Consider the following 57,671-nt stretch of genomic DNA (forward strand, 5'->3'; position numbering starts at 1 on the left):
GTTCGCGCCAGCAAAGCAAGGCGCTGCCAGCCACCACTCAACTGCCGCATTGCACGGTCACGCATATCCTGCGGCACACTCAGATCGTCGAGAATAATATCAACGCGCCAGCTTTCATGCAGCTGCGCGTCTTCATCCAGCCCGCTCAGCACCACATTATATAAAGAAATATCCAGCCAGTCCTGCGGCACATATTGCGGCACCACGCCGGTTTTCAAACCACGGGCACGGGTCACCAGACCATCCGTTGGCTCCAGCTCACCGCCGATAATACGCATCAGGCTGGATTTGCCGCGACCGTTGGCGGCAACCACGCCAATGCGTTCACCCTCACCGACAACGAGGCTTAAATTGCGAAACAGTTCAACGGACAGAGTAAGAGAAAGATTTTGAAGATTAAGGTAGGACATAAGATCAGCTCAGAATTTGCCATAGCCGCACAGAACATCGCATAGATGCGAACTGGTAACGGGATGGCTCAAATCAGATGCAGCATGCTCCAAGCAGAACTGCACCTTTCAGAAAAGGCTGATAAAGACAGATTTTACAGTCTTAATCGGCCCTGCACAAATTAATGAGACAGGGCGTAATCAGGGCCGAATGTGTGATGATGCTGATGTCGCAGAGAAAACATCTTACGGCCCTCCTTTCTTAAACTGCATTGAGCTGCTCAGAAATTTATCAAATAGATTTTTTGCTGACAAGAGCTATCCGCAACAAAAAACCGCCGGAGATTCCGGCGGTTTTTATCAATTTCTGTCTTTATTAGAGCGCCGTGTGCCAGGCTTGGCACACAAAACTCGCTCTAACACTTTAAAATGAGAGCATAATTTTACCTTAAACTGATCCAAGTTTAAGGAATTATGCTCTACCCCGCACGCTCAATGCGGATCATCTGCGGCTTGTCGAAGAGATCACCATCTTCGGTAATCGCCTTCAAAGCCTGCTTAACCGCTGATTCCGTGGTTGCATGGGTTACGAGAACAACTGTTTTAATCACAGCCTCTTCGACATTGGCACCCGTGCCGCGCTGAACGATAGATTCCAGCGAAATATCATTTTCCGCCATGCGCTTGGCAATCGTTGCAAACACTCCGGCGCGATCATGCACATTCAGGCGAATGAAATAACCACCGGCATGAGAACGCATTTTCGCGCGCGCTGTCGGCTTCAGATCTTTTGCAGGCGTACCGAAGACCGGCCCGTGCTGGAAGCCCGGACGGCTCTTACCGATATCGGCAATATCACCAATCACAGCAGAGGCCGTGGCATTGCCGCCGGCACCCGGACCTGAAAGCAACAACTCGCCGAGAAGGTCGGTTTCAATCGCCACCGCATTGGTCACGCCATGCACCTGCGCAATAACAGAAGAAGTTGGCACCAATGTCGGATGCACACGCTGCTCCACACCGGTTTCTGTCTTCTGAGCCACGCCGAGCAGCTTGATTTTATAGCCAAGCTCTTCCGCTGCACGGATATCCGCAAGCGAAATATTGCTGATCCCTTCCAGATAAATATCGTCAGCGGCAATCTGCGTGCCAAAGGCAATACTGGTCAGCAGTGCCAGCTTATGCGCCGTGTCATTGCCTTCAATATCAAATGTCGGATCAGCTTCTGCATAACCAAGACGCTGTGCATCTTTCAGACATTCGGTGAAGGAAATCCCCTCCTCACCCATACGGGTCAGGATATAATTACAAGTACCGTTCATAATACCGTAAACGCGCGACACAGTATTACCGGTCAGCGATTCACGCATCGCCTTAATCACCGGAATGCCGCCTGCAACTGCTGCTTCAAAATTCAGCAACACGCCCTTGGCTTCCGCGATTTTGGCCAGTTCCACACCATGATAAGCCAGCAAGGCTTTATTGGCAGTCACCACATGGCGACCGGAATTGAGTGCAGCCTCCACAGCAGCACGTGCAGTACCTTCCGAGCCGCCAACCAGCTCAACAAAAACATCAATATTATCTGATTTTGCCAGTGCAACCGGATCATCGAACCATTCAATATTGCTGAGATCAACACCACGGTCACGCGTACGGTCACGTGCGCTGACCGCAGTCACTACAATTTCGCGTCCGCATTGCCTTGTCATCATTTCGGCTTTATCGCGCAGAATGCGCAAAACCGATGCTCCTACGGTGCCAAGTCCGGCGACACCGATCCGCAATGCATTACTCATTATTGTGCCTCAGCAATATATACTTAATTCAACGGGCGGGAACTGTATGCTCCCGCCTCACTTTATTCGCTTGGCTCAGGACATTCCCTGAAGCCGCCTTTTTATCAGGCAGCTCCGTCAGCATTTCCCAGAAAGCGTTTGATATTACGCGCAGCCTGACGAATACGATGTTCGTTCTCCACCAAAGCAATGCGCACAAATTCATCCCCATGTTCACCGAAACCGAGGCCGGGCGCAACAGCTACATCAGCTTTTTCGATCAATAGTTTGGAAAAATCGAGCGAGCCCATGGCACGGTAACGTTCAGGGATCGGAACCCACGCAAACATTGTCGCCTCAGGAGACGGAATTTCCCAACCTGCACGGCCAAAACTCTCAACCAGAACATCGCGGCGTGTCTTATAAACATTACGCACATATTCAATATCGCTGCCGTCGCCGTTCAGAGCAGCCGTTGCAGCCACCTGAACCGGTGTGAAAGCACCGTAATCGAGATAGGATTTGACCCGCGTGAGCGCCGCAATCAGCCTTTCATTGCCAACCGCAAAGCCCATACGCCAGCCGGCCATCGAGAATGTCTTGGACATGGAGGTAAATTCAACCGCCACATCCATTGCGCCCTCAACCTGCAACACCGATGGCGGCGGGTTGTTTTCATCGAAATAGATTTCCGAATAGGCCAAATCTGACAGGATGATAATATTATGCTTACGGGCGAAGGCCACCACTTCCTTATAGAAGTCGAGCGTTGCCACTTGCGCAGTCGGGTTGGACGGAAAACTCAGAATCAGCGCAATCGGGCTCGGGATCGAGTGCTTAACACCGCGCTCCAGTGAAACAAGGAAACTGTCATCCGGTTTTGCACTGATGGAACGGATGACACCGCCGGACATGACAAAGCCGAAAGTATGGATCGGATAGGTCGGATCCGGACACAGAATAACATCACCCGGCGCAGTAATCGCCTGCGCCATATTGGCGAACCCCTCTTTGGAGCCAAGCGTGGCAACAACCTGTGTATCCGGATTGAGCTTCACACCAAAACGGCGCGCATAATAATTGGCCTGCGCTTTACGTAAGCCAGGAATCCCTTTGGATGAGGAATAGCGATGGGTGCGCGGGTCCTGCACAGCCTCACAAAGCTTATCAATAATGCCCTGCGGTGTCGGCAGATCAGGATTGCCCATACCAAGATCAATAATGTCGGCACCCGCCGCTCGCGCACTCGCCTTCAGGCGGTTAACCTGTTCGAAGACATAAGGTGGCAGGCGACGGATTTTATGGAATTGTTCCGACATATCTCTCTTCCGTTTAATTAAAATGCGATGCAGCATAATCTTGTAAAACTGCACGGCTGTTAAAAGTCCGGATCAGTACGACCCGAATCCAGAGTGCCAAAACAGCACTCCGATCTGTAAATTCTAAAATGCGAATAAATTTATGGCGTATCAAAACGCCTGTCGTCAGATCAGCCTGTTACTCGGTGGCTTCGATTGCCTTTAATGTGGCATCGGTTTCCGCCTGCAACTGGCGTTTGCGGGCTTCGATTTCCGCTCGGCTCGATCCTGTTGCAGGTGCGCTTCCCTGACGCGCCTTGGCGCTGCTGAGGCTACCGGTAATCCGGTCTTTTTCCTCAAAACTCAGCTGCTTGGTTTCACCGCGCGGCATAATCCCGAAATTCGGATAAGCTCCGGTACGCAGCGCACCCTCTTGCGGCACACCGGCAGAAGGCCCGCTTGTGCAACCCGCGAGCGCCACAGCAGCCACGGCAAACATTGCATTACGCAGCGTTGCGAAGTGATGTGTCTGTTGTGCGCTCATAGAGGAAATTCCCTGCATATCGAATTCTGGTCGTAACTCTGGCCGAATAACCGGACAATAAACGTATAGACGCATTTCGCAACAGGAAGCTTTCATTTCCGCCGTGAAAAACACTCTTATTTACGTGATTCTGCCAAGTCTGCCCGCGAACACGAAATGTAACAATTGTTATTGTTTTGAAAAGAATTGTTACAGGGCATAACTTGCGCCCCAATTAATAAAGAATTAACAATTTTTGCGACGAAAACAGTCATTCCGCATATATTAATAATAGCCAGAATTTTGCACAAACGGAGCCTCTTTACAGCCCTTTGTGCCAGCAGTTGCACAGGAAACCTTTGATTTGAGTTCAGTTTCCGCAGATGCACTCAGACAAGTCGCAGCATAATGAAGGGTCTGCTTTGTTCGATACGATAAAACGTATACGAGAAAAAAACGCTCAGCTTTTCTGCGGCTCAGCTATCATTCTCGCTTTAAGCATCAGTGGCTGTACCACATCTTCCGGCACATCCCTGCTGGAAAGCGTCGCCAATGATACGACTCTGGCCGAAAATAAATCCGGCGATTCCGCTTCTGATACTCCGGCGGCAAATACAGCAACCGCTGCGGCAAAAACTGCTCCGGCCTCTGCTATAACTGCAGAAGCCGCAAAACAGACAGCAGAAGCACAAACGGAAAAACCTGTACAGGTCGCCTTGGCTGATTCAGCCGCCGCCGCAACCAATCAGATTGTACAGACACCGGAAGCAGCAGCCCCTGCTGAACAGCCGAGTACTCTGGCTGCACTTTTCGGCACACGAAACAAGCCTACTGCTGCTTTAGCAGCGATTCCGCAGGCAGAAGCCGCAACACCGGCGACAAGCCAGACAAAACCGCAGGATAATGCTGCTCAGGCCGAAACTGCCAAGCCGGATGCAACTGCGAATACGGCACAAACTCCTGCAATTGACAGAACAAGCCAAAGCGCAGGCGCGGCAGCCCGTCTTTTCTCACCGGGCAAAAACAGTGTGCGCGGCACCGGCAAGCAGGAAGCTACAGTCACAGCCTCTGCCACACCTAAAAGAGCAAGTGACTATAATTATACGCTGCCGGGTGTGCGTGCGAATGGCGGCGTAGAGATTCGCCACAGTAATAAAGTGTTCGACGAAAGCGATATTGATCTTGATGAAGACGATTTCAGCGCGCCGGTAACACTCGCCTCCGCGGGCGGCATGGCGCGTCTTGCGCCGAACGGCCTGCGCACCCAGCATGATAAAGTACAGGTTTCCTGTCTGAAACCGCAGCTGGTCTCTATGATTAAGCGCCTTGAAAGCCACTACCGCAAACCGGTTGTTATCACCTCCGGCTACCGCAGTCCGGCGCACAACCGTTCGGTCAGAGGTGCGAAACGCTCATTGCATATGTCGTGTTCAGCAGCCGACTTGCAGATTCCAGGCGTTTCCAAATGGGAAATCGCCCGTCAGGTACGCACATGGCCAAGTCGCGGCGGTGTCGGCACCTATTGCCATACAGAATCGGTACATATCGATGTCGGTCCGGAGCGCGACTGGAACTGGCGCTGCCGTCGCGGCTAAAAATACCGTCAGACAAATCATTTTACAGGCCGGATCAGTTATCTGATTCCGGCCTGTATTTATTTTTTAGATCCGATTGGTGATTTGTGCGGCAGATTTGCATTTATTTGCAGGATGAAACGGTACCCGATTACGCCTCAACTTCCGTCATTCAGCGCTAAACACTTAATTCCACACGACAAAAGCAGCGCTTCCGTGGCTTTATTCACAGGCAGATCGCTGCCGAATGAAAAAAATCTGCATTTTTTGCAAATTTCTTATTTTACCCACTTGCACGATAAATATCATGCCGCTATAAGCCGGTTCACCAGCAGGCGCCCATCGTCTAGCGGTTAGGACAGCGCCCTTTCACGGCGCAGACAGGGGTTCGATTCCCCTTGGGCGTACCATCTTCTCCAGGCTGATGAAGATGTATGATCTCAGGATCAGATATAAAATCCCCATTTCTGAACTAAATCAAAACACTCGAAACCGAACTTCGTAACGCGCTTTAATCCTCCGCGATTCTGATTCCGGCTGTTTCGTTGCTTTTTCATAAGCATCAGATTTTTTTCACATATTTTGTATTTTTTTGCATTTTCCCTATTGCGCATTCAATACGGCTTAGCTATACAGCGCTCACCGGCAGGCGCCCATCGTCTAGCGGTTAGGACAGCGCCCTTTCACGGCGCAGACAGGGGTTCGATTCCCCTTGGGCGTACCACTTTCTCTCTTGAGAAATTCAGTTTCCGGAAACAAATCCCCAAGAATAAAAATTCAGTTTTGCATTCAGATCAGCTTTGATCTAACCAGAAACATGCTTTTTCCTTCTCCCCTTATTCGCGGCACATTATTGCAGCGCTATAAACGCTTTCTGGCGGATATCCGGCTTGATAGCGGTGAACTGATTACCGCATCTGTGCCCAATACCGGCTCCATGCGCGGCCTGACCACGCCGGGTTCAGAAGCATGGCTCAGTGTATCCGACAGCCCGACTCGCAAATATGCCCATACGCTGCAAATTGTGCAGGCCGACGACACTCTGGTCGGAATCAATACCGGCCTGCCGAATAAAATTGCTGAGGAAGCGATCCTGTCCGGCATGATTCCGCAATTATCCGGCTTCACCACGCTCAAGCGCGAACAAAAATACGGGCAGAACTCCCGCATTGATTTATTGCTTCTTGGAGAAACGCATCAGCAGACCTATGTAGAGGTCAAGAATGTGCATTTTAAGCGCACAGGGCAACTGGCAGAGTTTCCCGATAGCGTAACCGCCCGTGGTGCCAAACATCTCGTTGAACTCAGCGAGATGGTCAAAGCCGGTCATCGTGGTGTTATGGTCTTCGTTATTCAGCGTCAGGATTGCGATTCTCTGTCCATATGCGGCGATCTTGATCCTGCTTATGCCGCAGCATTTGCGAATGCGCGGCAGCATGGGGTTGAGGCTTACGCAATTCGGTGCCAAATAAGTCCTGAATCAATTATCGCGGATCAGACGGTTCCCGTTCTGAACCTGTAAATCTTTTGCTTTGCCTTAATTGCAGGGCAGTCAATTCCGGTACAGCCTGAGCGCTGTCCTAACATATATACGGATCACCCGATGGTAACCTATGTCAATGCCGACAGCGCCCCGATTAAATATACAGGTCAGATCAAGCTTTACGGACCTGAAGGTTTTGCAGCAATGCGCAAGGTCTGCGCAATCACATCCGAATGTCTTGATGCGCTGAATGATATTGTCAAACCGGGCGTCACCACCAATGAGATCGACCGTTTCGTCTTTGAATTCGGTGCCGATCGCGGTGTGGTACCTGCCACGCTGAATTATCGCGGCTATACCAAAAGCTCCTGTACTTCGATCAACCACGTTGTTTGTCACGGTATTCCGGACGACAAGCCGCTGCGTGAAGGCGATATTCTCAATATCGACATCACCTTCCTGCAGGATGGCTGGTATGGCGATTCAAGCCGCATGTATGCAGTAGGTCAGATCAAGCGCGCTGCCGAGCGCCTGATGGAAGTCACCTATGAAAGCCTGCTGCGCGGTATTGCAGCGGTGAAGCCCGGCGCAAAAACCGGTGCAATCGGTGCGGCCATTCAGTCTTATGTAGAAGCGGAACGCTGCTCTGCCGTTCGTGATTTCTGTGGTCACGGTGTTGGTCAGCTTTTCCATGATGCACCGAATATTCTGCACTATGGCAAAGCGACTGATGGCGTGGAAATCCGCGAGGGCATGATCTTCACCATCGAGCCGATGATCAATCTCGGCAAGCCGGATGTGAAAGTGCTGAAAGACGGCTGGACAGCCGTCACCCGCGACCGCTCGCTGACTGCACAATATGAGCATACAATCGGTGTGACCAAAGACGGCTGTGAGATTTTCACCCTGTCGCCGAAGGATATTTTCTTCACCACCGGCAACAAATAGCAAAATGGCCGCGTCTTCTAATCGAAGACGCGGCCATTTCATTCGGATTAAGCAGACACCAATATATCGATTGCACTCCCCAACTGCATCTCATGTTCGCCCTGCTCTGCTGTACGGCTGACAACATTCAGCACTGTCGTCGCCGCATTACGTGCAGCTTCTGTTAGAGTGCAGCCATGCGCAAGATTGGCCGTCAGCGTGCCGGTGAACAGATCGCCGGTTCCCACCGGTACAATGGGCACTCGCGGCGATGCCAGTCTTGTCACTTCCCCGCCCTCAAACACCACATTCTCCAGCGAGCCATAGGGCGTATCGGGAAACACACAGCCCGTTGCAATCAAACGCGCATTGTTGAACGCCTGTATCTGCCGCGCCTTTTCCTGCAAAATATCAAAGGATGAAGCATCGCTTCCGGTTATCAGCCCGACTTCAAACTGATTGGGCGTCAGGAGATCTGCCAGCGGCACCAGCTCATTGATAATACAATCAACCACCGGATCGGCAACAAACACCCCCAGCCCCGTATCGCCCATCACCGGATCACAAATATAGATGATTTCCGGATTGATCTTGCGCGCCCGTTTGACGAAATCCGCAACAACCTCGCCATTCGCACGCGAGCCCAGATAGCCGGAGACAATATAGCTGCTGGTGCTGATTAAGCCGCGCTCTTCCACGCCACGCAGCAGATCACTCACCAGTTCCGGTTCCAGAACACGCCCGCGCATAGTTTCATAGCCCGGATGGTTGGAGAGCAATGTCGTCGGCACTGCCGCAACATTTAGCCCCCGTGCCTGCATTGGCAGCACCGCAGCACTATTACCGACATGGCCGTAGACAACCTGACTTTGAATGGAAATCACAGATGTCTGCATTGATAATGGCTGCGACATTATTTTACTCCTTCTTTGGCAGCGACCAGCGCTTCACGATCCCGCTTCGGCAACTGTCCGTTCAGCAACATATAAGCAACCAGACCGATCACCAGCCCCCAGAACGCCCCGCCAATACCGAGCAGATTAATATTGGCAGCCGAGGCCAGAAAGGTAATCAATGCCGCCTCACGGGTTTTCGGATCAGCCAGCGCCCCTGCCAGACTGCCGCCAATGGTGCCGAGCAGAGCAAGACCAGCAAGTGTGGTGATGAATGTTGCCGGAAAGGCCATAAAAACCGCGGCAAGCGTGACACCGAACACACCGACAAGGACATAGAAAACACCCGCAGCAATACCGGCGACCCAGCGTTTGCGTGGGTCTTCATGCGCTTCACGCCCTGTGGCAATCGCCGCGGTAATCGCAGCAATATTAAAGGCATGGGAGCCGAATGGCGCCATGATCAGCGAACCGAGACCGGTCACGGTGACGATCGGATTGGCACTGGTTTTAAAGCCATCATTACGCAGCACCAGTATGCCCGGCATATATTGGCCGGTCAGCGTAATGAGGAATAGCGGCAGAGCAACGCTCAGCAATGCATTCAGTGAGAAGACCGGCATTGTAAACACCGGAGCTGCCAGTGTGAGGCTCAAATTGGAGAAATCCACCCGCCCCTGCAGCACCAGAAAAACAATACCGAGAACCAGAATACCCACGACCGCATAGCGTGCCGTAAAGCGCTTGAGCAAAACATAAGCGACAATCAGCCCGCCAACGAGCAGCGGATCAATGGTTGCACCGCCAAATGCACCAATACCGAATTGCAACAGAATACCGGCCAGCAATCCGGAAGCGATACTCGCCGGAATAAGCCGGATCACTTTCTCGAATGTGCCGGAAAGCCCCAGCACAACAAAAGCAAGCGCCGAGATAATATAAGCACCGACTGCCTCCGCATAAGGCGTTGTGGCCAGCGCAGTAACCAGAAAAGCCGCCGCTGGTGTTGACCATGCGGTGATAATCGGCTCGCGAAAATGCCAGCTCAGCATCAGCCCTGTCACGCCGACACCAATAGACACAGACCAGACCCATGACGCAGTCAGCTCAGGACTGAGACCGGCAATTTTCGCCGCCTGAAAAACCAGAATGAAGGTTCCTCCGTAATTAACAATCACTGAAATCAATCCGGCAACAACCGGATGGGTCAGATCGCTGAAGCGCAAAGGAGATGGTGGCGGAATAGTCTGGGACATAAGACGGGCTCTCTAATATAGCTGTGGCACTGCCGGTTCTGCATAAAGCCGACGGTCACAGGATGGTCATGATGCGCTTGACTTTTAACCCGTGAATGGTCTGTTATCTCCATCCACTTATCGCTTTGGAGCCAGACCAATTGTTCAGGCACTCCCAACTTGAATCTGTCAAAGCATGGATTGCCCATCCGGCTCATGCCACGATGCCGCTTCATGCACGGATACAGCGCGCCATTCGCCAGCTGATCATCAACGGTGCATTGGCATCGGGTAAACCGCTCCCCGCTTCCCGCACTTTGGCAAAATCGCTGGATGTCTCGCGGGACACGATTGAGGCCGCCTATAGCCAGCTTCATGCAGAAGGCTTTATTGAACGTCGGGTCGGCAGCGGCAGTTTCGTGGCTGAGATGACTGATTTCTCGGCGGGGCGCAGGCTCTCGCAACGCGATGCGCTTGCCCGCAATCAGGCACCAAACCTGAGCAAACGCGGCAATGCCATGTTTCGAAGCGGCGGTGTGCGTGAACAACTGGTTCCCCGTCCTTTTGCACCGGGTCTGCCGGAAACCCGCAGCTTCCCGATACAACTCTGGGAGCGGCTGGAACGGCAGGTTCTCAAAGAAACCGGCACGCAGGCACTGCTGCACGGCAATCCGCAAGGCACTGAGCCGCTGCGCCGTGCGATTGCCGATTATGTCAATCTGGAGCGTGGTGCCCGCGCCACCGCTGACCGTATTCTGGTGCTGACCAGTTCACAACAAGCACTCACGCTTTGCGCCAATATGTTGCTGGATGCCGGTGACAGTATTTTCATTGAAGATCCGGTCTATTACGGCGCCCGCAGAGCTTTTGATGCGGCAGGATTGATCCCCGTACCAATCCCCGTTGACCGACAGGGCATTATTGCCGAGCATATTCTCGAAGACCCGCTTAAAGCCAAAGCCGTGTTTCTCACCCCGTCCCATCAGTTTCCGACCGGTGCAACACTGGCGCTGGACAGACGTCTGGCATTGATCGAATGGGCATCCCGCCATCAGGCATGGATTATTGAAGACGATTATGACAGCGAGTTCCGCTAAACGGGCAAGCCGACAGCCTGCGTGCAGGGGCTCGATCCCCATGACCGCACCATCTATATCGGCACTTTCACCAAATCTCTGTTTCCGGGACTGCGCATCGGTTATATCGTGCTGCCGCCGCAACTGGTTAAACCCATGACAGTCGCCCGCACCTTGCTGGATGGTCATACGGCATCTGTTGCCCAGCTTACCCTTGCCCGTTTTATGGAGGGCGGGCATTTCGGTGCGCATATACGTGCCATGCGCAATATTTATGCCGAGCGTCTCGAAGTTCTGACAAAACTCGTCGGGATTCATCTGCGCGAATTTATTGAACCGCATGTACCAATCGGCGGCTTGCAAATGCCGTGCCTGCTGACCTGCGAAATATCGGAACGTGCAGCCATTGATGCCGCAAGACGTGTCGGCATCGAACTTCTGGGGCTATCGCCGCTTCATGCATCCGGCAGCGGCAGAGCCGGTTTTCTAATGGGCTTTGCGGCCTATACACCGGCGGAACTGGAAACTGCCGTTAAAAAGCTCAAAACAGCTTTTCAGAACATCAAAATCTGAAATTTCAAATGGCCTGCCAGTGAATTCAAAAGTGGCCGGTCTAAGCCAGCCATTTCTATACTATGCTCCGTGTCGTATTTTGCCTGCACTCAAGGCAGCAAGACTGAAAGACACATGCCATGGATCAGCTGCTCACCCCGCTTTCTGCCGAAGATATTGCCCGCTTTGGTGAAACACCCGCAATTCGCTTTGCGCAGAATTTGCAGCTGGTACAGGAACGCATTGCTGCGGCAGCCTTGCGCAGTGATCGCAAGCCGGAAGATGTCCGTCTGCTACCGGTTACCAAAACTGTTCCTGCACATATTCTGCGCTATGCGTTTGCCGCAGGCATTACAGATTTTAGCGAAAACAAACTTCAGGAAGCCCGCGATAAACGTGAGAAACTCGATGATCTTGCGATTAACTGGAGCATTATCGGCCATCTCCAGACCAATAAGGTCAAATATCTCACACGTTTCGCCACAGAGTTTCATGCGCTCGACAGTATTCGCCTTGCGGAGGAACTGAACCGACGGCTGGAAAGTGAAAACAAAGATCTGGATGTCTTTGTGCAGGTCAACACATCCGGTGAAGAGAGCAAATATGGCCTGCATCCCGATGATCTGCTGCCATTCATCGAGCGCCTGCCCGATTTTCCGCGTCTGCAACCGCGCGGTCTGATGACCCTTGCTTTGTTCAGCTCTGATCTTGATAAAGTACGTCCATGCTTCCGGCTTCTGCGCAACCTGCGCGATCAGGCGGCGCGGCATCATTCCGGTATCACCAAACTCTCGATGGGCATGTCCGGTGATTTTGAGGCGGCGATTGAAGAAGGCGCGGATATTGTCCGCGTCGGTCAGGCGATCTTTGGCCCAAGGCCGACTGCAGATGCTTTCTATTGGCCGGGTCTGACAGACACAACACAGCAATCAGCTCAACCATAAAAACAATTTAAGAAATATAATCAAATACTTAAATTGTTAAACTACCTCTTAAAACCTATTTTCCGATAGACCATTTTGAAATTTTCCGTTTAATCTGTAAACGGAAACCGCTCATCCCTGCGGTAGCCATCTGTGCATTCGGGGGCACGTTGCAGTATGGCAAATAAAATTGCGTCAGCGGATGAGACAGATCTGTTTCCGCCTGCTGATGAGAGACTTCATCTGCAGATATTCAACGAGGCTGGCATAATGCAACAGCCTTCCGGCCGCTTGTCTGTGCCTGCCGGAGCAACTGAAAACCATTCGGTTCGTTCGGCAGAAACACCTCCGCAACCGGAACAGTCCGTTAAAACCTCTGCAGGAGTGAAGAAAAGCAAGCCTCATTATAGCGGTCACCGCCAGCGCCTCCGCGAGCGTTTCAACAATCACGGCGACGACGTTCTGGCCGATTATGAGCTGCTGGAGCTTTTGTTGTTTCGCACCATTGCGCGGGCAGATACCAAACCGCTGGCCAAAGCTTTGCTCAACCGCTTCGGCAGTTTTGCCGGTGTGCTGGGGGCAGAACCGCAATTACTAAGGGAAGTTGCAGGCTGCGGTGAAGCCGTGGCGCAGGATATCAAACTGCTCAATGCCTGTGCCCGCCGTTCCGGCAAAAGTGAAATCATGAAAAAGGATGTGCTGGATTCCTGGAGCAAGGTCATTGCCTATTGCATGACCGCAATGGCCTATGAAAACCGCGAGCAATTCCGCATCCTGTTTCTTGATAAGAAAAACCGCCTGATCGCCGATGAAATACAGCAAATCGGTACTGTCGATCATACACCGGTCTATCCGCGCGAAGTCATCAAACGGGCGCTGGAACTGTCCTCTACTGCCCTGATCTTATTCCATAATCATCCGTCCGGTGACGCAACACCATCCCGCGCCGATATTGATATGACTAAGGTGATTATCTCAATTGCATCGCCGCTGAATATCGCTGTCCACGACCATATTATCATCGGCAAAGCCGGTCATATCAGTATGCGCGGCCTCGGACTTATCTGAAAAAATACGCACAAAAATCCGGTTAACCCATTATTAATTATAAACAAAACAATAAGACCGGCTTAACAGAAACATGACATAAACAAACCAAATTGGTCACAATTAACCGGCATAACCGGCTCAAAGGCGCAAGACTAAAAAGACTCGGGCGCCAGACAAATTTCAAGATTGCCTCACATGGCAAATACGGAGCCGGACTATGCGTCACTTTACACTTATCAGCACAGCAGCACTCGCGCTGGCACTTACACAGGCTTCTGCTTTCGCAGCAGATTCCTTCAATAATGACTATAACTACAATGACAGCTCATCGAGCTATGATGCGCCTGCGACATGGGAAGGTAACTATGTCGGCGCGCATCTCGGCACCACCTCTTCCAAAACACCAAGCCCGTTCTCCAGCCGTACTTCGGCAATGGGCGGTATCGTTGCCGGTAAGAACTTCCAGTCCGGCAACTTCGTTTATGGTGGTGAACTCGAAGGCAACTTCGGTGAAGCGGAACATAAAATTCAGGATGGCGGCCGTCTGCAGCAGTCATGGAGCGGTGTAGCCAAGGTGAAAGCCGGTTATGCCATGGACAAGACTCTGGTTTACGGTACTGTCGGTTATGGCCTGACCCGCTTTAAGCCAAAAGACAATGTTACATCGGACAGCAAATGGGCTGGCGGCGTACAGATGGGCGTCGGTGTTGAGCAGCAGCTCTCCGGTCCGTTCTCTGTCAAAGCAGAATATAACTATATGCGTCACAATGGTGTAAAAACCAGCGTGAATGACACACGTTATGAAAACAATCTCAAGACCCACACTCTGAAAGCCGGTGTTAATTACCGCTTCTGATTCTTGATTATTTGAACAAAATAAACCAAAGCGCCGTATTTTCTTAAATACGGCGCTTTTTTCATACTTTCAGATTTTTTGCTAAAATACATTGATTTTATTATAAAAAACAAAAGCTTGAATAAGCGTATCCATTCTGAATATGGTTTGTTTTTTCAGCATAGGCTTATGCAAATTTTGCATTTAATCGCCTGATTAATGTCAGGATAATAACTTTTTCGATGCATTTTCCTCTTTGTCTTCGTCATTTTCACTGCTTTTTTGTGCGCGCCTTTGCGTCGTCTCAACCGGTCAACAGCTTGATCGTGCCCCGCAGCTTGACTTGAACAGGCTCCCTGATTTTAAAGTTAGGCTGAGGAAATTGGGAATTTAATCATGCAAGCAGTTTTTGACGGCCATAATGATGTGCTGCTTCGTCTTTGGGAGAACCGCAATAAAGGCGAAGATCCGGTAAAGGAATTTATCGAAGGAACCACGCAGGGTCATATTGATCTGCCACGCTCCCGCAAAGGCGGCCTTGCCGGCGGTCTCTGCGCCATTTACATTCCCAACCCTGCTACCGGCGAAACAATTTTCGACGAACCGGATAGCAACGGTCATTACGACACGCCGCTTGCTGCCCCGCTTGACCGCACCTATTCTTTCGACATCGCCAGCGAATTTATCGACATTGCCTATAAGCTTGAACGCGCAGGCGGATGGAAAATCTGCCGTACCGGTCAGGATATCGATAATGCCATTGCAGACGGTGATTTTGCAGCCGTTCTGCATATGGAAGGCTGTGAAGCACTCGACAAGGATATGAAGGCGCTGGAACTGTTCTATCAGGCCGGTTTGCGCTCGCTCGGCCCTGTCTGGAGCCGCCATAATATTTTCGGTCATGGCGTACCGTTCTCCTATCCGATGAGCCCTGATACCGCACCGGGACTGACCGATGCCGGTAAAGAGCTGATTAAGGCCTGCAACAGCCTCGGCATCCTGATCGACCTGTCGCATATCACTGAAAAAGGCTTCTGGGATGTGGCCAAACTCAGCAATCAACCTTTGATTGCCAGCCATTCCAATGCCCATGCCCTGACACCGGTTGCACGCAATCTCACCGACAAACAGCTGGATGCAATTGCCGAGAGCAATGGTCTGGTCGGCCTGAACTATGTCACCACCATGCTGCGCGCAGATGGTCAGGTGAATACGGCAACACCGATGAGCGATATGGTGCGCCATATTGATTATCTGGTGAAGAAAGTCGGCATCGATGGTGTGGCTCTCGGCTCGGATTATGACGGCGGCCCGATACCGGAAGGTATTACGGACGCTGCGGGTACACAAAATCTCGTTCAGGCGCTGCGGGAAGCGGGCTATGGCGAGGATGATCTTGCAAAAATCTGTCGTGAAAACTGGCTGCGTGTGCTGCGCTCTGCCTGGCATGAACACCACTGAGCAATCATAAAAAAGCACAAAAACAATCAGTTGACGACAAGTGTCAGCCTCCTTGCGGAGTCCTGCCATTCAATCATATGATAGATAAAAATCTTTCTGCCGGATTAGCTCGGCAGAAAGAAAATAACACGGTGCGATACACGTGTTTTCAGTATCGCAGGCACGTTGAACGGCCAATCATTTGGGATGAAATATGGGGTATATAATGATTAAAAAATCCAACGGGATTAAAACATTAAATCGTTTTGGTTATCTCGCAGCCACCGCCGCTCTGGGCGTATTTGTCAGCGCAGCAGCAGTACAGGCCGCAACACCGGCCGATACGCTGGTTCTGGGCTGGACATTCGATGACATGATTACGCTGGATCCGGCGGAATCCTTCGAGCTCTCCACCGGTGAAATCCTCGGCAACACCTATGACCGCCTGCTGCGTCTCGACCCGAATGATGCATCCAAGGTCATCGGCGACGTTGCGGAAAGCTGGGAAGTTTCCGAAGACGGCCTGACCTATACTTTCAAAATCCGTGAAGGCCAGAAATTCGCCTCCGGCAACCCGCTGACAGCTGAAGATGTGGCCTACTCGCTCATCCGCGCTGTTAAGATCGACAAGAGCCCGTCTTTCATTCTCACCCAGTTCGGTTTCAAGCCGGATAATGTGGAAGAGAAGATCAAAGCAACCGATGCCAATACACTGGTTATCACTGTTGACCAGTCCTATGCACCAAGCTTCGTGCTGAACTGCCTGACCGCTGACGTGGCTTCGGTTGTTGACAAGAAACTGGTTGAAGAAAACGCCAAAGACGGCGATTACGGCTATGGCTGGCTGAAGACCAACTATGCCGGTTCAGGCCCGATGATTGTCCGCGACTGGCGCGCCAATGAAATCGTTGTTCTGGAACGCAATGACAATTACCGTGGCGACAAATCCCCGCTGAAGCGTGCGATTTACCGCTATGTCAAGGAAAGCGCGACCCAGCGTCTGATGCTTGAAAAAGGCGATATCGACGTAGCGCGTAACCTTGAGCCGGGCGACATTGATGCGATTGCCAAGACTGAAGGCGTTTCGCTGGCATCCGCACCAAAGGGCACCGTTTATTACTTCAGCCTCAACCAGAAAAACGAAACTCTGGCCAAGCCTGAAGTGCGCGAAGCTCTGAAATATCTCGTTGATTACAGCGCGATTGAATCAACACTGATTAAACATATCGGTGTTCAGCACCAGACATTCCTGCCAAAGGGTCTGCTCGGCGCGTCGGATGAAAAACCGTACAAGCTTGATGTAGCCAAGGCTAAGGAATTGCTGGAAAAAGCCGGTCTGAAAGACGGTTTCAACATCACCATGGATGTGCGTTCCAGCCAGCCTGTAACCGGTATTGCTGAATCCATTCAGCAGACTTTTGCTCAGGCCGGTATCAAGATGGAAATCATTCCGGGCGACGGCAAACAGACCCTGACCAAATATCGTGCCCGCAAGCATGATCTCTATATCGGTCAGTGGGGCACAGACTATTGGGATCCGAACACCAATGCGGATACCTTTGCCAGCAATCCTGACAATAAAGACGATGCATCGGCCAAAACACTGGCATGGCGCAACGCGTGGGATATTCCGGAGCTGACCAAGGAAACCAAAGCTGCTGTTCTGGAACGCGACACTGAGAAGCGTACACAGATGTATATGGACCTGCAGAAGAAACTGCTTGATGACGGTCCGTTTGTCATCCTGTTCCAGCAGACTGAAGTTGCCGCTTACCGCAATAATGTCGAAAACTACAAGCTGGGCGTGACCTTCACCACCAACTCTGTCTACGACGTATCGAAGAAATAATACGGTATGAGTGTAACCACTATTACAGCATCCGGGCGCAAAAACGCCCGGATCAGCAAATGGGCTCTCGGGATCGGGAGCTTCTTGCTGGTCGTCATCACAACCTATCTCGGACTGCTGGCTGTGACCTTCTTCATTGGTCGCGTCATTCCGATTGATCCGGTTCTTGCAATTCTCGGTGACCGCGCACCGGCTCATGTTATTGAGCGCACCCGCGAAGAGTTAGGATTAAATCTGCCGATCTGGCAGCAATTCATTATTTATGTTCAAAAAGCCCTGTCCGGCGATTTCGGCATGTCGGTTCTGACCTCCAATCCGGTTATGACTGACATCAAGCGCGTTTTCCCTGCAACAATGGAACTGGCGACAATCGGCACGCTGATCGGCGCTGTCTTCGGCATTCCGCTCGGTGTGCTCGCGGCTGTAAAGCGCGGCAGCTTCATCGATCAGCTGGTGCGTGTTATCGGTCTGTTTGGCTATTCCGTTCCGATCTTCTGGCTCGGCATGATCTGTCTGCTGATTTTCTACGCCAAACTTGGCTGGGTTGCAGGTCCGGGTCGTATTGATGTGGCCTATGAATATACCTTCACGCCGATCACCGGTCTTTATATGCTGGATGCGATTATTCAGCGCCAGTGGGATGCGTTGGGGAATATTCTCTCGCATATCATTCTGCCTGCCTCGCTGCTCGGTTATTTCTCTCTGGCCTATATCAGCCGCATGACCCGTTCTTTCATGCTCAATGAGCTGGATCAGGAATATATCGTTGCAGCGCGTGCAAAGGGCTTAAGCGAAACCAAGATCATCTGGGGTCATGCCCTGCGCAATGCGGCAGTGCCGCTTGTGACTGTGATTGCCCTGTCCTATGCCGGTATGCTGGAAGGCTCGGTTCTGACTGAAACCGTGTTCTCATGGCCGGGTCTTGGTCTGTACATCACCAATTCTCTGCAAAGCGCTGATATGAATGCTGTTCTCGGCGGCACCATTATCATCGGCTCTGTGTTTATTGCCCTTAATCTGCTTTCCGATCTGCTCTATCGGACACTCGACCCACGGACGCGCGCACGATGAGTGAGACAACACTTCCAAAAGAAACATGGCGGGAATGGCTGCTCACTGAGCGTCCGCAATCCCGTGCACAAGCCAAACTCGGCCGTTCCTACATGATCTGGCGCCGTTTTACCGCGAATAAACTTGCGGTACTCGGCCTGATTATCATCGGTCTGCTGGTATTCGTGGCTGCCTTTGCACCATGGCTGGCACCGCATTCACCGGTTTCCGGTGATCTGGCCAATTCACGCCTGCTGCCAATGGGTTCACCGGGCTATCTGCTCGGCACCGACGATCAGGGGCGCGATATTCTCTCCCGCCTGATCTACGGCTCCCGCTGGACACTCTATGTTGTTCTGCTGGTTGCTATTCTGTCGGCACCAGTCGGTCTTCTGGTCGGCACTGTAGCCGGTTATGCCGGTGGCTGGGTTGATGCGCTGCTGATGCGTATTACCGATATTTTCCTTGCTTTTCCGAAGCTCATTCTGGCGCTCGCTTTTGTTGCTGCTCTCGGACCCGGCATTGAAAATGCGGTTATTGCTATCGCCATCACCTCATGGCCGCCTTATGCCCGTATTGCCCGTGCAGAAACACTGACACTGCGCAATTCGGACTATATTTCAGCTGTGAAACTGATGGGCGCATCCCCTGCCCGTATTGTCATCCGTCATATTATGCCGCTCTGCCTGTCCTCGCTGATCGTTCGTGTGACGCTGGATATGGCCGGTATTATTCTGACCGCTGCCGGTCTTGGCTTCCTGGGTCTCGGTGCTCAGCCGCCGCTTCCTGAATGGGGTGCAATGATTGCTTCCGGCCGTCGCTTCATTCTCGACCAGTGGTGGGTAGCCGCTGTGCCGGGCATGGCCATTCTCATTGTCAGCCTTGGCTTCAACCTGCTTGGTGACGGCCTGCGTGACGCTCTTGATCCGCGAGGCAACAACCAATGAGTGACAAGCTGCTTTATGTTGACGATCTGCGGGTATCCTTCCCTACCCGCACCGGCTCGATTGAGGCTGTTCGCGGCGTGTCTTTCACGCTGGGACGTGAGCGTCTGGGCATTGTGGGTGAATCCGGCTCGGGTAAATCCCAGACCGGCCGCGCCATCATGGGGCTGACACCGCCCCATGCAAAAATCACTGCCAAGCGTCTGGAATTTGACGGTATTAATCTGCTCGGCATCTCTGCAAAAGAACGCCGTGCTTTGCGCGGCAGCCGCGTGGCCATGGTTCTGCAGGATCCGAAATATTCGCTCAATCCGGTTATGACCATTGGTCGCCAGATTATTGAGACGCTTTCGGCTCATGCACCGGTCAAAAAATCCGAAGCCCGTCAAAAGGCTCTGGAAATGCTGGAAGCGGTACAGATCCGTGATCCGGAGCGCGTCTTTGATCTCTATCCGCATGAAGTATCCGGCGGTATGGGACAGCGCGTAATGATCGCGATGATGCTGATTGCTCAGCCTGAACTGCTGATCGCCGATGAACCGACTTCGGCTCTCGACGTTACCGTTCAGCTTGAAGTGCTTGGTATTCTCGACAAGCTGGTGGCAGACCGCGGAATGGGGCTGATCTTTATCAGCCACGATCTGCGTCTGGTTTCCTCATTCTGCGACCGCGTTATCGTGATGTATGCCGGTCGTATTGTTGAAGAAATTGCTGCCAGTGATCTGGCCAATGCCAAACATCCATATACTCAGGGGCTTCTGAACTGCATGCCTAAGATCGGCGCTGACCGTCATCCGCTGCCAACCCTGCAACGTCAGGCGGAGTGGAGCGTATGACCGGTACCAGTACAAAAACACCTGCCAATCCGGCATTGTTCATTGAAAATCTCAATGTATTGTTCAATGAATTTCACGCGTTGAAAGATGCGTCGATCACGGTTGCTAATGGCTCCTCCTTTGGTCTGGTCGGTGAATCCGGCTCGGGCAAGTCCACACTGCTGCGCGCAGTTGCAGGACTGGCACCAACCTCTTCCGGCAAGATTGAGGTCAACGGCAAGCCAATACCAAACCCGCGTGACAAGGCCTTCTATAACACGGTACAGATGGTGTTTCAGGATCCTTACGGTTCCCTTCACCCGCGCCAGACCGTAGATCGCCTTTTGCTTGAGCCATTGGCTATCCACGGCATCAAAGACACGGAGAAGCGTATTGTCCGTGCATTGGATGAAGTAGGCTTGGGCTCCGGCTTCCGCTTCCGCTATCCGCACCAGCTTTCCGGTGGTCAGCGTCAGCGTATTGCGATTGCCCGCGCTCTCATCGTGGAGCCAAGCATTCTGTTGCTGGATGAACCGACTTCCGCACTTGATGCTTCCGTTCAGGCGGAAGTGCTCAACCTGCTGGAGCAGATCCGTCGCGACCGTAAACTGACTTTCGTTATGGTCAGTCACGATCTCGCAGTTATCACCCATATGTGTGATGAGCTGGCGGTAATGCAGAACGGTACGATTGTAGAGAAACTCAAAGCTGATGATCTCGCCAAGGGCAATCTGAAAGAAGACTATACACGCAATCTGATGGTTGCCAGTGAAGGCTTCAAACGCTGATTTCCTGACATCATTAAAAATCAGGCCGCGTGTCTCACGACCGCGGCCTTTTCTTTATCTACACATAATTTCAGATGGTTAGCACCACTACCGGAATCATTTTCTCAAATAAAAAAGCCGCTCTGCATTAAGAGCGGCTTTTTTGTAATTCTCAGCCTATAAAATGTTAGAGCGACCTTTGTGCGCCCGAGAGGGCGCACGGCGCTCTAGAAAATCAGCTGGCCTTTTTCTGCTTTGCTGCAGATTTTTTCGCAGGTGCAGCCTTGGCAGGCGTTGCTGCAGGCGCTTTAGCAGCTGCTTCATTAGCTGCGCGCTGATCGGCACTCATCGGGCTGGTATCAACAACCGAACGCACAGTACCGTTGGCGCTGATTGTGCAGCGTGCATCACGGGAATCCACTTTCAGGATCACATCCGTATTGCCACCGCCGCCCGGACGGCTGTCTACAGCAGTAACCACGCGCTCCGGAATATAGTAGCGGTTAGCCGCTGCTGTAATGCACGGATTTGCCAGTTCAGGCGCTACATTGCTACGCACAAATTGCGGGAAGCTCGGCATTTGCGAAGCAACCGGAACCGGCGCCTGTGCAGCAGCCGTTGTCGGAGCCGGAGTTGTGTTGGATGTTGTGGTACAGGCGGCAACCAGCGGAGCAAACATTGCCAGAAGTACAAAACGTTTTGCGGAACCTGTGCTGGTGCGCATACCATGCCTCATTCATAAAACAGATGTTATTACTGTGAAATCTTCACTTTTTTCTGAGCCGAACCTATTCGCTTTTTCCCAAATGTCGAGTGGCAGCACAGTCACACTGACCAACAATCCTTCATGCTCCACAGTCAAAATGTCCTGCACGGCCATTATCCGCAACAGATTTTATGGAGCCTTGCTAACCAGCCAGTTCAATGCCACCCGCCAGTCTGTCATGCGGATCGGCGTACCGTGATTGCCGCTTTCATAACGATGCATCACCACCGGATATCCGCCCTTTGTTTTGCGCAAAGACCGGTAAAAAGCTTCCTGACTGTCAATCGCAAAAACCGGATCACGACTACCATGGCTTAAGAAAACCGGAACCTTGCGTTTAAACGCAACACTCTTGCGGAACTGGTCATCCCAGAGGGAGCCGAGCAGTGCCAGCCCGTCAATCTGCTGCGCCGCAGTTGCATCGGCAGTCAATTGCCAGCACAGCACACCACCCGCAGAGCCACAGGTGACAATCACCCTGGCGCGTGGTGCCTGCTGCTTCATGGCCGCAATCAATCCGGAAATTTCTGAAGTTCCCTTGGCTGCGAAATCCGAAAAATCAGGGGCGAGATAAACACCGCCGCCCTGCACCACCAGATTTTTAAGCCGGTTAAAATTGCCACCAAATGTAAAGTCATTCACGCCCTGATGGCGGTTGCCGCCTTTACCATGGAGATAGAGCACAATCATGGAGGTCTGCGGTGTCAATTTGCCGACCTGATAGGTCTTCACCACGCCCGCTGCAGTCGGCACAGTCACATCCTTCTGCTGTGCCCGTATTTTCAGCGAGACATATTTATCCTGCACCCGCTTCTCTACAATGGTATCGCGCCCGTTGATGTCGCGCATTTCATTATAATCGAGGATGAGATAATTGCCGCCATCGGCGCTTTTCAGCACGGTCTGCGCAGAAAACAAGTCGTCTTTAAAAGGTTGTAACGGCGGTTGCGCATGAGCCGCACCAGTGCAGAATAATCCCGCAACCAGAACCAGCGCCCCCGCAGGCCGCAATGAAATTCCCAAAACTCCCACTGCAATCTCCCTTTGCAGCCTCCCCTTTTAGTCCTTGAGCATTCTCATAATAAAAATACCCGCGCGCAGAGTGCTGCGCACGGGTATTTTTGTCAAACCAAGTCTCGTTTAATTAACAGGCTTCAGATTTTGAGCTGATGATAGGAGCGGTTGAGATAAACCAGCGCTTCATTGCCCTCGGCCTGCGACTGTTCCGCAGAAATCTGTCGCAAAGCCAGCACTTCCCCGAACAGAACATGATGCGTGGCATGATCCTGACGCGAGATGATCTTGCAATCGAGATTTGCCAGCGCGCCTTTGAGAACCGGTGAACCTGTCGCCATGACATCCCACTCAGCCAAGGCAAAACGCTCTTCCATGGTCAGGTGATTGCGGCCGGCAAAAGCCTCCGCGAGATCTTTTTGCCCCGCATGAAGCACATTGAAAGCAAAAACACCGTTTTCAATGAACATCAGATTATCGGTATGCACACGCTGCAGGCAGATCAGAATAGTCGCCGGATTATCCGATACAGAACAACCGGCAGAAAGCGTCAGAGCACGGCGTCCGGCCGGACCGTCAGTCGTCACAATATTCACAGCACCGGCAAACTGGCTCATCGCATTGCGATAGTTCAGCGGATCCACAGCCTGATTTGTCGTCACAATAGACTTTACCATATTCATTTATATCGCTCTGCCAGTGCACCACTATAAAATGCGCATAAGATTTCAACACCCTCTTACACGTCCGGTGCCCACTTTACAGTACCAACTCCTCAATTTTAGCAATCAAATGACAGTGAGGACTGTCGTTTAACTCTATAAAAGCAGAATTCTAAAGACGACAACAGAAAATCAGCACAGTTACGTAGGTGTGGCCGGAACAAGTTTAAGTATCTGAATCAAAAAGCGACTGACACAAGCGAAAATGGTGATTTTTGAGCATCCGCACGGAGCGTACTTAATGTACGTGAGTACGGAAGCGGAGAAAATTGCCATTTGCAGCCAAGTCAGGCGGTTTTGGATCAGATACTAAGCCATTGCAAGCAGATGCAGAACACACTACCTCTGAGGTCAGAATTTTCTTATCAAGGTTGAACCCGCATCTCATGAGACTTGCCGCCACGCTTTACTGTCTTTGTACCGGACTATCAGCGCTGACCATGAGCACCGCTCACGGCCAGACACAGGCTGATAATTCTCCCCTGCAAATCGGTATTGTTGCCCCTTTTGAAGGGCCTTATGCCACGCTGGCAAAACAGATCATGCTTGGTGCGGAAGCGGCCAAAATTCAAAACCAATATCCGGTCAGCCTTGTCTATATGCAAGAATATTGCAAAGCGGATCAGGATGCAGCCACAGCTGAGAAACTCAGACAGGCAAAAGTCAAAGTCGTTATCGGCTATCTGTGCAGTGAATCGCTGGAAGGTGCGGCACCGGTACTGGCGCGCGACGGCATAGCCATTCTCAGTCTCGGCAGCCGCCAGCCAACAATTCTTGAGCAAGAAACCAGACAAAGTTTCGGTATTTTCCGGTTGCAGCCGGATCGTAAGCTCGCAACGGCAGTTCTGGCTGATAAGCTCGCCCCTCTCTGGCGCACCGTTCCTTTTGCTTTGATTGAAGACGGAACCGTTCAGGGTCGTGACTTTGCGCGCGATGCTCTGCTGGCTTTCAAATCCCGCGGCCTTGAACCGGCATTGACCGACACTTACCGTCCGGCACAAACCTCGCAAAATGCTTTAATCTCACGGCTGAAACGTGCGGGTATCAACCATATTCTGCTCGGCGGTGAAGGAGATGATGCTTCAGTCATTGCCCGCAGTGCAGCAGCTGCCAACTGGCCTTTGACAATAGCAGGCAGCGAAACATTTCTGCGCGTTGATCCGCAAAACCCGTTGCCAGCAGGACTGCTGATGAGTGCCATTCCTGAAGCCATTACACAGGCTTCGGCAGAAAGCGCAGTTAAAGCCATTACCGCTATGGCTGAAAAGCAACCGGATACGCAGGATATGAAGGCTGACGGTTATGCATTAGAGGCCTATAGCGCCCTGCAAATTGCCGCACAGATCCTGACCAATCCGTCAGAAACGCAAAAAATCGCGATCGATCTTTTATATGCAACCCGTTTTGAAACAGCCGGTGGCACCGTCAGCTTTACGCCTGCAGGTTTGCGGCAGGAAAATCCCTACCGGCTGATGCGCTTTAACGGCAAGGATTTTGAACCGGTACAATAAAATCAAAATGGGAAAAACCAAAATGGGGGGACAGAAAATGACAAAGCCGCTGAGCCACAGCCACAACACCACTGTTTCCGGCCCGCGAAATCTGATTACCGATGTAGCAGGGCTGCGGGTTGGCAATGCACAGGACGAGCATATCAAAACCGGCGTCACAACTATTCTCTGTGACCGTGAAACCACCGCTGCGGTGCAAGTGCTGGGCGGTGCGCCCGGAGCGCGGGAAACCGATCTGCTGGAGCCGCATAATACCGTGCAAAGCGTGAATGCGATTGTGCTTTCCGGCGGTTCGGCATTCGGTCTGGATTCCGCTTCCGGTGTGCAGGCTTACTTGCGCGAGAGAAAAATCGGTTTTGAAGCGGCAGGGCATCATATTCCGATTGTCCCCTCTGCCATTCTCTTTGACATGCATAATGGCGGCAATAAAGACTGGGGACGTTACCCGCCCTATCGCGAGCTTGGCTATCTGGCAGCGGAAAATGCGTCAGAAGACTTTGAACTCGGCAGCTATGGTGCCGGTGCCGGTGCTCTGGTCGCCGGCTTCAAAGGCGGACTTGGCTCTGCCTCTCACAGACTGCCGAATGGCCTGACCATGGGCGCACTGGTTGCAGTCAATGCTGTCGGCTCTGTCACAGTCGGCGATACAAGGCATTTCTGGGCTGCGCCATTTGAGCAGGATAATGAATTCGGCGGGATTGGTTACCCCTCACCTATGCCTGCAAATGCGACAGATTTGCGCATAAAATTCCGTGACAATGGCACTGCACTGCCACCTGCAGCCAACACCACCATCGGCACCATTGCCACCGATGCGGTTCTAACAAAAGCACAGGCCAAGCGTCTGGCGATTGCTGCCCATGACGGCTACTCCCGCGCGATCTGGCCGGCGCATACACCTTTTGACGGTGATCTGATCTTTGCACTCGCCACCGGTGCCAGCGGCATTGAACCCTCGGTTGAAGATTTCATTGATCTTTGCGCCGCTGCGGCTTCAACCATGGCACGCGCTGTAGCACGCGGAGTCTATCATGCTGCACCGAGAGAAAATGACCTGTTCTCGTGCTGGAGTTTGAGCGGAGAATAAATAAAAAGCGCGCCGGTCGGGGCGCGCTCTTTCTTTGTTTATTACCCTACTTGAGGGAGTGTGCTTAATCTTCAACCTGTCCGCTATTCTGACGGCGCTCAAACAGCTCCTCCGGTGTAACATTCAGCTGCTCAACCACACGGGCAATCAATGCACTTTCCGCCGGATGAATTTCATTATCCGCTTTTGCAATGGTCAGCAGATGTCCGACAAGCGACTGACGGCGTTCCGGCACCATTTCGCTAAACAAAGCGGCAGCCTGCGTACTGGTCGTCTCATAGGAGAATGTTTTCAGATAATCTGCCACTTCAGGCAGTTCTTCCGGTTTGATATCAAAATCATGCTGCATGATGCGCAATAATGCATTCATTTCAGCCTGATTTTTCTGTCCGTCGGCAAAAACCAACCGCACCAGCAGCAGCAATTCGGAGACCAGAGCCGGATCCTCCGACAGGCGCTGCACAGCAGTCTTCTTGCTCAGATAAGCGCTGATACGCTCAAAAATCGTTTCACTCATCATCGTCCCCGAAAAACGCAAGTCTTTTAAGAAATGCAGTGTTGGCAAGACTGCGGCCAAATGACAAGCCCTGCCTTGCAACTCTTTAGAAATAAGACAAGCTTAAATAAACAATTCCGTTATTGTTCTGTCCCATCTTGCACCTCTATCCGGCAGTCTTTATGAATTGTTCCCAACATAAAAGCCCGCCGCCTGCTTTGCCCCTCTCCGCAAGACCCGCTGCACAGTTCTGAACGGTTCCCCCCATGTTCGCGTCTATGACCGCCTCCATTGATTCCCTGCTTTTGCTGCTCGCTCTCGCCGGTTTTATTGCCGGTTTTATTGACGCGATTGCAGGCGGCGGTGGTATGATTACCGTTCCGGCGCTGATGCTGGCCGGTATTCCACCTGTTGAGGCACTGGGCACCAACAAGTTGCAATCGCTGTTCGGCTCATCTTCCGCAACCCTGTCCTATGCGCGCAAAGGCCATGTCAATATCAGGGAGCAATTGCCGCAAGCTTTAATGTCCGGTCTCGGCGCTGTGCTTGGTGCCCTGCTGGCCACCTATATTCCGGGTGATTTTCTCTATGGCTTGCTGCCAATTCTCCTGATTGCCATCGCCATTTACTTCGCCCTGAAACCGAATGCAGGCGATGTCAGCCGCGTTCAGCGCATGAAGCCGTTTCTCTTCGGTGCAACCATCGTGCCGCTGATCGGTTTTTATGACGGCTTGTTTGGCCCCGGCACCGGCTCATTCTTCATGCTGTGCTTTGTGTCGCTGGCAGGCTATGGCCTGCTCAAAGCAACCGCCCACACAAAATTGCTCAACTTTGCCTCTAATTTCGGCAGCTTCCTGACCTTTTTGGCCTTCGGTGCGATTAACTGGAAAATCGGTCTGGTGATGGGTGTCGCCCAAATGTTCGGCGCCACAGCCGGTGCCCATCTGGCAATGCGTGTCGGCGCAGGTCTCATCAAGCCATTGCTGATTATCACCTGTATCCTGCTTACAATCCGCCTGCTGATGGAGCCAAGCAATCCGCTGCGTCTCTGGATCGGGTTTTAAACTTTTAAGGTCAGCAGAATAACGCCGCCTGCGATCATCACCACACCGGCCCAGTTTATCGCGGAGAGTTTTTCGCCGAGAAAAATCACGCCGAAAATTGCCACCATAATGATTGAGAGCTTGTCTACCGGTGCAACACGCGCGGCATCCCCGATTTTAAGCGCACGAAAATAAGCGATCCATGACGCACCGGTTGCCAGCCCTGACAGAACCAGAAACAACCAGCTCTTTGCCGAAATGTCGGATGTTTTCTGCCACTGCCCGCTGATAGTGAGGAACAGACACAAGGCTGCGATAATCACCAATGTACGGATAAAGGTCGCAAAATCCGAATTAATTCCGGCAATACCCAGCTTGGCAAAAATTGCTGTCAGTGCCGCAAATGCAGCTGATACCAGCGCCCAGAATTGCCAGCTTTCCGTCATTGTCTGTTCCTTAACTTTATCTTCTGCGTTTCTTGTAAATAATCTTCTGAGTTTTCAGATGCTACTAACAATAATGGTCACGCAGCTCATCAATTAATGTATTGCACAATAGAAATAATCTGCATCCTGAGAGAAAAACAATCAAAAAAACTGCATATTTACCACCCGTTAAACTCTTGATAACCGAACGGTAACGATGTGTGTTTAAAAGAGTGGATAAGAGACATTTATGTCTCCCGCTCCGGATCAGGTACTGCGTACCGGAGTTGTATTTTATCTGCCGCGTTGAGTGAGGCAGATAAGCCAAGCGTATTTTGGCAATCACCGCGCAAGCTTAAAAGCGATAGCGCGGTTTTTGCCGTATCTGCTCTCTGTGTGCAGCCGCAGCCAAGCCTGCACCTGTATTTTCTCCGCTCTAAATTCTGAGAAATCTTCCCCGCCTGTTATGCCAGAGCGAGTTTTTTCGCGCCTGTAGCACAGACTGCTTACGCCATCCAAAAATCTCTTTACTATCAAAGTGATACTTAAAATCTCTCAAAGTATAATATCACTATTTTTATCTGATTTTACACCAACCTAAATATTACCCACAAAATCTTCATGACAAAATAAGTCACATTTTTAAAACTGAAGCACTCCATTTCTCTTCTGTCATAAAACAACTGGCAGCGGCAAAGTTTTTCACTCTTTAAATAGGAATGTCGCTAATTCGTTACAGATCGTCGTTGTGAAGCCGCACAGTTTGCTGCTTAGAATATTGCATATCATTATAAAAAATTAACTGTCTCCGGCACCGGTACCACCGGAAGACAGATAACAACCGGTACCAAGGGGAATAGGAGAACACATATGAAGAGGCTCTTTGCTTCAACTATTCTGGCCGCCGGTCTTTTGACGGCTTCCGGCATGATGTCTGTGTCTGCACAAGCTGCCGAATGCGGTGAAGTCACCATTTCCAATATGAACTGGCAGTCCGCAGAACTGCTTTCCAATCTTGATAAAATCATTCTCACCGCAGGCTATGGCTGCAATGCGGAAATCGTTGTCGGCGATACAGTACCGACCATCACATCCATGGTAGAAAAAGGTCAGCCGGATATTGCTCCGGAAGGCTGGGTCGATCTGCTGCCCGATATTGTTAAAAAAGGTTTTGATGACGGCAAAATTATTGCCGTGTCCGAGTCCCTGCCCGATGGCGGTGAACAGGGCTGGTGGATTCCAAAATATATTGCCGATAAAAACCCTGACATTAAAACCTTCGACGACTTGCTGAAACATCCTGATCTGTTTCCCGATCCGGAAAATCCGTCCAAGGGCGCTATTTATAATGGTGCACCGGGTTGGGGCGGCACGGTTGTTACCAGCCAGTTCTACAAGGCTTTTGAATTTGAAAAAGCCGGTTTCAATCTGATTGATACCGGATCCGCAGCCGGTCTGGACGGCGCTATCGCCAAAGCCAATGAGCGCAAAGAGCCGATTGCTGCCTTCTATTGGGCACCAACCGCCCTGCTCGGCAAATATGAAATGGTCATGCTGAAAACCGGCTATGACATTGATGAAGCTGAATGGAAACGCTGCAACACCGTGCTCGACTGTCCAGATCCGAAGAAAAATGGCTGGCCAAAAGATCGTGTGCAAACACTGGTCACCAAGAAATTCTCTGATCGTGCAGGCCCTGCCCTCGATTATCTGAAAAACCGGTCATGGTCGAATGAAACGCTGAACAAGCTGCTCGCATGGATGACCGACAATCAGGCAACCGGTGAACAGGCTGCTGTCCACTTCCTGAAAACACAGGAAGATATGTGGACGAAGTGGGTTCCGGCGGATGTGGCGGAAAAAGTGAAAGCTGCGATCTGATCCTTAGAGCATGTCGCGCTCAAATGAATTCATTTGAGCTACCGCGAACATGCGACAATGAAAAGAATCTAGAGCGAACGCAGTGGGTACGAGTAAACGCGACACGCTCTAGTCACTGATTTTTATCAGTGACAAAGCCTCTTCAAAAATCCCTGTCCGGCCTCATAGTGCCGGACAGGGAGTGTTTAAGAAATTGAATGAGTTGCAAATCGGAGAACAGACGCTTCATGGACTGGCTGTACCGCTTTCCCAATCTCGACAATGCGACACTTACCAATCTCAAAAAAGCCATTGACGAGACATTCCGCAGCTTCACCCGTGCCTACGGGGATGCCATTGAGGGCTTTTTCAACCCGCTGCAATATTTTCTGATTCAGGCAGAACGCTTTATGACAGGCACACCTTGGCCGGTCATATTACTGCTCATTGCCGCAATCGCATGGTTCTCCAGCCGCAGCATCAAAATCACCATCGGCTCTGTCATCACTTTGTTTATCATCGGCTATCTCGGCATGTGGGATGATACGATGAAGACAATCTCGATGATTTTTGTCTGTACGGTTATCGCCATTCTCGTCGGCATCCCGACCGGCATTCTGATGGCCAAATCCAACCGGTTGCAAAGTGTCATCAGCCCTGTGCTGGATATTATGCAGACCATGCCAAGCTTTGTTTATCTCATTCCGGTGGTGATGCTGCTTGGTATCGGCCGCGTACCGGGGCTGATTGCCGTGGTTATCTACGCCATTCCGCCGATTATCCGCCTGACCAATCTCGGCATCCGACAGGTCGACCGTGACGTGCTGGAAGCGGCAGATGCTTTCGGCTCCTCCCCGTGGCAAAAGCTCAAAAATGTGCAGCTGCCGCTGGCGCTGCCAACCATTATGGCAGGTATCAACCAAACAATCATGATGGCGCTGGCCATGGTAGTGATTGCCTCGATGATCGGCGTGCAGGGGCTGGGACAGCCGGTACTTAAAGCCATTTCCAACCAGTATTTCACTTTGGGTATTTTCAACGGCATGGCCATTGTCGGCATTGCCATTATTTTTGACCGCATCAGTCAGGCCTATGGCGCACGGTTGCAGAAACATCTGGAGATCACGCATGGCCAATAATCCGTCTGTATCGACGGCTGAGACACCTGCAGCCGGCATCTCCATCCACAATCTCTACAAGATCTTCGGTCATGATCCGAAAGCCTATGTGCAGCTAGTCAGAGAAGGCATGACCAAAGCAGAACTGAATGACAAGCATGGTCATATTCTGGGGCTGCGCGACATTAATATTGATATGCCTGCTGGCTGTATTCAGGTGGTTATGGGCTTGTCCGGCTCCGGCAAATCCACCCTTATCCGCCATATTAACCGGCTGATTGACCCGACCAGCGGTGAACTTCTGGTCGGCGATGAAGATGTGGTCACCATGTCGCCTGCGCAATTGCGCGCATTCCGGCGGCACAAAACCGCGATGGTGTTTCAGAAATTTGCCCTGTTGCCGCATCGCACAGTTCTGGAAAACACCGTCTACGGGCTGGAGATACAAGGGGTGCCGCGTGCCAGACAGTTGGAGGAAGCCCATCGCTGGATTGACCGTGTCGGCCTGAAAGGCTTTGAGGAAAAATATCCGAACCAGCTGTCCGGCGGAATGCAGCAGCGCGTGGGACTTGCCCGTGCGCTGACCAATGATGCACCGATCCTGCTGATGGATGAAGCCTTTTCCGCGCTTGATCCGCTGATCCGTGTGGATATGCAATCTGTGCTGCTCGATCTGCAAAAAGAGATCAAAAAGACCATTGTATTTATCACGCATGATCTGGATGAGGCCTTGCGGCTTGGTGACCGGATTGCCATTTTGCGCGATGGTGAAATCATTCAGCAAGGCACAGGTCAGGATATCGTACTCAATCCGGCAGATGCTTATATTGAAAGCTTTGTGCAGGAGGTCAATCGCGGGCGGGTTATCCGTGTGGATACAATTATGACACCCCCGCAAGGTGCAGACACCAATCTGCCGGTGATCCGTTTTGACACCCTGCTGGAAGAGGCAATGCGCAAACTCGTGGATGAAAAAACTGAACAGGTCAATGTGTGCTGCGAAAAAGGCATCATCATCGGCCAGACATCTGTCAGTTCGGTTATGGCTGCGATGATACGCCGTTAAATTTATAAAATCTCAAAATAAAAGCCTGCATTGAGCGATCAATGCAGGCTTTTAGAGTATTTTATATACTTATTTACTCAATGGTCTGCTGAACAGCACGGCCGGTGTCTTTCACGTCCTTACCGACACCGCGCACCGTATTGGCACAAGCGGCCAGCGACAGCGCACAGATAACAATAACAAGCGGGGCGAATACAGAAGTTTTCATCAAGATATCTCCCAAATCATGAGCCAAAACCTGATCGCCTGTCAGTTACGGGGCGTTTTCCCAAAGAATAGCCTTAGAAAACCACATCACTCCTGACAAAAAACGAACAGTTTCATGACAAGGAACGCAGAACGCCCCTTTCTGGTTGCATCACTAAAATATAATTCAGGAAATAATTGAGCGCCTTACCGGCTGTGCCTTGCACGATATCAAGAGACGCAAACAATATAGCGTTCGCGACATAATTTCATTTTACACCAATTCTAAGATTACAAAAAAATTGCGTCTGCACGCCATTTTTCGATACAAAATTACCATTTCGCGACAGGCATTTGGCCGCACTTCCCTAAGACCAAAGAATATGTCTCAATACCGATATCCTGATTGCGCCGTCTGTGTGGGACAGAAAACCGGCTTTTCAGAGATCAAACTATACAAAGCGGTTCAGACAAAACAGAGAGTGTTTTACGGGAAAAGCACCTTAAAGGATAAACCCGGCTTCTCTCTGGCCCGATCTGATCTGCACAAATTAATAATTGAGCATCTTGTTTTACGACAGGACAGCTCTGAAAATGCGGGAACATGGCCATGAATGATAAAGCACGGCTTAAGCGGTCTATTGTCTTTTTTCTGGTGCCGAATTTTTCTATGATTGCTTTTGCCACGGCGATTGAACCGTTGCGCATTGCCAATCGTATGCTCGGTTTTGAAGCCTATCGCTGGCGGCTGGCCTCCGCAGACGGTAAGCCTGTCATGGCATCCAGCGATATTGAGATTGCCGCGAACACATCGCTGGATGATGAACGCCGCAATCTGATCGGCGAGAACCGCCCCAGCATGGTATTTGTCTGTTCAGGCGTCCATGTAGAGAATTATCAGAATAAATCTGCACTGGCATGGCTGCGTGAATCCTATAATCGCGGCATTTCCGTCGGTGGACTGTGCACCGGTGCGCATATTCTGGCATCGGCCGGATTACTCTCCGGCAAACGCTGCGCCATTCACTGGGAAAATCTGCCCGGCTTTTCTGAAACCTTTCCGAAGGCTGAGGTCTATGCGGATTTGTTTGAGATCGACAGCAATCTCTACACTTGCGCAGGCGGTACCGCGGCGCTGGATATGATGCTGAAACTGATCGGCGATGATTTTGATGAAAATCTGGTCAACAGCATTTGCGAACAGGCACTGACAGATCGCGTACGCAAACCGCATGACCGCCAGCGCCTGCCACTGCGTGCCCGTCTCGGCGTACAGAATTCCAAGGTGCTCTCAATCATTGAGATGATGGAAGGTTGCCTTACAGAACCTCTGTCACTGCTGGATGTTGCCGGTAATGTCGGCTTGTCCCGCCGCCAGATTGAACGCCTGTTCCGTCAGGAAATGGGGCGTTCCCCTGCCCGCTATTATCTGGAAATCCGTCTCGACCGCGCCCGCCATCTGCTGATCCAGTCTTCTATGCCGGTGGTTGAGGTGGCTGTAGCCTGTGGCTTTGTCTCCGCCTCGCATTTCTCAAAATGCTATCGCGAACTTTATGGTCGTTCACCACAGCAGGAACGCGCCGACAGAAAACAGCTGATTGCTGCTTAGAAACACTGCAAAGGCCGGTTTTACCGGCCTTTTTATTTTGCGCTCAATCCATAAAAAATCACCGGCATCTCAAAGGAAATGCCGGTGATTTTGTCATTCATAATGACTGAGAGTTTTAAGCTCTCAGGCGTTCATTCTCAGGATCAAACGGCGATTCCGGTACGATCGTCGCCTTGTAGTTTTTGCCGAGAATATTGATTTCCAGCTCTGTCCCGATTGCAGCATGTTCCGGCTTTACCATTGCCAGTGCAATGCTCTTATTGAGACGCCATGCAAAGCCGCCATTGGTGGCGCGGCCAACCAGCTTGCCGTCTTTGTAAACAGCCTCGGAACCACGGGCATCGGCATCCTCAACACCGTGGATTTCAAGCGTCACAAAATTCCAGCGCAGACCTTTTTCGCGAGCAACCACAGCTGCATCACGGCCGATAAACTCGCCTTTATTCGGATGAACAAAGCGATCCAAACCGGATTCAAAGGCATTATATTCCACCGACATTTCGCGCGGGATCAGACGATAAGATTTTTCAATCCCCATCGACAGCATGGCGCGGATGCCAAACGGCTTGATACCAAATTCAGCACCGGCTTCCATCACCAGATCATAGATCGTGTTCTGCTGCTCAATCGGATGGTGCAGTTCCCAGCCCAGCTCGCCAACAAAATTGACGCGCAATGCATGGGCGGTTGCAGTGCCGACACTGATTTCCTTACCTGTCAGCCAAGGGAAATCCTCATTGGACAGGCTGGTGCGGGTCAGTTTCTGCAAGACTTTACGGCTATTCGGCCCTGCAAGAACCAGCACACCATATTTCTGGGTGATCGGACGCAGAATAACCGAACCGTCTTTTGGCGCCAGCTTATAGAGATAATCATGATCGATATTCTCATAGGCACCGGCAGACACCAGATAGAAACTTCCTGGTTTCCACTCATAGACGGTGAATTCGCTCTGCACACCACCCTGCGGTGTCAGCATATGGCTCAGTGCCACGCGGCCTTGTTTCTTCGGCACACGATTGGCGAGAATGCTTTCCAGCCACTGGCGCGCACCGGAACCGGTCACTTCCATCTTGGCGAAAGGTGACATATCCAGCAGGCCGACATTATTGGTGACGTTCTTCACCTCGTTGCCGACATGCTCGAAATAATTCGAGCGGCGGAACGACCAGAGCTCCTGAACCTTACCATTGGCATCCGGCTCCGGATGGTTATGGTTCAGCAGCACATCCGGCTTGTCCAGCGATGCAACATCAATGCCATAGCCCTCCGGTGCAAACCAGTTGGCACGTTCCCAGCCATAGACGGAACCGAACACACCGCCCAGAGCCTTCTGGCGATCATAGGACGGCGAGCGCTTCAGCGGACGCGCAGCTGTGCGTTCCTCATCAGGATAATGCACGGTGAAAACATCGGCATAAGCTTCTTCCGCTTTTTCTTTGAGATAGCCTTCGGTCACATAAGGGCCGAAACGGCGCGGATCGACACCCATCATATCAATGGATGGTTCGCCCTCGACAATCCATTCGGCCAGCTGCCAGCCGGCACCGCCCGCAGCAGTCACACCAAAAGAATGGCCTTCATTGAGCCAGAAATTCTGCAACCCCGGTGCAGGGCCGATAATCGGATTACCATCCGGCGTATAGGCAATCGCACCATTATAAACTTTCTTGATCCCCACTTCGCCAAAGGCAGGCACACGCGCAATTGCGGTTTCAATATATGGCATCAGGCGTTCGAGATCTTCCTGAAACAGCTCATATTCGCTCTCGTCAGACGGGCCGTCCTGATAACAGACCGGCGCACCGATTTCATAAGGCCCGAGCAGCAGACCGCCATTTTCCTCACGCATATACCATGAGCTGTCGCTCTCGCGCAGCACGCCCATTTCCGGCAGACCTTTGGATTTGCGCTCCATGATTGCCGGATGCGGCTCGGTGACAATATATTGATGCTCGACCGGCACAACCGGCACAGTCAGGCCGACCATCTTGCCGGTTTTCGCAGCGAAACTGCCGGAAGCGGACACAACATGATCAGCAGTAATGTCGCCCTTGTCAGTTTTCACCAGCCATTTGCCGTCCGGCAATTGTTCAATACCGGTCACAGTGGTGTAACGGTAAATCGTAGCGCCCATATCACGGGCACCTTTTGCCAGTGCCTGTGTGAGATCGGCCGGCTGGATATAACCGTCATCCGGATGCTGGATCGCGCCGAGAATACCGTCCGTTTCCGCCAGCGGCCAGACTTCTTTGACCTGTTCCGGTGTCAGAATATTCACCGGTACACCAATGGTCTTCGCCACACCGGCATAATACATATATTCGTCCCAGCGGTCTTTGGTGCGCGCTAAGCGAATATTGGTGCAGTTACTGAAACCGACATTCAGACCAGTCTCTTTTTCCAGTTCCTGATAGAATTTGACGGAATATTTGTGAATCTGCCCGACCGAATAGCTCAGATTAAACAGAGGCAGAAGCCCCGCCGCATGCCATGTCGAGCCGGAGGTCAGTTCTTTGCGCTCGATCAGCACAGAATCTGCCCAGCCTTTCTTCGCCAGATGATAGAGCGTTGACACGCCTACCACACCGCCACCAATAACCACCGCACGGGCATGGGTCTTCATGAAACTTCATCCTCTGAACCGGCAATGCCGCGTCTTGTTCTGAAGCGGTCCGGCACTGCAACATTCTGATACAGCCTGTTATTTCAGCCCCTTTATCCGGTGCGGTCATAACGTGGCAGGGCGCAAATCTCCCGCCTTGAGACGCACCACTCTTCCGGTGTTTCAAAGCAGATTGCGCTTACTATGCTGTCAGTTCAGTGACTTGTAAGGTCTGTTTGCGACACCGCCGAAAAGCGCCGCGACGCGGCCTCTCCGCAGTGTAAATTCACCCGCGCAGGCAATGTCAAAACAAGGATTGCTGCTTTAAGCATAAGAAAAAGCCGCAACGGTTGTGACCATTGCGGCTTTAAAAAAATCAGTCGCTTTGAAGCGGTTATTTATGCGTACCGCCGCCATTGAGAATTGTGATGGCCTCATTGCCCGTCAGCGCCTCGCGGTCGCCGTTCGGAAAGGTCACAAAACAGCCGCTCGGGCAGATTGATACTGTTTCACCGGGCTGCACTGTCACCTGCTGCTTGGAAGAACCTTCCGTCACCACGAGCGTCTGTGCTGTGCTGTCGCTGTTCAGGACGGATGCTGCCAAAGCAGATGCTGATCCGGCCAGAATGCCTGCAATCATAACAAGGCTGCCAAATCCGGTTTTTTTCATATTCACCATAGCACTCCTCAAACTCTGAACTTCACTGCGGTTTCAATCTCTGTGTCAGTCACATTTTAGTCTGCACCGCATCATTTCATGGCCTTATTTATAATCATTGCCGATGAACCGCAACTGAATGAGAAGTTAATTAAAGCTTAATCCAGACAAGAATCGAACAACTTTTTGGCATTTCCTTCATGATCAGCTCTAAGCGACCTCTTCTGAATTTACATGCGGCTCAGGCAAAGGAATCGGAGACGGCAAAGGCATCACACTGATCCCTTCTGCTGCAAACCGCTCAACAATCGTGAATTGCAATTCATTACGCACACCGAGAGCGCTGGTAATATCAGCCAGAAAAATGCGGATCTCGAAGCGCATCATCATATTGCTGCTGACCAGCTCGGTCATATTAATCAGAAACACCATCGGTTCCGGATTTTTCAGAACCAGCGGCGTTTCCTTGGCAATTTCAAACAGCATTGCCTGAATCCGGCGCACATCGGTACGATACCCGATCAGAAGCTGCATATCGGAACGACCAAGTTTGTTACGATGCGTCCAGTTGCCGACATTGTCATTAATCAGCGTCGAGTTCGGCACAATAATCGTCTCGCGCTGGAAGGTTTCCACTTCCGTTGCACGCACGCTGATCTTTTTCACAAAACCGCTGACAGTGCCTGTCTGTACCCAGTCGCCGACCTTCAGCGGGCGCTCAGCAAGCAGGATCAGCCCCGAAACAAAGTTCGAGACAATATTCTGCAAACCGAAACCGATACCAAGCGAAAGACCACCGGCGACCAGTGCAAGACTGGAGAGATTGATACCGGCAGCAGAAATACCAAGCAGCCCCGATAAAGCCAGACCGACATAGCCGACCACGGTTTTGATGGAATTGCGCACACCCGGATCAATGCGTCCGCGTGCCATGACACTGCCGTCCAGCCAGTTCTGGAACAACCTTGTCAGGAAGTAACCCATAATGAACAGTACGATACCGGTCAGAATACTCAGCAGCGAAATCGAGAAATTCCCGATCTGGAAACCGGTCATAATTCGCACAAAACTCGTGCTCATTTCCGACCACTGGAAACCGAACTGCATCAGAACCAGCGGCACACCAATCAGCAGAACGATAAGATTAATGACAATACCCGCCAGCAGCCCCAGCTGATCCAGCGTTGCTTCATTGGCATTAAACTTGTCCCGCAGCTTCCGTCCGAGGCTGGTATTGGCAAAAGCTTTCTCATGGGTAATCGCACGGGCTGTCAGAAAGCCGAGATACATGGTGACGATAAACGCACCTGTCACCACAATCTGCTGTGCCACAAAACGGGCAAGGCCGATATAACCAAAAATCGCAGCACAAATCGGCACAAGTCCCAACACGATCAGAATGATCTTGGTGAGTTTCGGCCATTCGCGCAATTCACCGGTTCTTGGATTCTGAATCGGTTTCAGAAAGGCAATCGCCAGCAGCAGAGCGCCGACCATTGCTGTGCCGATCACACTTTTCGCCACGGTCAGCGACAAGGGCGAAGACATCACGCCATTCAGAATTTCCAGAAAATATTCAATACTCTGCGTAATCGCAGCGGCTGTCAGCAGCCAGATCAGGATTTGCGCAGGCTTAGGTGCAATCGGCAACAGACGCCAGTTCGGCATATCGGGACTAAGCACGCCCCGTGCCAACCGGTAAATAAACAGCACCACACAGAAAAGAGAAAATAAGGCCGCCAGCAACTGCGCCACATCAGGTCGCAGCAGATCGAAACGCTGGAACAACACATAGACTAGTCCCAGAAACACGACAATTGCCACAGACGGAATGACCGTTGACCAGAAGGCAACGGACAAACGGCTGAGATAGCTCGGTCTGTCCTCCAGCGGATCGCGCTCATAAAGATCGGCGAGCCAGCGCCTTGCACTTAAATGAATAAGCAATGCCGGAATAACGGAAATCGCCAGAACACCAAGCAATGTCCACAGGCGCGGATAGAGCGTAAAATCCCACCATGATTTCAGCAGATAATAAAATGTCTTGGTTTCATAACCGGCCGCATTGATAACCTCAGTCACCAATGCCGTGTTAATATCAACGCGCTGAGACAGGGTCTGCGTAAACAGGTCACGGCGCATGGAGCCGATTTTCTCAATCAGCTGATTGGCCTGTACCGATGCATCTTCGGTAAAGCCGAGAACCGTATTGATCTCGGCCTTTTCTGCGGTCAGCCGCTCCCGCTCTGTTGCAACAATTTCGGATTCAGCAGGCTTACCTTCCGCAGGCGGAGGTCCCATCTGGTCAAGGCGTGAATTAATTTCGCTCAGACGCGGACGAAATGCGAGACCGGCATCGAGAAGCTTTTTGGAAATTCCCTCAAGCTTGACCTTAATATTGGCCAGCGTTTCATCATTGCTTTTGGATTTATCGAGAGTTTTGCCGATCTCATCAATCTGGACGCGCAAGTCCTCGACAATCGTCTTTTGTTGCGCTGCCAGATTTTGCGACACGGATTGCGCCTGAGCCATATCCCAGCCGTTTCCGGTCACGCTCCCTGCAGCAATGCCCGATACCAGCAATACAAAGCACAATAAAAACCTTAAGGAGATTGCTGATAGGAGTTTCAAAATCTGTCTCTCAATAAACTGCTGCTTCCGATTCATATTATTGACTTTTCCGGGGCTTTTTCAGAGCCGTCAATCCACAAATAACAGCATAGAAATAAATGGGCGCAAACGCTGCTTTCTTATGCACAATATAGGCGCAAATAAGATTAAGGCCACAGCTTCATGTCACAGAGAAATTGTTTATCTTCTCGTGCAGGTCGTCAGCAGACATAACTGTTTTTTGTCAGCAAAATGCAACAAAGCCGTGTCATGTCAGCTATTTTCCTTGTGATTAAGCTGCTGAATGGTTAATGAGATGAAACAGTATTTTTGCATAAGCCGGAGACCTTCTGCAAATTTACGCAAGTCAGACATGATTTTCGCAAATCAGGACAAAAGCGAGCCGGAACAATTTTCAGATCCAGACTTTGCAGCGCGATAACGGGGAAAGCACGACAGGAACAGCACAGGCTGTCTCTTCGCACTGTGCTTTATTCTTTCGGCCTGCTGTGGTTTCTGTCCGGACTGCTGGCTCTGCAATCGGCATTAATTACTGCCGGTGATCAAAACTCAATCAGCTATCAGACTGCAGCACTGGTTCAGGATCGCCAAAGCGTTCAGACCATTGATCCTTCAGGGCGCGCACCGAACAGCACGCTGACAGCGCCGGTTCGGGCAATTCTTACCCCTGCGCTTTATTTCAGCAGCAAGGCTCTGCCTTTCAGTGCTGACGGCACTTTCATTGTGCCTGCATTATTTGCCCTTCTGGCAGCTTTCATTTCCGCATCCGTTCTGCGCATTCAGCATAACCCGCAGACAGATGCCCGCCGGAGCGCTATCCGCGCCCGCGCACCGCCTGTTTTCTTCCAAATTTAAATTCTGCTTTCCGGCAGTTCTTTTAAAGTAAGCCCTATTGGACTTTATTTGTCTGACAGGTCTTATGATTTCCATCTGCATTACGGCACGGTCTGTCTGAATACAGCCATTCCTGCCGCAAACAATCGGACCGGATTACTCTCATGCGTACACCCAAATGGGCTGTATATCTTTACAGTCTCATCATTCTGGCGGGCATATTCATTGCCCTGCCGAACGTCTTTACCAAGCAACAGCTGGAAAATATGCCCGGCTGGTTCCCGAAAAATCAGGTCACACTCGGGCTTGATCTTCGCGGCGGTTCCTATCTCGTCCTTGAAGTGGATGCTGCCGGTCTGAAAAAAGACCGTCTGCGTACATTGCTGGATGACGCACGCAGCAAGCTGCGCTCAGAACGCATTCAGCCACAGTCCATTCGTGTGGCCGGCGATGCGGTTCTGGTCAATATTGCCGATACTGCGCAGCGTGACCGTGCGGTAACAGCACTGAAAACCCTGATTAATCCTGTATCGACCAGCGGTTTCGGCACACCGATCAATGATATTGATGTGACAACGCCGGGCGAACAGATCCGTCTGTCGCTGACAGAAGCCGGTTTCAACTACCGTCTCGACAGCGCCCTCACCCAGAGCCTTGAAATCATCCGTCAGCGTGTGGATCAGGTCGGTGTTTCCGAACCATCCATTCAGCGCGTCGGCAGTGACCGTATCGTGGTTCAGTTGCCGGGTCTGCAGGATCCGACACAGCTGCGTCAGCTGCTGGGTTCAACAGCTAAAATGGCCTTCCATATGGTTGCGGATGCAGATCCGAACAGCCCGCCGCCTCCGGGCGTCACGATTATGGAAGATTCCAAAAATCCGGACATTAAATATCCGATCGAAGATCAGGTCGCACTCAGCGGTGAACGCCTGACCGATGCCCGCGCCGGTTTTGACCAGCGCTCAAACGAGCCGATTGTTTCGTTCCGTTTTGACAGTCAGGGTGCCCGTCAGTTTGCTGAAATCACCACAAAGAACGTGAACCGTCCTTTCGCTATCGTTCTTGATGACAAGGTTCTGTCTGCGCCGACAATCCGTGAGCCGATCACCGGCGGTTCCGGCCAGATCAGCGGTCAGTTCACTGTTGAAGATACTGTTGTTCTGTCCGCCCTGCTGCGTGCCGGTGCATTGCCTGCGCCGCTGACAGTTATTGAAGAACGTACTGTTGGTCCGGATCTCGGCGGCGATGCCATTAAAATGGGTGTCTATACCGGTATTCTCGGCTTCATTCTGGTCGCCGCATTCATCATCATGCTCTACGGTGTCTGGGGTATGATCGCGAATTTCGCGCTGCTTCTGAATATTGTTCTGACCTTTGCGGCACTGACCCTGATCGGGGCAACGCTGACCCTGCCCGGTATTGCCGGTGTTATCCTCAGTATTGGTATTGCTGTGGATGCGAATATTCTTATTAACGAGCGTATTCGTGAAGAAACCAAAAAAGGCATGGGCGCTATGGCTGCGCTCGATAAAGGCTTCAACTCCGCCTATTCAACCATTGTTGACGCTAACGTCACCTCGGTGATTGCAACCGTTCTGCTGTTCATGTTCGGGACCGGCCCTGTTCGCGGCTTCGCTATCACCATGATGCTCGGTATTGCCATTTCCATGTTTACGGCTGTTTCGGTCGTTCGCATCATCATGGCATGGTCTGTCCGCCGCCGTAAGCTGAAGGTTCTGCAGATTGAACCTTGGGTTCGTGTTGCACCGGAAAACACCAATTACCAGTTCATGAAAGCCCGTTATTTCGGGATTCTGGTATCTGTGGTTCTGTCCATTGCCTCGCTGTTCCTGTTCTTCAAACCAGGTCTGAACTACGGTCTCGATTTTACCGGCGGTATTCAGGTTGAAATCACCACATCCCAACCGGCTGATCTGGGACAATTGCGTTCCTCGCTCGGCGGACTTGGTCTGGGTGAAGTCGCATTGCAGAATGCTGGCAGCCCTGAAAATGTTCTGATCCGCGTTCAGCGTCAGGACGGTGGCGAAGAAGCGCAGACAGTTGCAGTTAACAAGGTTCGTGAAGCTGTTCAGTCGATCGACAAGGATGTGAAGATCGAGCGTACAGAAGTCGTGGGGCCAAAGGTCAGCGGCGAGCTTGCACGTTCCGGCTTTATCGCTCTGGTACTGGCTGCCGGTGCGATGCTGATCTATCTCTGGTGGCGGTTTGAATGGTATTTCGCCGTGGGTGCGATTGCCACGCTGGTACTCGATACCACCAAGCTGGTCGGTTTCTTCGTCATCACCCAGCTCGACTTCAACCTTACAGCGATTGCGGCCGTGCTGACACTGGTCGGTTACTCGGTCAATGATAAGGTGGTGGTCTATGACCGTATGCGCGAAAATATGCGTATGTATAAGGCCAAGCCGCTGCGTGAAATCATTGATCTGAGTATCAATCAGGTTTTCGCCCGTTGTATCTACACCTCGCTTTGTACCTTCCTTGCTGTTCTTCCGATGGCAATCTGGGGCGGCAGCGCGGTTGAGAACTTCGCGATCCCGATGCTGTTTGGTGTGTTCATTGCAACCACATCGTCGATCTTCATTGCAGCACCGATCCTGATGCTGCTCGGCACATGGTGGGAGCGTACCCATAAGCGCTCGCTCGGTGACACCGACGACGCAGTGACTGCTAAGTAACAAGTACATAATCTTATCGCGCGGTTTAAGAACCGCGCGATATCCCCTTCTCTGCATTGCCCTTTTTCTGAACCTGCATAATTCCGCCGATATTGCAGTTGAGACAAACGGCAAAAGACGCTTATCGCAAGGCGATGAGATGCTACGCATCACACCTTGGAAAGTTCAATCGCCACTCGGGCTTAACCAAAGTCCAATGAGTTTCACTCAACGGACTTTGGTTATATAAGGACAAGCCGCTATGCCTCACGACACTCCCCTGATCGCTACGATTGTTGTTGGTCTGTGTCTGGCCTTTCTGTTCGGGGCTATTGCCAATCGCCTTCGCATTTCTCCGCTGGTCGGCTATCTCCTTGCCGGTGTTCTCTGCGGGCCTTACACTCCGGGTTTTGTTGCCGATCAGGAACTGACACTGCAGCTTGCTGAAATCGGCGTCATCCTGTTGATGTTTGGTGTCGGCTTGCATTTTTCCGTCAAGGAACTGCTGTCGGTCAAAGCCATCGCGGTTCCGGGAGCGCTGGCGCAGATTTTTGCCGCAACCGCTCTTGGCACCGGCCTCGGCCTGATTATCGGCTGGGATCTCACCGGCTCTGTGGTTTTTGGTCTGGCACTCTCCACGGCATCGACCGTTGTGCTGCTGCGCGCTATGCAGGAACGCCGCCTGATGGAAACCGATCGCGGCCGCATCGCCGTCGGCTGGCTGATTGTTGAAGATCTGGTCATGGTGCTGACACTCGTATTGATGCCAGCCATTGCCGGTCTGTTACATGGCGATTCCGGCACGGTTCCGTCAGACCCGATTGCTTCGTATCTGGGGCTTGGCATTACCGGTATTATCCTGCTGACACTGATCAAAATCGCGGTCTTCATTGCATTGATGCTGATTGTCGGCAAAAGAGTTGTGCCATGGGTGCTTGAGGTGATTTCCGCCAGCGGCTCGCGTGAACTCTTCCGTCTCGGCGTGCTGGCCATTGCGCTTGGCGTGGCCTTTGGCGCTGCCAACCTGTTCGGTGTCTCACTGGCACTGGGTGCATTTTTTGCCGGTATGGTGATGAGTGAATCGGAACTCAGCCATCAGGCTGCCGAGGAATCCCTGCCGCTGCGCGATGCATTTGCGGTGCTGTTTTTCGTCTCCGTCGGCATGTTGTTCGACCCGATGGTGCTGATTAATAATCCTCTGTCCCTGCTGGCGACATTGCTGATTATTATGATCGGAAAATCTGCTGCCGCTTTCTTTATTGTGCGCGCGTTCAAACATCCGACAGGCACCGCGCTGACCATTTCTGCCAGCCTTGCGCAAATAGGTGAATTCTCATTCATTCTGGCCGGTCTTGGCGTATCGCTTAAAATCATGCCGCCGGAAGCACGCGATCTGGTGCTGGCCGGTGCTATTCTTTCCATTCTCTGCAATCCGCTGGTCTTTATCGGCTTTGAAAAACTGCGCCCGTTTATTGAAAGAAAGTTGGGAGCGAAACAATCCGCAGATGTTACAGACCTTGACGCTGATGCCGAAGACAGCGCGACAGACGCTTTCAGCACCTATGCAACCACACAGGCCGGCCACACAATCATTGCCGGTTATGGTGAGGTGGGCTCGCGTGTTGCAGCCAGACTGATTGAAGAAAAGCGCCCGCTCGTCGTGATTGAGAATGCAGAAAAACCGGCCACAGAATTACGTGAAACAGGTGTCGAAGTTATTCTCGGCAATGCTGCCGAGGCCGATGCACTGGCCAGAGCCGGTCTTGCAAATGCACAATGTCTGATCCTCGCTCTGCCTTATGCATTTGAGACAGCGCGTGTTATTGCACAGGCCGGTCAGATCAATCCGTCCCTTCACATTATTGCCCGTGCTGAATCGGTAGTTGAGGCTGATTATCTGCGCGATCTCGGGATTGGTACGATTATTCTGGCAGAAGAAGAAATTGCCCGCGGCATTCTCGGAAAAATTTCCGGGACAAAGACAGATTATGTAAAAAACTTGACAGAAACTTCACCTGAAGAACCCTTAAGTTCCATAAATTAATGATTAAGACATAAAAATCGTTAAAAGTGACGAAGTATAAAAAACTGACAACATGTGAATACCTGTTACAAATGAGTGATGTGGAATCAATCAGCAGACATCCGCCCTTAAAAGACGGAATTCCGGTGATGACTTGTGTGACCACACCAACAACAAAAGGGTGTCATCTGATAGATGAAATGGAAAGATTACATCTGGCCGACAATCGGCATCGGCGCGGTTATTGTATCCGTATGGCTTCTGTATAATGAACTGCGCAGCATTTCTCTTGAGGATGTAATTGACAGTCTCGCAGCGATTACCCTGAAACAATGGCTGCTGAGTGCTTCCTGTGCATTGCTTTCCTATATGGCGCTGGCTGGTTACGACCGCATCGCGCTCAAGCATCTGCACAAAAAAATCTCATGGCTGTTTATCAGCCTGTGCTCGTTCACGGCCTATGCCCTGTCGCACAATATCGGTGCTTCGGTTATTTCCGGTGCGGTTGTCCGCTACCGCGCCTATTCTTCCAAAGGTCTTTCCGGTGCGGAAGTTGCTGTTCTGGTCGGTTTCTGCTCTTTCACTTTTGCGCTCGGCACGCTGATCCTCAGTGCTATTGTTCTGCTCGTTGAGCCGGAACTGCTCCAGCGTTTTAACAATGATATTCCTGAAAGCCTCGCAATAGCTGCCGGTGTCGTCATTCTCGTATTGGTTGCGCTTTATGTATTTGGCAGCTTCATGCAATTGCGGCCTTTGCGCATCGGCTCAAAATTCCAGCTGTCCTATCCGCGCCTGTCCGTTGTGTCATGGCAGCTGTTGATCGGGCCTCTGGAACTGATCGGCGCCGCAGGTATCATCTATTTCGCCCTGCCTGAAGTGAACCATCCGGGCTTCCTGATTGTGCTGGGTATTTTCCTGATCTCATTCTCAGCAGCTCTGATTTCCAATGCACCGGGCGGTCTTGGCGTTCTGGAATTTCTATTCATCACCGGCCTGCCAAATCTCAATCCGGCCGATGTGCTGGCGGCACTGATTGTCTTCCGCCTGCTCTATCTGCTGATACCGTTCGGCATCTCTCTGATTGTCGTGCTGATTTTTGAGAAGAGCGAATTCTCCAAAAAGCGCAAACTTGACATCAAGTCTTAAAAACAAAAAAGCCGCGAAACTTAAGTTTCGCGGCTTTTTTTGTTAAAGGATGGCACTCTTACGAATGCGCCCAGTCCCAATAGAGTTTGCGGGCTTTCTGCGCAACCGGACCATAGCTCAGTTGTTTATCGTCAAAGCCGATCACCGGAACGACCTTGGAATGATTGCCGGTTGAGAAAATCTCATCGGCTTCACGGAAATCTTCAACCTTCAGTGTGGTTTCCGTCACGGATACACCATTATCACGCAGCAGACCGATCACCCGCTGGCGGGTAATACCGTTGAGGAATGTGCCGTTTGGCGCAGGTGTAAACACTTCACCATCGCGCACCATAAACACATTGGAAGATGCCAGCTCGGCCACATTACCCAGCATATCGCAAACCAGCGCATTACCGAAACCTTTGGCACGGGCTTCACGGATCATGCGGGCATTATTCGGATAGAGGCAGGCAGCCTTGGCATCCAGCGGCATGGTCTCAATTGTCGGACGACGGAAACGTGTGGTGGTAATGGTGAAACCGGTTGGCTCGCCCATCGGAATTTCTTCCAGACACAGCGCAAAATCCGTGCTTTCGGCAGCAGGCAGAACCACATTGGCTTCACCCTCTTCCGCCCAATACATCGGACGAATATAGACCGCAGCATTCTCGCCGAATTTTGTCATGCCCTGACGGCTCAGTTCCATGATTTCTTCAGGCGTATTCGTCGGTTTCAGGCCGAGTGCCTCTGCGGAGCGGTTAACGCGCGCGCAATGGCGATCCAGATCAGGGATCACACCTTCAAAACCGCGTGCACCATCAAAAACCAGCGAACCAAGCCATGTTGCCTGTGATGACGCGCCGAGAATGCGCACATCGCCTTCATGCCATTTGCCTTTATAAAATGTCCAGCTACGACCAATCTGGCCCATGTCACTTCTCCATATGCGAATCAAATTTGAAATCCGGCAGTCTGCTGTAAGCAAAATCCGGCCCGTGGCGACCAGCTGCATTTGTCCGTAACCGGCTGAGTTCATCAGCAATCTTCGGCAAGGTGGCAGCGTCAGCAACGCAGAACCACATTAAAATCCTCTCAGGGAAGTGCAACTCCCCAAAGATAAAAACTATTTTTTTAATTTATTCCGGTGCGCGGAAGCCTCAGTAAAATCAGCAGTCCATACATTTTAAACACAAAATCATTCCTAAAACGCATCAACTCTGCCATTTCCGGACTGTAATATATGTGTGTGACGTAAACGGAAGTCAGCCTTTTCAAGCCAAGGAAAACACACATCATTCTTACTGTGGTTTTATGATTTCAAGACCATTTCCCTGTAATGAGGCAGCAGAAATGCTTCATGCTCTTTGCGCAGGAGCTGTCGCAAAGGCTCTCATTCAACATTGTCACAATGCTAAATTAGCACCTGCACTATGCGACATTAATTGTATGGCAACTGCACAATCAGCTATTGCCCCCCTGCATTTCCTATGGAAAACTTGTTGCAACAAATTTCATAACAATAAACTGTGGGGAATAATCAATGAAGCTTACGCATATTGCATTCACGGCCTGCACCATGCTCGGCGGTCTGGCTCTCGCAGCCGGTTCTGCTCAGGCACGCGACCTTACAGTTGTCTCCTGGGGCGGCAGCTATCAGGACGGACAGCGCGAAATTTATTTCAAACCTTTTGCCAAAGAGCTGGGCAAGCCGGTTCTCGATGAGAGCTGGGATGGCGGCTACGGCGTTCTGCAAGCCAAGGTCAAAGCCGGCGAAACCAACTGGGACGTTGTGCAGGTTGAAGCTGAGGAGCTTGAGCTTGGCTGTGCCGACGGTATTTATGAAAATATCAATTGGGAACAGCTCGGCGGCAAAGATAAATTCATTCCGGCAGCGGTTCATGATTGCGGCGTCGGCGCGATCGTCTGGTCTACCGGCATCGCCTATAACGGCGACACGATGAAAGATGCCCCGCAATCATGGGCTGATTTTTGGGACGTTAAAAAATTCCCGGGCAAACGCTCTTTGCGTAAAAGTGCCAAATATTCTCTTGAATTTGCGCTGATTGCAGACGGTGTTGCTCCGAAAGATGTTTATGATGTGCTGGCATCGCCTGAAGGTGTTGATCGTGCCTTCAAAAAACTCGATGAAATCAAACCGCATATTGTGTGGTGGGAAGCCGGTGCGCAGCCGGTACAGCTACTCTCTTCCGGTGAAGTGGTAATGGCCTCGGTCTATAACGGCCGTATCAATGCACTCAACCGCACCGAGAATAAGAATTTCGGCTTTGTCTGGCCGGGCAGCATCTATGCCGTCGACAGCTGGGCAATCATGAAAGGCACGCCTTTCCCGAAAGAGTCGATGGATTTCATCGCTTTCGCCAGCAAGGCCGACAATCAGGCCAAACTGCCTGAATATATCACCTATGGTCTGCCGAATATCGAAGCCGATAAATTCGTTGACGAAAAATACCGCAAAGACCTGCCGACTACACCGGCCAATATGACCGATGCAGCAGCCATTGGCGTGGAATTCTGGACAGATAATTCTGAAAGTCTGAACCAGCGTTTCAACGCATGGCTTGCCCAGTAAGCTGAAGTCAAAGACCGGCAATCATATGACCGGTTATGCAGTTGTTCCGGAATTTGCATACCTTCCCCCGTAAGGATGCAAATTCTCCGGAACGGCTGCACTTCGCAGCTTAATTTTCCTGACTGCTAAGCAGTCATTTTTTCCCCGGCTGCTCGGCAGTCATTCGATTCAAAAGCGCATTTCCTGTTGCCGCCCCGCAGCAGACAACAGCAAACACTGTCCTGTTTGACTCCCGAAAACGGTCTGACGGTGCTTCGCTCCATTCGAGGTTTTACGCGTGAATAATCCCTTCATTCATTTTGACAAGGTGAGCAAAGCATTTGGCTCCCTGACAGTTGTAGATAATCTGGATTTAACCATCGGCAAAGGTGAGTTTGTCAGCATGCTCGGGCCTTCCGGTTCCGGCAAAACAACTTTGCTGATGCTGCTGGCCGGTTTTGAACGCCCTACCGGCGGCACTGTCAGCGTGGATGGCAAACGTATCGATCAGTTGCCGCCGCATAAGCGCAATATGGGTGTGGTATTTCAGAATTATGCTCTGTTTCCCCATATGACCATTGCCGAAAATGTGGCTTTCCCGCTGAAAATGCGCGGGCTTTCCAAGTCTGATATGCAGGATCGTGTGAAACGCGCATTGGATATGGTGCAGCTCGGCACCATGCTGGAGCGCAAACCTTCGCAGCTTTCCGGCGGCCAGCAGCAGCGTGTTGCACTGGCACGTGCTCTGGTTTTTGAACCGGAAGTGGTGCTGATGGATGAGCCGCTCGGCGCACTCGACAAGCAGTTGCGTGAACGTATGCAGCTCGACATACGCGAATTGCATCATCGTCTCGGCCTGACCATTGTTTTCGTGACCCATGACCAGTCCGAAGCTTTGACTATGAGCGACCGTATTGCCGTGTTCAATCGCGGTAAGATTGAACAGATCGGCACGCCGTCCCAGATTTACGACCATCCGGCCACACAATTTGTTGCAGAATTTATCGGTGAAACCAATCTGATCGACGGTAAAGTCTCCGGCATTCACAATGGCGAAACCCAGATCCGTCTGAACAATGGTCAGGATATTCGCGTGGATGCCGAAGCACCGTTCCATGCCGGTCAGGATATCCGCCTGTCGCTGCGGCCTGAGCGCGTGCGGCTGAATACAGAGGAAAGTGCCGCCAATCATCTGACAGCAACCGTCAGCGATATTGTCTATCATGGCGACCATTTGCGCGTGGCACTGGACTTTGCAGGCCAGAGCCTTGTCACCAAGGCCGACCGCAGTTTCCATAATTTGAAAGCCGGTGATCCGGTTACCTTGTCTTTCCTGCCGGCGGATTGCTGGCCGATTGCAGTTCCTGCCCGTAAATCTCAGGTGGCGGCATGAATGAACTGCAACGACAACGGCTGAAATCTTTCGCACTGGTGGCACCGCTGGCTTTATTCCTGCTGGTCTTTTTCATCATTCCGTTGGTGACGATGATGAAAGAGGCAGTCTCTGATCCGGTTGCCGCCAAAGCCCTGCCGCTCACGGCACAGGCTGTCAGCGACTGGAATCCGGAAGCACCGCCGACACCGGAAATGAAAGCCGCGCTGGCGGAAGATATCCGCAATAATGATGATGCCCAGCTCTTTGGTGATCTGGTGCGCCGCCTCAACAGTGCGCAACCCGGCTTCCGCACATTGATGAGCAAAACCCGCAATCAGCTGACCAAGCTTGAAGAGCCGGTTGATTATGTGCAGATTGATCTCGTCGCCATCGACAAGAAATGGGGCGAACAGCAATACTGGCAGGCCATTGCTTCAGCGGCTTCAACCACGCTGACAGACCGCAATCTGCTGGCAGCCATTGATATGGAACGCGATATTTCCGGTGAAATCCGCTCTCTGCCATCCGATGCTTCTGCCAATGTTACCATTATGGTGCGCACCTTCATCACCGCCCTCAGCGTCACCATTGCCTGCATTCTGATCGGCATTCCGTTCGCTATGGTTGCGGCATCCGTGGAAGGCTGGAAACGCCAGCTGCTGCTCGGCGCGGTCTTACTACCGCTCTGGACATCGCTGCTGGTGCGTACCGCCGCATGGTTTATCCTGTTGCAGGATCAGGGGCTGATTAATAATGCTCTGATCGCAATCGGCATTACCAGTGAACCGCTGGCGCTGATCTTCAACCGTACCGGCGTGATTATCGCCATGACCCACGTGCTGCTACCCTTCATGGTGCTGCCGGTGTTCAGTGTGCTGATCGGCATTCCGAAAAATCTGATGCCAGCCGCTGCTTCACTCGGCGCACATCCGCTGCGCTCTTTCTTTCATGTACTGTTGCCATTGATTATGCGCGGCGTGGTTTCCGGCTCGCTGCTCGTCTTCATGACGGCGCTTGGCTATTACATCACCCCTGCACTCATCGGCGGTGCTAAAGATCAGCTCATCAGCTCGGTCATCGCATTCTACGCCATGGGCGCTGCAAACTGGGGCATGGCCGGTGCACTCGGCATGGTACTGCTGATTGCAACCATCCTGCTCTATACGATCTATATGCGTCTCTCTACTGAGAAGGAGGTACGTTCATGAACGGCTTCAAACTCCTCAAACTTCTGTTTGGCGCAGCGGTCGTATTCTTCCTGCTGGCACCGCTGGTGGCAATCCTGCCACTGGCCTTCACCAGCGGGGCGTTGCTCGGCTATCCTATGGAAGGCTATTCCACACGCTGGTTTCAGGAACTGGTGCAGGCGGACGCATGGCGCAGGTCGATCATCAACAGCCTGATTATCTCTGTCGGCACCACGGCACTGGCAACAGTGCTGGGCACCGTCGGAGCGCTGGGGCTGCGCGGCAATCAATATTCCTTCGTGTTCAATTCGATCAAAACAGTGTTCTTGCTTCCGATGGTCGTGCCTGCTGTGGTGCTCGGCGTGGGCATGCAGCTGATGTTCGCGCAATATGATCTGCTCAACTCCTATATCGGCGTGATTATCGCCCATACGGTTGTGGCAGTACCATTCGTAGTCATCAATGTGCTGGCTGTTTTGCAAAGTGTTGACCGGCGCGTGGAACAGGCGGCTGCCAGTCTTGGTGCACCGCCCCATATAGTCCTGCAAAAAGTGACGCTGCCGCTGGCAAAACCCGGCATTATTTCCGGTGCTGTTTTTGCTTTTGCAACCTCGCTGGATGAAGTGGTGCTGACTTTGTTCGTCGCAGGTCCGAACCAGCGCACATTGGCACGACAGATGTTCTCGACCATCCGTGAGAATATCAGTCCGGCTATTGCCGCCGCTGCATTCGTTTTCATTGTCGGTACAATCTTGATTGCGCTGGTGATGATCCTGACACAGCGCAAAGCAGCAGCTCAGCCGCAATAAAATAAACAATTACAAAAAGATAAAAGCCGCCTTTGAATCAATTTCAGAGGCGGCTTTATTGTTAATTCAATCAACCTGCTTGCGTTCCAGCCAGACTTTCAGCACCAATGTCAGCAATGCCAGTACCGCCAAAGTTGAGGCGGCAGCAAATGCGCCAACTGTGTTCTGATCCTGAAACAACAGATCAACCTGTAAAGGCAGCGTATTGGTTTTACCGCGAATGGCACCAGACACGATAGATGTCGCGCCATATTCCCCCATCACCCGCGCATTACACAGCACGGCACCATAGAGCAGCGCCCATTTAATATTCGGTAGCGTCACATAGAAGAAGGTCTGCAAGCCGCTGGCACCAAGCGACAATGCCGCCTCTTCATCCTCACCGCCCTGCATTTCCATCAGCGGGATCAGCTCGCGGGCAACAAAAGGACTGGTGACAAACAGGCTGACCAGAAAGATCGCCGGAACGGTGAACATGATCTTGAGATCATAGCTCTCCAGCAAAGGCCCCAGCATCCCCTGCGCGCCATAGAGAAACAGATAGGCTGTACCGGCAATAATCGGCGATACGGAAAACGGTATTTCAATAAAGCTGATCAGTAACCGTCGCCCGGGAAAGCGGAAGCGTGTAACCAGCCATGCGACGCAAACACCGAAACCCATATTGATTGGCACAACCACAATCGCCGTCAGCACAGTCAGCCATACCGCATGCATCGTATCCGGCTTGGTAATTTCCAACCAGAAGCGTCCCATACCGCTGCCAAAGGCGGCAGAGAAAATCACCGCCATCGGAATGCCGAGCACGATCAGCGACAGCACAACGGCCAGCCCGATTAAAAAGCGCCGTCCCCAAAGTCTGCGTCGAAACTGCGGTGAGGTTTTTTCAGAAGCCAAAGCAGGAAAAGCCAAAATCGCCATATCAGTTTCGCTCCGCATAGCGCAGCTGCCGTGCCTGCATCAGATTGGTTATCAGCAGCATGGCAAAAGCCATCAGCAACATCACCATCGCCAGAGCCGCAGCTGCCGGATATTCATATTCATCCAGCCGCACAAAAACGAGCAGCGAAGTCACTTCGGTTTTAAACGGCAGATTGGCAGAGATGAAAACAATCGCGCCAAACTCTCCCAAACCACGTGCAAAGGACAAAGCACTACCTGCCAGAAATGCAGGCAGGATCATCGGCCAGATCACATGAGTAAAAACCTGCAACGGATTGGCACCTAGCGTCTCCGCCGCCTCCTCCACATCATGATTCAGATCCTCAAGTACCGGCTGTACTGTTCGGATAACAAAGGGAATACTGGTAAAGGCCATCGCAATTATTATGCCCGCAGGCGTACAGGCCAGGTACAGGCCAAGCGGTTCAGTATATTGCCCGATCCAGCCGTTCTTCGATAAAACGGTTACCAGCGCCAGACCGGCAACGGCAGTCGGCAGTGCAAAAGGCAGATCAACGGCAGCATCCAGCAGGCGCTTGCCCGGAAACTCATAGCGCACCAGCACCCATGCCATCAGCAGGCCAAACAGAGCATTAAACACCGTCGCGGCGGCAGAGGTAAGTATGGTCAGCTTGAATGTCGCCACAGCACGCGGCGAACTGACAATCGACCAGAAATCAGCAAAGCCAAGACTTGCGGTTTTCATCACCAGAGCAAAAAGCGGCAGAGCCACAATCACCGTCAGATAAAGCAGCGTACAGCCCATCGTAATGCCAAAGCCCGGCATCACTGTTTTTCTGACTTTAAAGATTGGTCTTTTCATAACCGGTCTGCTCTGTATGGGATATGGGAAAAACCGGCGCGTCTTTGAAGACGCACCGGCTGTCATTTTCAGATCACGTTATTTGCCCGTGAACAGCTGATCGAGAATACCGCCTTCAGCGAAATGCTCTTTGGTCACATTTGCCCAGCCGCCGAATTCATCTTCCACACGCACCAGTTTCACCTCAGGGAAATTGGCTTTGTGCTTTTCAATGGTTGCAGCGTCATGCACACGGTTGAAATTGCTGGCGAGAATTTCCTGCCCCTGTGGCGCATAGAGGAAATCGAGATAGGCTTGCGCGATTTTACGCGAGCCGCGCTTATCGACAACCTTATCAACGATAGTCACCGGAAACTCGGACAGCAAGCTGATTGGGGGCACCACAACTTCATATTTGTCTTTGCCGAGCAGCTTCTGAGTACCCAGCACTTCGGCCTCAAATGTCACCAGAACATCGCCGATACCGCGCTCGGTAAAGGTTGTGGTCGCACCACGGCCGCCGGTATCAAACACCGGAACATTCTTGAACAGCTTGGTAATGAAATCGCGAACCTTGGCATCGTCTTTATTGAAAGCTTCACGCGCATAGGCAGTTGCTGCCAGATAGGTATAGCGCGCATTACCCGAGGTTTTCGGGTTCGGGAAAATCACCTGTACGTCTTCACGCACCAGATCATCCCAGTTTTTGATCTGCTTTGGATTGCCTGCACGCACAAGAAACGCTGGGAGTGAATAATAAGGCGAGGAATTGTTCGGCAGACGGCTCTGCCAGTCCGCAGGGATCAGATTGCCTTTGTCGTGCAGTACCTGCACATCCGTCACCTGGTTAAAGGTCACGATATCCGCTTCCAGCCCTTCGAGAATAGAACGGGCCTGCTTGGAAGAACCGGCATGAGACTGATTGACGGTGAGTGTTTCACCGGTCTGCTCTTTCCACACCGGAATAAAGGCTGTGTTGACCTGCTCATACAGTTCACGGGCAATGTCATAGGAGACATTGAGGATTTCTTTCGGATCCTCAGCCTGTGCCGCAGTCAAAGAAGTTCCCAAACCGAGCACAAGCCCGGCCGCTAACAGAAGTTTTTTCATGAAATACCCGCCGCCTGTGTCTTTGCCTGAGGCAAATGATTGGAGTTATCTATAGCTCCAAAGATTAAGCAGCAGCGGCATGAAATCAATACTAAATTATTGATTTAAATAGATAATTTACATTTAGAAACAAAATCAGAAATCTATGATACGTCAGAAAAAGAATGAGCAAGATTTTGCTACCGAACATTCATATGACGCAATTTGATTTCCGGAACATGCTTGAAAAATCGCAGTTTGCGGAAGGTTTTACCAAATACCGCGGTGACGCCAGCAGCCGAATTTTTCGGATTGGTTAGGTGCAAGGCGGTTTTGACGCCGCCGTTCAATAGTCTTCTCGTCCTGAGAAATTTCCTGCCAGAATTTTTGAAACGCCTGACCGCGCTGTTTCATCATTCCCTTCAGAGACTGAAATAGAGCCATGAATAACACTCCTGTATCGTCAGATTGCCAGCGTTTCCCGAAAAGTGTGAAACGGTTTTCGGGTAAGATACGCGCAAAAACAAAGAGACAGAGCATTTCCTGTGATCAAGATAAACTGGAAATGCTCCAGAATTAACATTCCGTTAATGTCTGCCAATACAGTGCTATTGTCAATAATCCCATTAATTTTATGTGATTTAAGATTATCAATCCGCTGCCACACAACAAAAAACCGCTGCATTGCTGCAGCGGTTTTTCATTCAACATCAATAAGATGGAAGCTTACTTATTGCGGATTGTCTGCAAACCGTCATTCCAAACTTTCAGCTCTGCCAGAACAGTCTTTGCACTGGCTTCAACCATTTCAGTCGCAACAAATTCACCGTTCTCATTCAGGAACTGCGGATAATTCGGCAGCGGAATACCTTCCGGCAGCGGCATCATACGCAATGTGCTCAGATGCGAACGGGCAACCTGTGCGGAACGCAGACCGCCGGACACACCACCATAGCTCATAATAGCTGCAGGCTTGTAATTCCATTCGGTATTGAGGAAGTTCACCGCATTGAAGAATTCAGCCGGCGGGGAATAGTTATATTCCGGAATCACAAAGACAAATGCATCACCGGCATCAATGAGCTTGCTCCATTTTTTGGTATGCTCATGCTCATATTTCTGCGCACGCGGATGTGTGGATTCATCAAAAAACGGCAGTTTAACTTCTGCCAGATCAACCAGCTCTGCATCGAAATCAGAATTTGCAGCTGCAAAATCATTAAACCATTTGGCAAATTTATCGCCTTGACGCGCAGAACGTGTTGCACAAATGATTGTATAAAGCTTTGGCACGGATATTTCCTTTTTCAGCTGAAAAACAGACAGGCATAACTGCGCCCTCTTTTCAGCCACCTGTTAAAAGTGTTTCAGAAAAACTGCAAGTTATCTCCTGCGACACAGTGTTCACAGAATAGGACAATGCATTTTATATAAAAACGCCGCATCAGATGATGCGGCGTTTCTCTCTTATCAGTCAGGCTGCTTAAAGATCATAAGCAGGCAAAGCTGTGATTTTGACTTTGGCGATGTTACGGCGCTCCATGGTCAGAACCTCGAACTCGAAACCTTCGGCAGTGAATTTTTCGCCACCTGTCGGAATATGGCCGAGATGCCAGAGAACAAAACCGGCCAGTGTCGTATAGCGGTCATCCTCATCCACAAGATCACGATCCAGAATACCGCTCAGACGGCGGATATCTGTAAAGCCATCGACAATCCAGACACCGTCTTCAACGGTCTCAACGCTCGGAGCATCGCCATCTTCATCCGGAAACTCACCGGCAATGGCCTCAAGAATATCCGTCGGCGTTGCAACACCTTCGAAAGAGCCATGTTCATCGACGATAACCGCCATCTGCACCGGAGAACCGCGCAACTGCTCCATAACCCGCAGCACATTGCTGTGCTCATGAACAACCAACGGCTGTTTCATAGCACTCTGCCAGTCAATCGGTGCAGAATCCGCCAGATAAAGCAGCAAGTCTTTTGTCAGCGCCACGCCGACAAATTCATCGACCTGACCACGGGCAAGAATAA

General features: G+C 51.5%; 50 protein-coding genes, 2 tRNA genes and 1 pseudogene (2 of these 53 cut by a window edge). 31 read left to right on the forward strand and 22 right to left on the reverse strand.

Going from position 1 to position 57,671, the window contains the following annotated elements; all coding sequences use genetic code 11:
• On the reverse strand, window positions 1-410 hold the start of the coding sequence (locus KHQ09_RS11460) for an ABC-F family ATP-binding cassette domain-containing protein (protein WP_213598321.1). Its footprint begins 1,120 nt before the window's first position; the window shows 410 of its 1,530 coding nt (coding positions 1-410); it begins with the start codon at window positions 408-410; its stop codon lies beyond the left edge, outside the window.
• A 190-nt stretch (window positions 411-600) separates the two neighbouring features.
• Here KHQ09_RS11460 and KHQ09_RS11465 point away from each other — a divergent pair, with 190 nt between their 5' ends.
• The gene (locus KHQ09_RS11465) at window positions 601-822 is read left to right on the forward strand and encodes a hypothetical protein (RefSeq protein ID WP_213598323.1); all 222 of its coding nucleotides are present in this window, start codon (window positions 601-603) and stop codon (window positions 820-822) included.
• Window positions 823-868: 46 nt separating this feature from the next.
• Here KHQ09_RS11465 and KHQ09_RS11470 read toward each other — a convergent pair whose 3' ends face one another.
• The 3 genes from KHQ09_RS11470 to KHQ09_RS11480 all read right to left on the reverse strand — a co-directional run bounded on the left by KHQ09_RS11470 (window position 869) and on the right by KHQ09_RS11480 (window position 4,009).
• The gene (locus tag KHQ09_RS11470; RefSeq protein ID WP_075656298.1) at window positions 869-2,188 is read right to left on the reverse strand and encodes a homoserine dehydrogenase; all 1,320 of its coding nucleotides are present in this window, start codon (window positions 2,186-2,188) and stop codon (window positions 869-871) included.
• Window positions 2,189-2,292: 104 nt separating this feature from the next.
• Window positions 2,293-3,486, reverse strand: a complete 1,194-nt coding sequence (locus KHQ09_RS11475) for an LL-diaminopimelate aminotransferase (protein WP_022710907.1) — start codon at window positions 3,484-3,486, stop codon at window positions 2,293-2,295.
• A 178-nt stretch (window positions 3,487-3,664) separates the two neighbouring features.
• Window positions 3,665-4,009 carry a hypothetical protein gene (locus tag KHQ09_RS11480; RefSeq protein ID WP_213598325.1) on the reverse strand — a complete coding sequence of 115 codons (345 nt, stop codon included), beginning with the start codon at window positions 4,007-4,009 and terminating at the stop codon, window positions 3,665-3,667.
• Between the two features lie 401 nt (window positions 4,010-4,410).
• Between KHQ09_RS11480 and KHQ09_RS11485 the strand changes: the two genes are divergently transcribed.
• The 5 genes from KHQ09_RS11485 (at window position 4,411) to map (ending at window position 7,993) form a co-directional block, all read left to right on the forward strand.
• A complete protein-coding gene (locus tag KHQ09_RS11485) occupies window positions 4,411-5,583 on the forward strand; it encodes a YcbK family protein (RefSeq protein WP_238481623.1) in 1,173 nt (390 codons plus the stop codon).
• Window positions 5,584-5,897: 314 nt separating this feature from the next.
• Window positions 5,898-5,972: transfer RNA gene (locus tag KHQ09_RS11490), tRNA-Glu, on the forward strand.
• 239 nt (window positions 5,973-6,211) lie between these two features.
• Window positions 6,212-6,286: transfer RNA gene (locus KHQ09_RS11495), tRNA-Glu, on the forward strand.
• A 93-nt stretch (window positions 6,287-6,379) separates the two neighbouring features.
• Entirely contained in the window at window positions 6,380-7,084 is a 705-nt protein-coding gene (gene sfsA, locus KHQ09_RS11500) for a DNA/RNA nuclease SfsA (RefSeq protein WP_213598329.1), read from the forward strand.
• 81 nt (window positions 7,085-7,165) lie between these two features.
• Window positions 7,166-7,993 (forward strand): type I methionyl aminopeptidase, encoded by an 828-nt coding sequence (gene map, locus KHQ09_RS11505; protein ID WP_213598331.1) that lies wholly within the window; start codon window positions 7,166-7,168, stop codon window positions 7,991-7,993.
• A gap of 47 nt (window positions 7,994-8,040) precedes the next feature.
• On the opposite strand, the gene pdxY is transcribed toward map, so the two are convergent.
• Window positions 8,041-8,889: a pyridoxal kinase gene (pdxY, locus tag KHQ09_RS11510; RefSeq protein WP_420801479.1), complete on the reverse strand. Its 849-nt coding sequence runs from the start codon at window positions 8,887-8,889 to the stop codon at window positions 8,041-8,043.
• Window positions 8,886-10,121, reverse strand: coding sequence for a benzoate/H(+) symporter BenE family transporter (locus tag KHQ09_RS11515; protein WP_213598335.1), 1,236 nt, complete (start codon window positions 10,119-10,121; stop codon window positions 8,886-8,888). The genes pdxY and KHQ09_RS11515 overlap by 4 nt, the downstream gene beginning before the upstream one ends.
• Window positions 10,122-10,324: 203 nt before the next feature.
• Here KHQ09_RS11515 and pdxR point away from each other — a divergent pair.
• The 10 genes and pseudogenes from pdxR (at window position 10,325) to KHQ09_RS11565 (ending at window position 21,422) form a co-directional block, all read left to right on the forward strand.
• Window positions 10,325-11,749: pseudogene (gene pdxR / locus KHQ09_RS11520) on the forward strand (MocR-like pyridoxine biosynthesis transcription factor PdxR).
• 119 nt (window positions 11,750-11,868) lie between these two features.
• On the forward strand, window positions 11,869-12,672 hold the full coding sequence (locus KHQ09_RS11525; protein WP_213598337.1) for a YggS family pyridoxal phosphate-dependent enzyme: 804 nt from the start codon (window positions 11,869-11,871) through the stop codon (window positions 12,670-12,672).
• A gap of 276 nt (window positions 12,673-12,948) precedes the next feature.
• The gene (radC, locus tag KHQ09_RS11530) at window positions 12,949-13,719 is read left to right on the forward strand and encodes a RadC family protein (RefSeq protein ID WP_420801480.1); all 771 of its coding nucleotides are present in this window, start codon (window positions 12,949-12,951) and stop codon (window positions 13,717-13,719) included.
• A gap of 199 nt (window positions 13,720-13,918) precedes the next feature.
• Window positions 13,919-14,557 carry an outer membrane protein gene (locus KHQ09_RS11535; RefSeq protein WP_213598341.1) on the forward strand — a complete coding sequence of 213 codons (639 nt, stop codon included), beginning with the start codon at window positions 13,919-13,921 and terminating at the stop codon, window positions 14,555-14,557.
• 375 nt (window positions 14,558-14,932) lie between these two features.
• Window positions 14,933-15,997: a dipeptidase gene (locus KHQ09_RS11540; protein WP_213598343.1), complete on the forward strand. Its 1,065-nt coding sequence runs from the start codon at window positions 14,933-14,935 to the stop codon at window positions 15,995-15,997.
• A 205-nt stretch (window positions 15,998-16,202) separates the two neighbouring features.
• Window positions 16,203-17,825 carry an ABC transporter substrate-binding protein gene (locus KHQ09_RS11545; RefSeq protein ID WP_022710894.1) on the forward strand — a complete coding sequence of 541 codons (1,623 nt, stop codon included), beginning with the start codon at window positions 16,203-16,205 and terminating at the stop codon, window positions 17,823-17,825.
• Window positions 17,826-17,831: 6 nt separating this feature from the next.
• The gene (locus KHQ09_RS11550) at window positions 17,832-18,896 is read left to right on the forward strand and encodes an ABC transporter permease (protein WP_022710893.1); all 1,065 of its coding nucleotides are present in this window, start codon (window positions 17,832-17,834) and stop codon (window positions 18,894-18,896) included.
• On the forward strand, window positions 18,893-19,822 hold the full coding sequence (locus KHQ09_RS11555; RefSeq protein ID WP_022710892.1) for an ABC transporter permease: 930 nt from the start codon (window positions 18,893-18,895) through the stop codon (window positions 19,820-19,822). The genes KHQ09_RS11550 and KHQ09_RS11555 overlap by 4 nt, the downstream gene beginning before the upstream one ends.
• On the forward strand, window positions 19,819-20,655 hold the full coding sequence (locus tag KHQ09_RS11560; RefSeq protein WP_213598345.1) for an ABC transporter ATP-binding protein: 837 nt from the start codon (window positions 19,819-19,821) through the stop codon (window positions 20,653-20,655). Before KHQ09_RS11555 ends, KHQ09_RS11560 begins: the two co-directional genes overlap by 4 nt.
• A complete protein-coding gene (locus KHQ09_RS11565) occupies window positions 20,652-21,422 on the forward strand; it encodes an ABC transporter ATP-binding protein (protein ID WP_116087655.1) in 771 nt (256 codons plus the stop codon). The genes KHQ09_RS11560 and KHQ09_RS11565 overlap by 4 nt, the downstream gene beginning before the upstream one ends.
• A 214-nt stretch (window positions 21,423-21,636) precedes the next feature.
• Here the strand turns inward: KHQ09_RS11565 and KHQ09_RS11570 are convergent, their stop codons facing one another.
• The 3 genes from KHQ09_RS11570 to KHQ09_RS11580 all read right to left on the reverse strand — a co-directional run bounded on the left by KHQ09_RS11570 (window position 21,637) and on the right by KHQ09_RS11580 (window position 23,864).
• Complete coding sequence (locus KHQ09_RS11570; protein ID WP_238481624.1) at window positions 21,637-22,125, reverse strand: hypothetical protein; 489 nt, start codon at window positions 22,123-22,125, stop codon at window positions 21,637-21,639.
• A 171-nt stretch (window positions 22,126-22,296) separates the two neighbouring features.
• Window positions 22,297-23,199: an alpha/beta hydrolase gene (locus KHQ09_RS11575; protein ID WP_420801445.1), complete on the reverse strand. Its 903-nt coding sequence runs from the start codon at window positions 23,197-23,199 to the stop codon at window positions 22,297-22,299.
• A gap of 122 nt (window positions 23,200-23,321) precedes the next feature.
• Window positions 23,322-23,864, reverse strand: coding sequence for a flavin reductase family protein (locus KHQ09_RS11580; RefSeq protein WP_213598347.1), 543 nt, complete (start codon window positions 23,862-23,864; stop codon window positions 23,322-23,324).
• 479 nt (window positions 23,865-24,343) lie between these two features.
• Here KHQ09_RS11580 and KHQ09_RS11585 point away from each other — a divergent pair, with 479 nt between their 5' ends.
• Complete coding sequence (locus KHQ09_RS11585; RefSeq protein WP_213598349.1) at window positions 24,344-25,414, forward strand: ABC transporter substrate-binding protein; 1,071 nt, start codon at window positions 24,344-24,346, stop codon at window positions 25,412-25,414.
• A 37-nt stretch (window positions 25,415-25,451) separates the two neighbouring features.
• Complete coding sequence (locus KHQ09_RS11590) at window positions 25,452-26,501, forward strand: P1 family peptidase (RefSeq protein WP_213598351.1); 1,050 nt, start codon at window positions 25,452-25,454, stop codon at window positions 26,499-26,501.
• 64 nt (window positions 26,502-26,565) lie between these two features.
• Here KHQ09_RS11590 and KHQ09_RS11595 read toward each other — a convergent pair whose 3' ends face one another.
• Entirely contained in the window at window positions 26,566-27,018 is a 453-nt protein-coding gene (locus KHQ09_RS11595; RefSeq protein WP_075656273.1) for a tellurite resistance TerB family protein, read from the reverse strand.
• Between the two features lie 257 nt (window positions 27,019-27,275).
• Between KHQ09_RS11595 and KHQ09_RS11600 the strand changes: the two genes are divergently transcribed.
• On the forward strand, window positions 27,276-28,061 hold the full coding sequence (locus KHQ09_RS11600) for a TSUP family transporter (protein ID WP_213630874.1): 786 nt from the start codon (window positions 27,276-27,278) through the stop codon (window positions 28,059-28,061).
• Here the strand turns inward: KHQ09_RS11600 and KHQ09_RS11605 are convergent.
• Window positions 28,058-28,486 carry an EamA family transporter gene (locus KHQ09_RS11605; protein WP_121991383.1) on the reverse strand — a complete coding sequence of 143 codons (429 nt, stop codon included), beginning with the start codon at window positions 28,484-28,486 and terminating at the stop codon, window positions 28,058-28,060. The two genes, KHQ09_RS11600 and KHQ09_RS11605, sit on opposite strands and share 4 nt — an antisense overlap.
• 849 nt (window positions 28,487-29,335) lie before the next feature.
• Between KHQ09_RS11605 and KHQ09_RS11610 the strand changes: the two genes are divergently transcribed.
• The 3 genes from KHQ09_RS11610 (at window position 29,336) to KHQ09_RS11620 (ending at window position 32,509) form a co-directional block, all read left to right on the forward strand.
• On the forward strand, window positions 29,336-30,346 hold the full coding sequence (locus KHQ09_RS11610) for an ABC transporter substrate-binding protein (protein ID WP_022709846.1): 1,011 nt from the start codon (window positions 29,336-29,338) through the stop codon (window positions 30,344-30,346).
• A 227-nt stretch (window positions 30,347-30,573) separates the two neighbouring features.
• On the forward strand, window positions 30,574-31,464 hold the full coding sequence (locus KHQ09_RS11615; RefSeq protein ID WP_075656271.1) for an ABC transporter permease: 891 nt from the start codon (window positions 30,574-30,576) through the stop codon (window positions 31,462-31,464).
• On the forward strand, window positions 31,454-32,509 hold the full coding sequence (locus tag KHQ09_RS11620; protein WP_238481625.1) for a quaternary amine ABC transporter ATP-binding protein: 1,056 nt from the start codon (window positions 31,454-31,456) through the stop codon (window positions 32,507-32,509). The genes KHQ09_RS11615 and KHQ09_RS11620 overlap by 11 nt, the downstream gene beginning before the upstream one ends.
• Before the next feature lie 73 nt (window positions 32,510-32,582).
• Here the strand turns inward: KHQ09_RS11620 and KHQ09_RS11625 are convergent, their stop codons facing one another.
• Entirely contained in the window at window positions 32,583-32,717 is a 135-nt protein-coding gene (locus tag KHQ09_RS11625; RefSeq protein ID WP_075656425.1) for an entericidin A/B family lipoprotein, read from the reverse strand.
• Between the two features lie 588 nt (window positions 32,718-33,305).
• Between KHQ09_RS11625 and KHQ09_RS11630 the strand changes: the two genes are divergently transcribed.
• Window positions 33,306-34,304: a GlxA family transcriptional regulator gene (locus KHQ09_RS11630; protein WP_022709850.1), complete on the forward strand. Its 999-nt coding sequence runs from the start codon at window positions 33,306-33,308 to the stop codon at window positions 34,302-34,304.
• Between the two features lie 115 nt (window positions 34,305-34,419).
• On the opposite strand, the gene KHQ09_RS11635 is transcribed toward KHQ09_RS11630, so the two are convergent.
• The 3 genes from KHQ09_RS11635 to KHQ09_RS11645 all read right to left on the reverse strand — a co-directional run bounded on the left by KHQ09_RS11635 (window position 34,420) and on the right by KHQ09_RS11645 (window position 40,120).
• Window positions 34,420-36,930, reverse strand: coding sequence for a GcvT family protein (locus KHQ09_RS11635; protein ID WP_213598355.1), 2,511 nt, complete (start codon window positions 36,928-36,930; stop codon window positions 34,420-34,422).
• Between the two features lie 373 nt (window positions 36,931-37,303).
• Window positions 37,304-37,588: a hypothetical protein gene (locus KHQ09_RS11640; protein WP_022709852.1), complete on the reverse strand. Its 285-nt coding sequence runs from the start codon at window positions 37,586-37,588 to the stop codon at window positions 37,304-37,306.
• A 189-nt stretch (window positions 37,589-37,777) separates the two neighbouring features.
• On the reverse strand, window positions 37,778-40,120 hold the full coding sequence (locus KHQ09_RS11645; RefSeq protein WP_170265286.1) for a mechanosensitive ion channel domain-containing protein: 2,343 nt from the start codon (window positions 40,118-40,120) through the stop codon (window positions 37,778-37,780).
• A gap of 543 nt (window positions 40,121-40,663) precedes the next feature.
• Here KHQ09_RS11645 and KHQ09_RS11650 point away from each other — a divergent pair.
• From KHQ09_RS11650 to KHQ09_RS11665, 4 genes are all read left to right on the forward strand, one after another.
• Complete coding sequence (locus KHQ09_RS11650; RefSeq protein WP_213598357.1) at window positions 40,664-41,053, forward strand: hypothetical protein; 390 nt, start codon at window positions 40,664-40,666, stop codon at window positions 41,051-41,053.
• A 143-nt stretch (window positions 41,054-41,196) separates the two neighbouring features.
• A complete protein-coding gene (gene secD, locus KHQ09_RS11655) occupies window positions 41,197-43,731 on the forward strand; it encodes a protein translocase subunit SecD (RefSeq protein WP_213598359.1) in 2,535 nt (844 codons plus the stop codon).
• A gap of 241 nt (window positions 43,732-43,972) precedes the next feature.
• Window positions 43,973-45,754, forward strand: a complete 1,782-nt coding sequence (locus tag KHQ09_RS11660; protein WP_213598361.1) for a cation:proton antiporter domain-containing protein — start codon at window positions 43,973-43,975, stop codon at window positions 45,752-45,754.
• A gap of 174 nt (window positions 45,755-45,928) precedes the next feature.
• Entirely contained in the window at window positions 45,929-46,879 is a 951-nt protein-coding gene (locus KHQ09_RS11665; protein ID WP_022709857.1) for a lysylphosphatidylglycerol synthase transmembrane domain-containing protein, read from the forward strand.
• A 58-nt stretch (window positions 46,880-46,937) separates the two neighbouring features.
• On the opposite strand, the gene KHQ09_RS11670 is transcribed toward KHQ09_RS11665, so the two are convergent.
• Window positions 46,938-47,792: a branched-chain amino acid aminotransferase gene (locus KHQ09_RS11670; protein WP_075656257.1), complete on the reverse strand. Its 855-nt coding sequence runs from the start codon at window positions 47,790-47,792 to the stop codon at window positions 46,938-46,940.
• A 645-nt stretch (window positions 47,793-48,437) separates the two neighbouring features.
• On the opposite strand from KHQ09_RS11670, the gene KHQ09_RS11675 reads away from it, so the two are divergent.
• From KHQ09_RS11675 to KHQ09_RS11690, 4 genes are all read left to right on the forward strand, one after another.
• Window positions 48,438-49,451 (forward strand): ABC transporter substrate-binding protein, encoded by a 1,014-nt coding sequence (locus KHQ09_RS11675; RefSeq protein WP_028233375.1) that lies wholly within the window; start codon window positions 48,438-48,440, stop codon window positions 49,449-49,451.
• A gap of 277 nt (window positions 49,452-49,728) precedes the next feature.
• Window positions 49,729-50,823: an ABC transporter ATP-binding protein gene (locus KHQ09_RS11680; RefSeq protein ID WP_213598363.1), complete on the forward strand. Its 1,095-nt coding sequence runs from the start codon at window positions 49,729-49,731 to the stop codon at window positions 50,821-50,823.
• The gene (locus KHQ09_RS11685; RefSeq protein WP_213598366.1) at window positions 50,820-52,013 is read left to right on the forward strand and encodes an ABC transporter permease; all 1,194 of its coding nucleotides are present in this window, start codon (window positions 50,820-50,822) and stop codon (window positions 52,011-52,013) included. The genes KHQ09_RS11680 and KHQ09_RS11685 overlap by 4 nt, the downstream gene beginning before the upstream one ends.
• Window positions 52,010-52,801 (forward strand): ABC transporter permease, encoded by a 792-nt coding sequence (locus tag KHQ09_RS11690; protein ID WP_075656254.1) that lies wholly within the window; start codon window positions 52,010-52,012, stop codon window positions 52,799-52,801. The genes KHQ09_RS11685 and KHQ09_RS11690 overlap by 4 nt, the downstream gene beginning before the upstream one ends.
• A gap of 66 nt (window positions 52,802-52,867) precedes the next feature.
• Here the strand turns inward: KHQ09_RS11690 and cysW are convergent, their stop codons facing one another.
• The 6 genes from cysW to KHQ09_RS11720 all read right to left on the reverse strand — a co-directional run.
• Window positions 52,868-53,593, reverse strand: coding sequence for a sulfate ABC transporter permease subunit CysW (gene cysW, locus KHQ09_RS11695; RefSeq protein WP_238481727.1), 726 nt, complete (start codon window positions 53,591-53,593; stop codon window positions 52,868-52,870).
• 130 nt (window positions 53,594-53,723) lie between these two features.
• The gene (gene cysT, locus KHQ09_RS11700; protein WP_213598368.1) at window positions 53,724-54,566 is read right to left on the reverse strand and encodes a sulfate ABC transporter permease subunit CysT; all 843 of its coding nucleotides are present in this window, start codon (window positions 54,564-54,566) and stop codon (window positions 53,724-53,726) included.
• Between the two features lie 78 nt (window positions 54,567-54,644).
• Window positions 54,645-55,655 carry a thiosulfate ABC transporter substrate-binding protein CysP gene (gene cysP / locus KHQ09_RS11705; RefSeq protein ID WP_151159942.1) on the reverse strand — a complete coding sequence of 337 codons (1,011 nt, stop codon included), beginning with the start codon at window positions 55,653-55,655 and terminating at the stop codon, window positions 54,645-54,647.
• 249 nt (window positions 55,656-55,904) lie between these two features.
• Window positions 55,905-56,078: a hypothetical protein gene (locus tag KHQ09_RS11710; RefSeq protein ID WP_213906457.1), complete on the reverse strand. Its 174-nt coding sequence runs from the start codon at window positions 56,076-56,078 to the stop codon at window positions 55,905-55,907.
• A 282-nt stretch (window positions 56,079-56,360) separates the two neighbouring features.
• Entirely contained in the window at window positions 56,361-56,927 is a 567-nt protein-coding gene (locus KHQ09_RS11715) for an NADPH-dependent FMN reductase (protein ID WP_238481626.1), read from the reverse strand.
• 190 nt (window positions 56,928-57,117) lie between these two features.
• Window positions 57,118-57,671: the final stretch of a TerC family protein gene (locus tag KHQ09_RS11720; RefSeq protein WP_075656249.1), read on the reverse strand. Its footprint extends 1,006 nt past the window's final position; the window shows 554 of its 1,560 coding nt (coding positions 1,007-1,560); its start codon lies off the right edge, out of view; its stop codon occupies window positions 57,118-57,120.

The organism is Pseudochrobactrum algeriensis, from assembly GCF_018436245.1.
GTDB classification, from domain to species: domain Bacteria; phylum Pseudomonadota; class Alphaproteobacteria; order Rhizobiales; family Rhizobiaceae; genus Pseudochrobactrum; species Pseudochrobactrum saccharolyticum.

Bases quoted from the DNA above. Each gene is read 5' to 3' on its own strand.
- KHQ09_RS11465 (WP_213598323.1), top strand. From the start codon at position 601: ATGTGTGATGATGCTGATGTCGCAGAGAAAACATCTTACGGCCCTCCT.
- KHQ09_RS11470 (WP_075656298.1), bottom strand. From the start codon at position 2,188: ATGAGTAATGCATTGCGGATCGGTGTCGCCGGACTTGGCACCGTAGGA.
- KHQ09_RS11475 (WP_022710907.1), bottom strand. From the start codon at position 3,486: ATGTCGGAACAATTCCATAAAATCCGTCGCCTGCCACCTTATGTCTTC.
- KHQ09_RS11480 (WP_213598325.1), bottom strand. From the start codon at position 4,009: ATGAGCGCACAACAGACACATCACTTCGCAACGCTGCGTAATGCAATG.
- sfsA (WP_213598329.1), top strand. From the start codon at position 6,380: ATGCTTTTTCCTTCTCCCCTTATTCGCGGCACATTATTGCAGCGCTAT.
- map (WP_213598331.1), top strand. From the start codon at position 7,166: ATGGTAACCTATGTCAATGCCGACAGCGCCCCGATTAAATATACAGGT.
- KHQ09_RS11515 (WP_213598335.1), bottom strand. From the start codon at position 10,121: ATGTCCCAGACTATTCCGCCACCATCTCCTTTGCGCTTCAGCGATCTG.
- KHQ09_RS11525 (WP_213598337.1), top strand. From the start codon at position 11,869: ATGGATCAGCTGCTCACCCCGCTTTCTGCCGAAGATATTGCCCGCTTT.
- KHQ09_RS11535 (WP_213598341.1), top strand. From the start codon at position 13,919: ATGCGTCACTTTACACTTATCAGCACAGCAGCACTCGCGCTGGCACTT.
- KHQ09_RS11540 (WP_213598343.1), top strand. From the start codon at position 14,933: ATGCAAGCAGTTTTTGACGGCCATAATGATGTGCTGCTTCGTCTTTGG.
- KHQ09_RS11545 (WP_022710894.1), top strand. From the start codon at position 16,203: ATGATTAAAAAATCCAACGGGATTAAAACATTAAATCGTTTTGGTTAT.
- KHQ09_RS11550 (WP_022710893.1), top strand. From the start codon at position 17,832: ATGAGTGTAACCACTATTACAGCATCCGGGCGCAAAAACGCCCGGATC.
- KHQ09_RS11555 (WP_022710892.1), top strand. From the start codon at position 18,893: ATGAGTGAGACAACACTTCCAAAAGAAACATGGCGGGAATGGCTGCTC.
- KHQ09_RS11560 (WP_213598345.1), top strand. From the start codon at position 19,819: ATGAGTGACAAGCTGCTTTATGTTGACGATCTGCGGGTATCCTTCCCT.
- KHQ09_RS11565 (WP_116087655.1), top strand. From the start codon at position 20,652: ATGACCGGTACCAGTACAAAAACACCTGCCAATCCGGCATTGTTCATT.
- KHQ09_RS11570 (WP_238481624.1), bottom strand. From the start codon at position 22,125: ATGCGCACCAGCACAGGTTCCGCAAAACGTTTTGTACTTCTGGCAATG.
- KHQ09_RS11580 (WP_213598347.1), bottom strand. From the start codon at position 23,864: ATGAATATGGTAAAGTCTATTGTGACGACAAATCAGGCTGTGGATCCG.
- KHQ09_RS11585 (WP_213598349.1), top strand. From the start codon at position 24,344: ATGAGCACCGCTCACGGCCAGACACAGGCTGATAATTCTCCCCTGCAA.
- KHQ09_RS11590 (WP_213598351.1), top strand. From the start codon at position 25,452: ATGACAAAGCCGCTGAGCCACAGCCACAACACCACTGTTTCCGGCCCG.
- KHQ09_RS11595 (WP_075656273.1), bottom strand. From the start codon at position 27,018: ATGAGTGAAACGATTTTTGAGCGTATCAGCGCTTATCTGAGCAAGAAG.
- KHQ09_RS11600 (WP_213630874.1), top strand. From the start codon at position 27,276: ATGACCGCCTCCATTGATTCCCTGCTTTTGCTGCTCGCTCTCGCCGGT.
- KHQ09_RS11605 (WP_121991383.1), bottom strand. From the start codon at position 28,486: ATGACGGAAAGCTGGCAATTCTGGGCGCTGGTATCAGCTGCATTTGCG.
- KHQ09_RS11610 (WP_022709846.1), top strand. From the start codon at position 29,336: ATGAAGAGGCTCTTTGCTTCAACTATTCTGGCCGCCGGTCTTTTGACG.
- KHQ09_RS11615 (WP_075656271.1), top strand. From the start codon at position 30,574: ATGGACTGGCTGTACCGCTTTCCCAATCTCGACAATGCGACACTTACC.
- KHQ09_RS11620 (WP_238481625.1), top strand. From the start codon at position 31,454: ATGGCCAATAATCCGTCTGTATCGACGGCTGAGACACCTGCAGCCGGC.
- KHQ09_RS11625 (WP_075656425.1), bottom strand. From the start codon at position 32,717: ATGAAAACTTCTGTATTCGCCCCGCTTGTTATTGTTATCTGTGCGCTG.
- KHQ09_RS11630 (WP_022709850.1), top strand. From the start codon at position 33,306: ATGAATGATAAAGCACGGCTTAAGCGGTCTATTGTCTTTTTTCTGGTG.
- KHQ09_RS11635 (WP_213598355.1), bottom strand. From the start codon at position 36,930: ATGAAGACCCATGCCCGTGCGGTGGTTATTGGTGGCGGTGTGGTAGGC.
- KHQ09_RS11640 (WP_022709852.1), bottom strand. From the start codon at position 37,588: ATGGTGAATATGAAAAAAACCGGATTTGGCAGCCTTGTTATGATTGCA.
- secD (WP_213598359.1), top strand. From the start codon at position 41,197: ATGCGTACACCCAAATGGGCTGTATATCTTTACAGTCTCATCATTCTG.
- KHQ09_RS11660 (WP_213598361.1), top strand. From the start codon at position 43,973: ATGCCTCACGACACTCCCCTGATCGCTACGATTGTTGTTGGTCTGTGT.
- KHQ09_RS11665 (WP_022709857.1), top strand. From the start codon at position 45,929: ATGAAATGGAAAGATTACATCTGGCCGACAATCGGCATCGGCGCGGTT.
- KHQ09_RS11670 (WP_075656257.1), bottom strand. From the start codon at position 47,792: ATGGGCCAGATTGGTCGTAGCTGGACATTTTATAAAGGCAAATGGCAT.
- KHQ09_RS11675 (WP_028233375.1), top strand. From the start codon at position 48,438: ATGCTCGGCGGTCTGGCTCTCGCAGCCGGTTCTGCTCAGGCACGCGAC.
- KHQ09_RS11685 (WP_213598366.1), top strand. From the start codon at position 50,820: ATGAATGAACTGCAACGACAACGGCTGAAATCTTTCGCACTGGTGGCA.
- KHQ09_RS11690 (WP_075656254.1), top strand. From the start codon at position 52,010: ATGAACGGCTTCAAACTCCTCAAACTTCTGTTTGGCGCAGCGGTCGTA.
- cysW (WP_238481727.1), bottom strand. From the start codon at position 53,593: ATGGCGGTGATTTTCTCTGCCGCCTTTGGCAGCGGTATGGGACGCTTC.
- cysT (WP_213598368.1), bottom strand. From the start codon at position 54,566: ATGAAAAGACCAATCTTTAAAGTCAGAAAAACAGTGATGCCGGGCTTT.
- cysP (WP_151159942.1), bottom strand. From the start codon at position 55,655: ATGAAAAAACTTCTGTTAGCGGCCGGGCTTGTGCTCGGTTTGGGAACT.
- KHQ09_RS11710 (WP_213906457.1), bottom strand. From the start codon at position 56,078: ATGGCTCTATTTCAGTCTCTGAAGGGAATGATGAAACAGCGCGGTCAG.